Source organism: Lelliottia sp. 7254-16 (assembly GCF_002922995.1).
In the GTDB taxonomy this organism is placed as follows: Bacteria; Pseudomonadota; Gammaproteobacteria; order Enterobacterales; family Enterobacteriaceae; genus Enterobacter; species Enterobacter jeotgali.
The window spans coordinates 1-57,671 of sequence record NZ_PQVS01000022.1; the positions used below are offsets into that span (position 1 = coordinate 1).

Genomic DNA, 57,671 nt, shown 5'->3' on the forward strand with positions numbered 1-57,671 from the left:
GGCCTGCCGCCAGCGTTCAATCTGAGCCATGATCAAACTCTTCAATTTAAGTTTGATGCTCGTGAATTAAACTTCGTAATGAATTACGTATGTTCACTCAGAGACTTTGGTATTCATTTAGCGTCTTGCGACGTTTAGAATCCATGTCACTTTGAGTGCCCACACAGATTGTCTGATAAATTGTTAAAGAGCAGTGCCGCTTCGTTTTTCTCAACGGCGCGGGGTGTGCATATTACGCCCCCCCGCTTCAGAGTCAAGCTTTATTTTCGCTTTTCTCTGTTGGTGTTCATCACTGAACCCCGCTAACCCGGCGGCCTGTATGCCGTTGTTCCGTGTCAGTGGAGGCGCATTATAGGGAGTTCTTCGGCAGTGACAAGCATAAAATTCAAAAAAGTTATCGTTCGCTTATTTTTCAAACTTACCGTTGATTAAACATGCGAACTGCCCGTTAATTGCGCGATTTCTCGGGCAAAACTGGCCACCTGCGGCCAGTCGGTATAAACCACTTCTTTACGCGTGTCGGTTTCGCCACCGGTCATCTTCATAATCAAGCGGATCATAAAGCGGTCATACCAGCTGTAGCGTGGATAACGCAGCGCCCCCGCAAAGACGGCGCACAGCTCTGGCTGCCACGGCGAGTTCAACAGGAACTTGCGCGTGTAGCTATTCGTCTGCGGCGTGCGCTTCTCTGCTTTACGCGCCACCAGATTCACGGAGTAGAACGCACCCGGCAGAGTCATTAAGGTGTCGAGATGCTTTTTCACAAAGCGATCCAACGCCGGATGGAAATGGCCATAACGTATAGAAGCACCAATGACCACGCGATCGTAATCGGCCCACTGAATCTCTTCGGTCCGATTCAGATTCACCACATCGGCGTAAACGCCCTGCTCTTTCAATTCCGACGCCAGATAAGAGGCAATCTCACGCGTCTGACCGTCGCGCGTCGAGAATAAAATTAATGTCTTCACCAGATAAGTCCTTACTCGCGCCAGAATGTTGGGGTAAACAGCACCAGCAGCGTAAACACCTCAAGACGGCCAAACAGCATGTTGGCAATCAAGATCCATTTCGCAACCGGGTTCATACTGGCAAAGTTATCCGCCACCACGCCAAGCCCTGGCCCCAGGTTATTGAGCGTCGCCACGACAGAAGCAAACGCCGAGAAATCATCCACGCCGGTGGCAATAATCGCCAGCATGCTGACGATAAAGACCAGCGCGTAGGCAGAAAAGAAGCCCCACACCGCTTCGAGAATACGTTCCGGCAGCGCGCGGTTGCCAAGCTTAATGCTATACACCGCATTCGGGTGTACCAGACGTTTCAGCTCACGGTTGCCCTGTTTGAACAGGAGCAGAATACGGATGACCTTCAGCCCCCCGCCCGTCGACCCCGCACAGCCGCCGATAAAAGCAGAGCATAAAAGCAGGACCGGCAGGAACAGCGGCCAGCGGGCGATGCTGTCGGTGGTAAAGCCCGCAGTGGTTGCCATCGACACCACCTGGAAGAAGGCCTGGTTAACGGTGGTCACCGCCGAGCTGTAAACATCGTGGAACCACAGCACCAGGGTGCAGATGATCACCAGCGTCAGCTGGACACCGATAAACATTCTAAATTCCGGGTCACGCCAGTAAACCCTCAGGCTACGTCCACTTAATAAAGAGAAGTGCAGGCCGTAGTTACACCCGGAGATCAGCAGGAAGATAGCAATAATGGTGTTGATGGTCGGGCTGTCGAAGTAGCCGACGCTAGCGTCGTGAGTCGAGAACCCGCCAATCGCAATCGTCGAAAAGCTGTGTCCAATCGCATCGAAAGCAGGCATCCCGGCAAACCACAGGGCCAGCGCACAGGCGACGGTCAGTAATACGTAGATAAACCAGAGCGTTTTTGCCGTCTCCGCAATACGCGGGCGCATTTTGTTATCTTTCAGCGGCCCCGGCATTTCAGCGCGATAGAGCTGCATCCCGCCGACGCCCAATATCGGCAGAATCGCGACGGCGAGGACGATGATCCCCATCCCGCCGAACCATTGCAGCATCTGGCGATAAAAGAGGATGGCGTGCGGCAACGAGTCCAGCCCCACCAGCGTGGTGGCGCCCGTCGTCGTCAGCCCGGAGAAGGATTCAAAAAACGCGTCGGTGACGGTCAGATTAGGCTGTTCCGCGAAGATAAACGGCAGCGCACCCACGCTACCCAGCACGGTCCAGAACAGCACCACAATCAGAAAGCCCTCGCGGGACTTCAGCTCGCCCTTCTCACGGCGGTTAGGCCACCAGAGAATCGAGCCAATCACCAGCGCGGCGAAGAAGGTCTGCGTGAACGCGCGCCCCGCGCCGTCCCGATAGATAAGCGCTACCAGCCCTGGGAGGATCATCGTCCCGGAAAAAAGTATGACCAGCAGTCCAACGATTCGGGTTATGGCACGAAAATGCATCTCTGCCGTTCCTTTGGTATTCAAAAAGTAAGGTGGGGATTATTCTTCAATCGGCAGTAATTGCAACGCACCACGACTAAAATCAGCCAGTTTTGCTGAAAAAGCCGTCAGTTCCGCCTGAGGAAGCGCCACGCGTAATTGGACCGTCGCCTGGTAATCACTCTGCACAATCACGCCGTTAAATTGCTTAAGCAGCGTTTCGATGCCAGATAACTGAGCGTAATCACACAACAAAGTATATTCGGTCAGTGGCGTTTTGCGGACCGTCTTCAGCAGATTTAGCGCCTGCTGCACACCCCCACCGTAGGCTTTGACCAGCCCACCGGTTCCTAACAGGATGCCGCCGTAGTAACGAACCACAACGGCAGTTATCTCTCCGACGCCACTTCCCATCAACTGAGAGAGCATCGGTTTACCCGCCGTGCCTGCGGGTTCACCATCATCAGAAAAGCCAAGCTGCTGCGAATCATTCGGCGGACCAGCGACCCACGCCACGCAGTGGTGACGGGCGTCGGGATGCTCCGCGCGAATGGATTCAACGAATGCTTTCGCCGCCTCCACGCCATCGGTATGGGCCAACAGCGTGATAAAGCGGCTCTTTTTGATCTCTTCAACGAAGATGACCGGCTCGGCCGGTATCAGCCAGCTATCCATCACGCCAGTTTCTGGTCTCGCGTCATGTTCTCAATGCTGTTTTCGTGGATCACCACGTTATCTTCAATACGAATGCCACCGAACGGTTTCAGCGCTTCAATTTTCTGCCAGTTGAAGTGTTTGCTGAATTGACCGTCACGCCACGGCTGCAGCAGAGAATCGATGAAATAAATGCCCGGCTCGATGGTCAGCACCATACGCGGCTGCAGCACGCGAGTGCAGCGCAGATAAGGATATTTCGACGGTGCCGCCAGATGCGTACCGGTATCATCCTGCATAAAGCCAGCCACATCGTGAACCTGCAGACCCAACGGATGACCAATCCCGTGCGGCATAAATGGCCCAGTGAGATCGTTTTCCACCATCGCCTCTTCGCTCATGTCCGTCACAATCTGGTGCTTACGCAGCAGTTTGGCAATGCGCTGATGGAACTGAATGTGGTAATCGACGTAGCTGGTCCCCGCTTTCAGGGTGCTGATAAGTGCCAGCTGTTCGTCATTCACGTCTTTGATCAGATGCGCGAAATCGTTGTCCGCGTTTGCCGCCCAAGTACGGGTGAGGTCGGCCGCGTAGCCGTTGTACTCAGCGCCCGCATCCAGCAGGAAGCTACGCATCTCGGCCGGTGCGCGGTGATCCAGTTTGGTGTAGTGCAGCACGGATGCATGCTCGTTCAGTGCCACGATATTGCTGTACGGCACGTCGGTATCCCGATGGCCCGTCGCGGTCAGGTACGCCTGATTGATATCGAACTCGCTCATCCCGGACAGGAAGGCTTCATGGGCCGCCTGATGACCGTTCACCGCCGTTTTCTGCGCTTCACGCATGCAGGAAAGCTCATAGTCGGTCTTATACGAGCGGTAATAGTGCAGATAATCGATCACCCCTTTCGGGTTGATGTTATCCGCTGGAATCTCCAGACCCAGAGCACGTTCCGGCACCGGACCGATATAGCCGATATTGCCGCGCGCAGCGGGCAGCTGACTGCCGATCCCGTCGGCTTTTGGCAGGGCAATCACGTCAACTTCTTCGGTCCAGAAGCTGGTCGGCAGCGGTTCCACGTTGTGCCAGTAATCAACCGGCAGATAGAACCACAGTTTCGGCTTGTTCACGCCATCCACCAGCAGCCAGCAGTTCGGAACCTGTGTTACCGGCACCCAGGCTTTGAACTGAGGATTGACCTTGAACGGGTATGGATGGTCGTCCAGGAAGACGTTGACCAGCTCGCCGGAGTGAATCAGCAGCGCATCGAGCTTAAAGCGAGCCAGTACATCGCGGGTACGTTCCTGTAACGTAACAATATGATTTTTATAAAGTGAGGCCAGTGAGTCCATCATTCTTCCTTTCTTTATTGAGCTCAAGTCTTCGCATCTTAGCACACCTCGCTTTTACTGCGTGATTTCCACCGAGCGTGATCAATGCAGCAATTATTTAATGAGTGATTTGCATTTTATTAACATAAATTCCACACTCGACTTCATCTGGTATGACCAGATCCAATTGCTGGATTCAGGAGACTGACATGCTCTACAAAGGCGACACCCTGTACGTAGACTGGCTGGAAGATGGCATCGCCGAACTGGTGTTCGATGCCCCCGGCTCAGTCAACAAACTCGACACCGCGACGGTGGCCAGCCTCGGCCACGCGCTGGATGTCCTCGAAAAACAAGCTGATTTGAAAGGGCTGCTGCTGCGTTCTGAAAAAGCGGCCTTTATTGTCGGTGCCGATATCACCGAGTTCCTCTCTCTGTTCCAGGTACCGGAAGAACAGCTCAGCCAGTGGCTGCATTTTGCCAACAGCGTGTTTAATCGCCTGGAAGATCTTCCTGTCCCGACCATTTCTGCCGTCAACGGCTACGCGCTGGGTGGCGGCTGCGAATGCGTCCTGGCGACCGACTATCGTCTCGCCACGCCGGATCTGCGTATCGGTCTGCCGGAAACCAAACTGGGCATCATGCCGGGCTTCGGTGGTTCTGTGCGTATGCCACGTATGCTGGGCGCAGACAGCGCGCTGGAAATCATCGCTGCGGGTAAAGATGTGGGCGCGGAACAGGCGCTGAAAATCGGCCTGATCGACGGTGTGGTGAAGACAGAAAAACTGCGCGACGGGGCCATCGCCATTTTACGTCAGGCGATCAAGGGCGATCTCGACTGGAAAGCCAAACGCCAGCCGAAGCTCGAGCCGCTGAAACTCAGCAAAATTGAAGCCACCATGAGCTTCACCATCGCCAAAGGCATGGTGATGCAGACGGCAGGCAAACACTATCCGGCACCGATTACCGCCGTGAAAACCATCGAAGCCGCCGCACGCTTTGGCCGCGAAGAAGCCCTGAAATTAGAAAACCAAAGCTTCGTTCCGCTGGCGCACACCAGCGAAGCGCGCGCGCTGGTCGGTATTTTCCTCAATGACCAGTTCGTAAAAGGCAAAGCCAAACAGCTCACCAAAAACGTTGAAACGCCAAAACACGCGGCGGTACTCGGCGCAGGCATTATGGGCGGCGGCATCGCCTACCAGTCTGCCTGGAAAGGCGTGCCGGTGGTGATGAAAGACATCAACGAGAAATCCCTGACGCTGGGCATGAACGAAGCGGCCAAACTGCTCAACAAACAGCTCGAGCGCGGCAAGATTGACGGCCTGAAACTGGCGGGCGTGATTGCGACGATTCAGCCGACGCTGGACTACACCGGTTTCGATCGCGTTGACGTGGTCGTTGAGGCCGTCGTCGAAAACCCGAAAGTGAAAAAAGCGGTGCTGGCCGAAACGGAAGAGAAAGTGCGCCCGGATACGGTTCTGGCGTCCAACACCTCGACCATTCCGATCGGCGAACTGGCCAGCGTGCTGCAACGCCCGGAAAACTTCTGCGGGATGCACTTCTTTAACCCGGTCCACCGTATGCCGCTGGTCGAAGTCATTCGCGGGGAAAAAACCTCCGATCAAACTATCGCTAAAGTGGTGGCGTGGGCCAGCAAAATGGGCAAAACCCCAATTGTGGTCAACGACTGTCCAGGCTTCTTCGTCAACCGCGTGCTGTTCCCGTACTTCGCCGGATTCAGCCAGCTGCTGCGCGACGGCGCGGACTTCCGCAAAGTCGATAAAGTGATGGAAAAAGTGTTCGGCTGGCCGATGGGCCCGGCGTACCTGCTGGATGTGGTCGGCATCGACACCGCGCACCACGCGCAGGCCGTGATGGCCGCTGGTTTCCCGCAGCGTATGCAGAAAGATTATCGTGACGCCATCGACGCACTGTTCGACGCCAATCGCTTTGGGCAGAAAAACGGTCTTGGCTTCTGGCGCTATAAAGAAGACAACAAAGGCAAGCCGAAGAAAGAAGACGATGCCGCCGTTGAAGATCTGCTGGCTGACGTCAGCCAGGCCAAACGTGACTTCAGCGACGAAGAGATCATCGCCCGCATGATGATCCCAATGGTCAACGAAGTGGTGCGTTGCCTGGAAGAAGGCATTATCGCAAGCCCGGCAGAAGCGGATATGGCGCTGGTCTACGGCCTCGGTTTCCCTCCGTTCCACGGCGGCGCGTTCCGCTGGCTGGATACGCTCGGCAGCGCGAAATATCTCGACATGGCGCAGCAATACCAGCATCTCGGGGCGTTGTATGAAGTGCCGGAAGGCCTGCGCAATAAAGCGCGTCATAACGAACCATACTATCCCCCAGTTGCGCCTGCCCGTCCGGTCGGCGAGCTGAAAACGGCTTAAGGAGTCACAATGGAACAGGTTGTCATTGTCGATGCAATTCGCACCCCGATGGGCCGTTCAAAGGGCGGCGCATTCCGCAACGTGCGCGCGGAAGATCTCTCCGCGCACCTGATGCGTAGCCTGCTGGCGCGTAACCCCGCGCTGGAAGCGGCGGCGCTGGACGATATTTACTGGGGCTGCGTGCAGCAAACTCTGGAGCAGGGCTTTAACATCGCCCGTAACGCCTCGCTGCTGGCAGAAATTCCGCACTCGGTTCCGGCGGTCACCGTCAACCGTCTGTGCGGTTCGTCGATGCAGGCGCTGCACGATGCGGCCCGCATGATCATGACCGGCGATGCGCAGGTGTGCATGGTCGGTGGCGTGGAACACATGGGCCATGTACCGATGAGCCACGGCGTCGATTTCCACCCAGGCATGAGCCGCAACGTGGCAAAAGCTGCCGGTATGATGGGGCTGACCGCCGAGATGCTCTCCCGCATGCACGGCATCAGCCGCGAAATGCAGGACGCCTTTGCCGCGCGTTCCCACGCTCGCGCCTGGGCCGCCACACAATCCGGTGCGTTTAAAAATGAGATCCTCCCGACCGGCGGCCATGACGCGGACGGCGTGCTGAAACAGTTCTTCTACGACGAAGTGATTCGCCCGGAAACCACCATTGAAGCGTTGTCCACCCTGCGCCCGGCGTTTGACCCGGTCACCGGCACGGTGACGGCAGGGACATCTTCTGCCCTTTCCGACGGTGCGGCGGCGATGCTGGTGATGAGCGAAAGCCGCGCCCGCGAGTTAGGTTTAACCCCGCGCGCTCGTATACGTTCAATGGCGGTTGTCGGATGTGACCCGTCTATTATGGGTTATGGTCCGGTTCCGGCGTCAAAACTGGCGCTGAAAAAAGCCGGTCTGACGACCAGCGATATCGACCTGTTTGAGATGAACGAAGCGTTCGCCGCGCAGATCCTGCCGTGCATTAAGGATCTGGGGCTGATGGAGCAGATCGACGAGAAGATCAACCTCAACGGCGGCGCGATCGCCCTCGGTCATCCGCTGGGTTGTTCGGGTGCACGTATCAGCACCACACTGATTAACCTGATGGAACGCAAAGACGCCCAGTTTGGTCTGGCGACGATGTGCATCGGGTTGGGTCAGGGGATCGCAACGGTGTTTGAGCGAGTGTGAGCAAGATAACGTAGGCCCGATAAGCGAAACGCCATCGGGCAACAAGCCGGGGGCGCTGCGCTTGCCCGGCCTACAATCATTTAGTCTCAGAGAGTTTAGTTGCCGTTTTTCCCGCCTGTCAGGGGCGGGTTTTTTATTGGTTCCCTCGCCCCTTTGGGGAGAGGGTTAGGGTGAGGGGCAAAGGCCGCGCCTTAGATAAACGCAAACGCATCGCCGAACAGGCGGTCTTCACGCGCATTACGCTCATGACAGAATAGATCGCGGGCAATCTTCGCCATTTCAAAACGACCGGCAATATAGATATCGTGTCCGGCCAGCGTACCGTGATCCTGCAATACCGCCGTCAGCACCGTTCCTGAACGTCCACGCCATCCCTCTTCCGGCTGCTCCACCACTGGCTCAACGCGCAGATTCGGGTGCGTCACGCTCAGTGATTCCAGCTCGGACAGATCGTAGAGATGTTTCTCTTCGCGGCCACCCCAGTAGATAGTGATATCGCGATTTGGATTTTGCGAAAGCGCGGTCAGCAGAATCGAACGCACGTAGGAGAAGCCCGTGCCACCAGCGATTAGGATCAGTGGACGGTCTTCGTCTTCGCGCAGCCAGGCTTCGCCGTGCGGAATATCCACGTCGATTTCACGCTCTTTCAGGATGCGGTCCATCACCGCCATGGCATACAAATTAAGCTCTGACGCACCGATATGCAGCTCAATAAATTCCTGCTCAGCTGGCGTAGACGCCATAGAGAAAGGGCGCTTATCACGTTCATCCATCACCACCATCAAATATTGGCCCGCGCGGAATGAAAACGCCGCCTCCGGAACCAAACGGACGCGATATACGGTGTCGGTGATAGCATCTACCGAGGTCACTTTACAGCTTAAGGTTGTCATTCGCTCTCTCTGTCGGGAAGTCTATAGGGCTTAACGGTCAGTCTCTGGCTTACCGTCATTCAATATGGCCAACTCGTCCCATATCGCGTCAATTCGCGCGGTCACTTCAGGATCTTTTTTAATCGGGCGACCCCATTCACGCTCGGTTTCGCCGGGCCATTTATTGGTGGCATCCAGTCCCATTTTTGAACCAAGCCCAGAAACCGGCGAGGCAAAATCCAGATAATCAATCGGTGTGTTTTCCACTAACACCGTGTCGCGCGCCGGGTCCATCCGCGTGGTGATGGCCCAGATAACGTCATTCCAGTCGCGGGCATTGACGTCGTCATCGCAGACAATAACAAATTTGGTATACATAAACTGGCGCAGGAATGACCAAACACCCATCATCACGCGCTTGGCGTGACCTGCGTACTGTTTCTTGATTGTCACCACCGCCAGGCGATAGGAGCACCCTTCCGGCGGCAGATAGAAATCGACAATTTCCGGGAACTGCTTTTGCAGAATCGGTACAAACACTTCGTTCAGCGCGACGCCTAATACCGCAGGCTCATCTGGCGGACGGCCAGTATAGGTCGAGTGATATATCGCATCGTCACGCTGAGTAATGTGCGTCACGGTAAACACCGGGAAACTATCCACTTCATTGTAGTATCCCGTGTGGTCGCCATACGGCCCTTCCGGTGCCAGTTCGCCCTGCTCGATGTAACCTTCGAGCACGATTTCCGCGCTGGCCGGCACTTCGAGGTCGTTGGAAATACACTTCACCACTTCGGTTTTGGTGCCGCGCAGCAGGCCCGCGAAAGCGTATTCCGAAAGGGTATCAGGAACCGGCGTCACCGCGCCGAGAATGGTCGCCGGATCGGCACCGAGCGCCACCGAAACCGGGAAACGCTCGCCCGGATGCGCTGCGCACCACTCCTGGAAATCAAGCGCGCCGCCGCGATGCGACAGCCAGCGCATGATCAATTTGTTTTTGCCAATTAACTGCTGGCGATAAATACCGAGATTCTGACGCTCTTTGTGTGGACCACGGGTGACGGTTAAACCCCAGGTGATCAGCGGCGCGGCATCTTCCGGCCAGCACTGCATAATCGGGATTTGCGTCAGATCGACGGCGTCACCTTCGAGGATTTTCTGCTGGCACGGCGCACCGCGCAGGCGTTTGGTCGGCATGTTCAGCACCTGCTTAAACTGCGGCAGTTTGTCGAACAGGTCGCGGAAGCCTTTCGGCGGCTCAGGTTCTTTCAGGAAAGCCAGCAGTTTACCGACTTCGCGCAGGGCACTGACATCTTCCTGCCCCATGCCCATCGCCACACGCTTTGGCGTGCCGAACAGGTTGCAGAGCACCGGCATGGTGTAGCCTTTGGGATTTTCAAACAGCAGCGCGGGGCCACCGGCACGCAGGGTGCGGTCGGCGATTTCTGTCATTTCCAGATAAGGATCAACAGGGTGCTTAATGCGTTTGAGTTCGCCCTGCTTTTCAAGCAGCGCCAGGAAGTCGCGTAGATCGTGGTATTTCATGCAGTTAGTCATGGCCTCTCGGTAAGCGCTTCATTATACGGCGTTCGTCATCATGACGCTGTAATTTTGTTAAATAAGCGTGAAGTTCTGCCTCAACTTCCCCTTTCGGCCATTATAATCACCTTAGCGATCCCGACGGGGTTTTGATATGCTTGCGCCGCGAACAAAGGGAAAGAGTGATTATGCAAGCCTGGTATTTATTGTATTGCAAACGTGGACAGATTCAGCGTGCGCAAGAACATCTTGAGCGTCAGGCAGTGAATTGTCTGATGCCCGTTATTACGCTCGAAAAATTGCTGCGCGGCAAGCGTACGACGGTCAGTGAACCGCTGTTCCCCAACTATCTTTTCGTCGAATTCGACCCGGAAGTGATCCACACCACCACCATCAACGCCACCCGTGGTGTCAGCCACTTCGTGCGCTTTGGTTCACAACCCGCTACCGTGCCTTCTACCGTGATCCACCAGCTTTCGGTCTATCAACAGCCGGAAGATATCACCGATCCTGATACGCCCTTCCCCGGCGATAACGTGGTTATCACCGAAGGCGCATTCGAAGGATTCCAGGCGATTTTTGCGGAGCCAGACGGCGAAGCGCGTTCTATGCTGCTGCTGAATTTTCTCAATAAGCAGGTCCGTCAGAGCGTCAAAAACACTGAATTCCGCAAAGTTTAAAACGTTACGCCAAACAAACGACGCACGTTGTCATCCGTCTGCGCGTCCAGCCAGGCCAGTTCCTCACCCCGCCAGTGCGCAATCCGCTCAAGGATATGGCCCAGATAAGCCGGTTCATTGCGTCGCGACGCGGGTTTGGGGCGCATATCGCGCGGCAGAAGATACGGCGCATCCGTTTCGACCAGCAGCCGATCGGCAGGAATGACCGGCAACAGCTCGCGCAGTTCCAGCCCACGACGCTCGTCGCACACCCAGCCGGTAATGCCCAGATACAACCCACGATCCAGACAATCCATCGCCTCCTGACGGGAGCCGGTAAAACAGTGCAGGACTGCGCCAGGGAGTTTATCCAGCCAAGGTTCCAGCAGCGCCAGAAAGTGTTCATGGGCATCGCGACAGTGCATAAAAACAGGCATCCCGAGTTCTGCTGCCAGCGCCAGCTGTGCGGTGAAGGCCCGTTCCTGCTCCGCTGGGGTAGAAAAATTACGGTTGAAATCGAGGCCACATTCGCCGATTGCCACCACTTCTGGCGTATTCGCCAGCGCATACAGCAACTCGGTGCTTTCATCGGTCCAGTGACTGCTGTCATGAGGATGCACGCCTGCGGTAGACCAGCAGCGATCAATACTTTGAGCCAACTGCTGTGCGTGCTGGCTTTCCTCAAGATTGGTGCCCGTCAGCAGCAGTCCTTTGACGCCAGCAGAAAACGCGCGCGCCACGACTTCATCGCGGTCTTTCGCAAACTGCGGGCTGGTCAGATTCAGTCCTATATCAAACATGCTTTCTCCCATATGACAACCGCCCTGTCGGGCGGCTGGTTTTACTCTTCTGTCGGCTTCTCAGCCTCATCTTCTTCGTCATCCGGTGCGCGTCGTTTACCCACATAGAATCGCGAGAAGAATACGCCAACTTCAAACAGGCAATACATCGGTATGGCCAGCAGTGTTTGCGAGAAGACATCCGGTGGCGTCAGCAGCATACCCACGACAAACGCACCGACCAGCATATACGGGCGCTTCTTACGCAGATCGTCCGGCGTGGTCACGCCCATCCAACACAGCAAGACGATGGCGACCGGTACTTCGAAGGCCACGCCAAACGCCATGAATAACGCCATCACAAAGCTGAGATAGCTGGCGATGTCCGTCGATACCTGAACCCCTTCCGGCGCGGTATGCGTCAGGAAGCCAAAGGCCAGCGGGAAGACGACGAAATACGCAAACGCCATGCCGATGTAAAACAGCAGCGAACTGGAAACCAGCAGTGGGATAACCAGCTTGCGTTCGTGTTTGTACAGCGCTGGTGCGACAAACGCCCACACCTGGTACAGAATCACGGGTGCTGAGGCAATCAGCGAAACCCAGAACGTCAGCTTGATCGGCGTAAAGAATGGAGACGCCACATCGGTGGCAATCATGGTGGCGCCCAGCGGCATTTGCTTGATCAACGGCGCGGAGACAATCTGGTAGATGTCGTTGGCGAAATAGACCAGACAAATGAAGATCAGAAAAACAGCAATAATACTGTTTAACAGGCGCTTACGCAGCTCTATGAGATGCGTAATGAGTGGTTGAGTATCATCTACTGCCATGTTTACGCTTTATCACTCGACGAAGGGGCGGATTCAGGAACGGGTGCGGCGGCTTTAACTTCTGCTGCCTTTGGTTTAACCCCAGGCTCTTGCGCTGACATGGATTCTTGTTCAACAGGTGCTTGCGCCGGTGCGCTGGCTTGATGCTCGGCATCGGCAGGCGTCACACCTTCATGCTGCGCTTCGTTATCCTTCACTAACGGATTACGAATGGTGTTGGCTTCATCGCTCGCTTTTTCAGGATCGTTGACACTGTATGAGCGCTTCATGGACTCTGCGGCTTCACGCAATTCATCCATCGAGGCTTTCAGTTCCGGCGACAGGTTATCCATGCTCGCCTTCTCAACCTTTTTCAGGCTGTCCTGAAACTCCTGAAGCTTGAGTTCCTGCGCCAGTTCATTTTGTACCGTCGTGGCCAGCGAACGCAGCGCGCGCACCCAGCCCGCAACAGTTTTTACTGCCACGGGTAAACGCTGCGGGCCTAATACGATCAGGCCAATCACGAATACCAGCAGCAGTTCACCAAAACCAATATCAAACACGACTTACACCTGCTCTTTATCGTGGCGTTTAGCGTCTTCCTTTTTGGCTTCGTCTTGTTTATCAGCGAGAGATTTAGCCGTGAAATCCGCATCCTGGCTGGATTTTTCCTGCTTGTCTTTATCTTCATCATCGCTGATGGCTTTCTTGAAGCCTTTGATGGACGCGCCAAGGTCGGAACCGATAGAACCGAGCTTTTTAGTGCCAAACAGCAGCACGACGATGACGGCAATGATTAACAATTGCCAGATACTGATACCACCCATACTACATCCTCGATAGATGATGATTAATTAATCAGGTTGCATTATACGTATGCAACCCGGCGATAGCGACGCAAATTCAGCGCGTTTTTCTCCAGCCAATCAGCCAGACCACAAGGCCTCCGGCCATCACCCAGGCGGGCATCATCTCCCAGTCCGGGCGATTAATCAGCAACAGTGTGCCACTGAGCAACAGCGTTGCACCTATCCCAAAGAGATAGCGAGATTGTCCCTGACGTACGCGGTTGGACTGAAGCTCGCGGGCGATTTTATCCATGCTGTGCTGAAGGTTCTTGCTCTGACGCAAAGTGTCGTAAACCAGTTCAGGAATCTCCGGCATTTTTTCGATCCAGAACGGCGCTTTCTCTTTAAACGCTCGCACCAGCGAAGGAATACCGACCTGATCTTTAATCCACGACTCCAGGAAAGGTTTCGCTGTTTTCCATAAGTCTAACTGAGGATAGAGCTGGCGGCCTACGCCCTCAACGTAAAGTAGTGTTTTCTGGAGTAAAACTAACTGCGGCTGCACTTCCATATTGAAGCGTCGCGCGGTATTAAACAGATTCAACAGCACGTGACCAAACGAGATTTCCGACAGCGGCTTTTCAAAAATCGGCTCGCAGACGGTGCGGATCGCAAACTCAAACTCTTCGACGTTGGTATCCGGTGGGACCCAGCCAGAGTCGACATGCAGCTCGGCCACCTTGCGGTAATCGCGGTTAAAGAAGGCGATAAAGTTCTCTGCCAGGTAGCGTTTATCTTCTTTGTTGAGAGAGCCGACAATCCCGCAGTCGATGCCGATATACTTCGGGTCTTCCGGGTGCTCGTAACTCACGAAGATGTTACCTGGATGCATATCAGCGTGGAAGAAACTGTCGCGGAACACCTGGGTGAAAAATACCTGCACCCCGCGTTCAGCCAGCAGTTTCATGTTGGTACCCTGCTTTTCCAACGCCACCACATCCGAAACGGGAATACCGTAGATGCGCTCCATGACCATCATGTTCTGACTGCAGTAGTCGGAATAGACTTCCGGTACGTACAGCATCGGGCTGTTTTCAAAGTTACGGCGCAGCTGGATGGCGTTGGCCGATTCGCGCAGTAAATTCAACTCGTCGATCAGCGTTTTTTCATACTCGCGGACCACTTCCATTGGACGCAGACGACGGCCATCCGGCAGCAAACGGGGAACCCAGCGCGCCAGACGGTAAATCAGCTTCATGTCCGCTTTGATAACCGGCAGGATATCCGGGCGGATCACCTTGATGACGATCTCTTTGCCGTTCTCTTTCAGCCGTGCGGTGTGTACCTGAGCAATAGATGCAGAGGCCAGCGGGGTGATTTCGAAATCATCAAACCAGGTTTCAACCGGAATGTTCCCCATCGCCTCTTCGATTTGCTGTTTGGCTCGCGCACCGTCGAAGGGTGCCACGCGGTCCTGTAACAACGCCAGCTGATCGGCAATTTGCGGTGGGAAGAGATCGCGGCGGGTCGAGAGCATCTGCCCGAATTTAATCCAGACCGGACCAAGCTCCTGCAACGCCAGGCGTAAACGCTCGCCCAGCGGCTGGTCTTTATGACGATTTGGCATCCAGAACAGCATACGCCGACCGATTCGCAGCGGCAGCGTGATACGCATTTTGGGGATAAGCTCGTCGAGCCCGTAACTCAAAAAGGTGCGAACGATAAAGTAGAGGCGCCGAATTTCACCAGGCGTCATTTGCCCTCCAGTTTTTCCAGGCGTTGGGTAAACGCGTCAACCGCACGTTCAACGGCAGCAGACTCTTCCGCAAACCACGCCATCTCCAGTGGACCGGGCGCCATGCGCCACTCTTCGGTTAGCACTTCGGCAACGTATCGTTGCTGACGTTGCATCCCTTTACTTAAAAACGACGAGCCACCGCGAATAAACTTACCGATGCCTTCAGCCACAATGTCGCCAGTGTAAGGAGCCAACAACTCCGCCGGATCAAACTCGGCCAGATCGGCCAGAGCAACGAAGTTTTGTACCACCTGAAGATCGCCTTCAACTTCCAGCTCGCCGCTGCGAATCAGCGCCGTCAATTGCTGGCGGTCGCGCAGTTTTGGCAGCACGTTCATGTGTGTGATGACAGAACAGTCGGCCTCGCCTTCCCACTCTCCCAGCACATCAAGTTGGCGCTCACTGAAGACCAACACCAGCGGCGTCGAGAACTCTTTTAAGACGACACGCAGCACCTTCCCGTTCAGTCGCTGACGCGCCGTTTTCAGCGCCGGCGAGCGATAAAGAAAGGTGTTCAGGACATTCTCGATGCCTGCGGTGATTAACGGTTTAAAAGGCATGATTTGCCTCCACTCAGAACTTGTAGCCGCGATGCAGCGCGACAACACCCGCCGTCAGGTTGAAGTACTCAACGTTTTCAAACTCGGCATCCTGCATCATGGCTTTTAATGTTTCCTGATCCGGGTGCATACGGATAGATTCCGCCAGATAGCGATAGCTTTCTGCGTCGTTAGCCACCATCTCACCAATACGCGGCAAGATGTGGAACGAGTAGGCGTCATACGCTTTACTCAGCGGTTCAATAATCGGTTTGGAGAATTCCAGCACCAGCAGACGTCCACCCGGCTTCAGCACGCGGTACATGGAACGCAGCGCTTTCTCTTTTTCGGTGACATTGCGCAGGCCAAAAGAGATGGTGATGCAATCGAAGGTGTTATCCGGGAACGGCAGGGCTTCTGCGTTAGCCTGGACATATTCAACGTTACCGACAACGCCGATGTTGCGCAGCTTTTCGCGCCCCATTTTCAGCATTGAATCGTTGATATCAGCTAGCACTACGCGACCTGTTTCACCGACCATACGGGAGAACTTGGCGGTCAAATCGCCGGTCCCCCCCGCAAGATCCAGAACGGTTTGACCACGGCGAACACCGCTACAGTCGATAGTAAAACGCTTCCACAAGCGATGAATGCCGAATGACATCAGGTCATTCATGACATCGTACTTTGACGCCACAGAATGGAATACGTGGGCCACCATGTCAGCTTTCTGCTCTTTGGCGACAGTCTGGAAGCCAAAGTGCGTTGTTTCTTGTGAATCTTCAACCATCTCAGTGCCTGCTAATCAGTCAAATGTGCGTGAAGTGTATCAGATTGGACGCGTTTGCCCTACGATTCAACCACCCTGGAAGAATCGCTCTGACTACGTTTCGGACGACGTTTGCGCCACTAAATCATTGTCGCTACTGCGTATATTTTGCTCACTATCCGCACCGCGCAGACGGTATTCCTCATCCTGCGCAACGGCTTGTTCGGCCAATTCCGGATTAATCTCGCGCTTCACCTCCACGCCCAGCGTGCGGAATGCCTCGGCCTGGGAGAGTAAATTGCCGCGTCCGGATGAGAGTTTTTTCATCGCCTGACGGTAGTTATCCTGCGCGCGATCCAGGCTTTGCCCTACGGATGTCATATCGTCGACAAACAGGCGCATTTTGTCATATAGCTTGCTGGCACGATCGGCGATCTGCTGCGCGTTGCGGCTCTGATGTTCGTAACGCCACAGGTTAGCTATGGTACGCAACGCCACCAGCAGCGTAGTTGGACTCACTAGCATAATGTTGTTTTTCAGCGCTTCAGTGATCAGCTCCGGCTGCCTGTCGAGCGCCAGTAAAAACGCCGGCTCGACGGGGATAAACATCAGCACATAGTCCAGCGAACGCAGGCCGGGAAGCTGCTGGTAATCCTTACGGCCCAACAGGCGGATATGGTTTCGCACGGAAGCGATGTGTTCCTGCAGCGCAGATTCGCGGGTGAAGTCGTCTTCGGCATTGAAGTAGCGCTCGTAGGCCACCAGCGTCATTTTGGCATCGATAACCACGTCTTTGCCCTGCGGCAAACGCACAATCACATCGGGCTGCATTCGCGAGCGGGTATCGGTCTCGATGCTGACCTGAGTTTCATATTCGTGGCCATCGCGCAGCCCGGAAGCCTCCAGTACGCGAGTCAGCACGACTTCCCCCCAGTTGCCCTGAGTTTTGTTATCACCTTTTAGCGCGCGCGTCAGATTGACCGCCTCTTGCGCCATTTGCGCATTTAGCTGTTGAAGATTACGGATCTCGTGCGCCAGCGTGTGGCGCTCGCGCGCTTCCATGCCAAAGCTGTCCTGTACCTGTTTACGAAATCCGTCGAGCTGTTCACGCAGCGGCGTCAGCAGGCCATTCAGGCTTTGGCGGTTTTGTTCATCGACGCGGCGGTTACTGTGTTCGAAAATACGGTTGGCGAGGTTTTCGAACTGCTCGCTGAGGCGCTGTTCGCTGTTGATCATCTGGCGGATTTTATCTTCCGCATGCAGCTGAGTAGATTCCAGACGGGTGGTCACTTCGCGGAGATCGGCTTCGAGGGAGGTATTGATATCGCGCAGATTGCGCAATTCGTTGTTAAGCAACTCGCATTCATCGCGCCAGTGGCCGCTCTGAGCCAACTGCTGTTTCGTCGCGCTGAGCTCAGCCACCATCTCTTCACGATCGGCCAATTGTTCGGCTTTGTGCTGCGCGTGTTGATAGCCGGAAATCAGCCAGCCAATGGCTAAGCCCGCCAGCGCTATCGCCGCATAAATGATGATTGAGATGTCCACTACGCCCCCTGCGTCAAACCGTTACCGCACAAAATATAATTGTGCTGTATAAACGTCCAGTTTGAAAGGGCTTTCCTGCGAGGCGTTACGCAAAAAGAAAAGGCCGAACGCGTCGGCCTTGAACAGAATGCAGTGCGATTAGATCAGGCGGCGAGCCGCTTCAACCACGATTTTCACCGCGTGGCTTTCTGTCTGCTTCATGGTTTCTGCGTTCGGGATCTCTTGCTGGGTACGGTTGACGATAACGCCCGCCACCATACCAGCACGCAGACCCTGGCTTGCGCACATGGTCAGCAGCGTTGCAGATTCCATTTCATAGTTCATGACGCCCATCGACTGCCACTCTTCCATGGAGCCTTTGAAACGGTTGACCACGCGACCAGAGAAGGTGTCGTAACGCTCCTGGCCTGGATAGAAGGTGTCAGAAGAGGCGGTCACGCCGATGTGGGTGGTCGCACCGATAGATTTAGCCGCTTCAACCAGCGCCGTCGTACATTCGAAGTCCGCAACCGCCGGGAATTCCATCGGCGCAAAGTGCAGGCTTGCCCCGTCCAGACGTACGGACGCAGTGGTCACCAGCACGTCACCGACGCTGATATGCGGCTGAATTGCACCGGTAGTACCGATACGCAGGAAAGTACGAATGCCCAGCTGCGCCAGCTCTTCCACAGCAATAGAGGTAGACGGGCCGCCGATACCGGTCGAGCACACGATAACCGCTTTGCCATCCAGCTCTGCACGCCAGGTGGTGAATTCACGATGCGCTGCCAGCTTAACCGGCTTATCCATCAGCGCGGCGATCTTTTCCACACGCTCAGGATCGCCAGGGACGATAGCCAGCGTAGCCCCTTGTAAATCGTTTTTAGTGAGGCCGAGATGAAAAACATCAGACTTAGACATAGGTGACTCCTCTGTGGGTCGGTGTGTCAGAAGAAGTAAAACGGTACTTTACAGAAGCACCAGGCTTAATTTCGTGACGCACCTCACCATGAATGAAAATGGTTGCAGTTAATTTCCATAAAATAGTGATTTACATCACATTAACAAGTTTTATCGTTCTTAGCTGCACAAAAGATAGCCCGTTTCGGGCACTGTGAGTTGTTAACTTGAGGTCTATATTTACTTTTGCGCTTACGGGTACGGAGAATACCATGACACAAAAGACCCATTTTGCACCTGCTGCAGCCCCTCTCGCCTCCACTATTGTCTCGACGTCAGAAGAAGCCATAACGTCTGGCGAAACCTCGATCCCGTCGCAGGGTGAGAACATGCCCGCCTACCACGCGCGCCCGAAACAGGCAGACGGTCCATTGCCGATCGTGATTGTGGTTCAGGAAATTTTTGGCGTTCATGAACATATTCGCGATATCTGTCGCCGACTGGCGCTGGAAGGTTATCTGGCCGTCGCACCGGAGCTCTATTTCCGTCAGGGCGACCCGAACGACTACAGCGATATTCCGACCCTTTTCAGCAATCTGGTCAGCAAAGTGCCGGATGCACAGGTCCTGGCCGATCTGGACCACGTGGCGAGCTGGGCGGCGCGTAACGGCGGCGATTCGCATCGTCTGTTGGTGACCGGTTTTTGCTGGGGCGGGCGTATCAGTTGGCTGTATGCCGCGCACAATCCGCAGCTTAAGGCTGCTGTGGCGTGGTATGGCAAACTGGTCGGTGAGAAAACGTTGAATTCGCCGAAACATCCGGTGGATATCGCCACCGATCTTAACGCGCCAGTCCTGGGCCTTTACGGCGGACAGGATACCGGGATCACGCTTGAGAGCGTAGAGACCATGCGTCAGGCGCTGCGTGCCGCCAATGCCAAAGCCGAGATCGTCGTTTATCCCGACGCGGGCCACGCCTTTAACGCTGATTATCGCCCGAGCTATCACCAAGAATCCGCCAAAGATGGCTGGCAGAGAATGCTGGCGTGGTTCAGGCAGTATGGCGCGAAAAAGAGTTAAGTCGCTCACACATTGACGCAACACCCGCAGCGGTTGTTTGACTTTTCAACAGATTTTGGTCGATATAAAAGCACAGGCGTGTAACTACGATCCGTAGGCAAGACCTGAAGCCCATCTCTCCTTCTCAGGAGGAATGGGCTTCAGGTCTTTTTTTTTGCTCTGGAGACAGGGGCCAGACATGAATCACTTGCAGACAGCACTGGATATCATCGCCCAGGTGGGTGGCGCTGAAAACATCGAACACCTTGAACATTGCTCCACCCGTTTACGGTTGAGTCTGTACGACAACAGCAAAGTGAACGAGACAGAACTGGCGAAAATTGACGGCGTGCTGGGCGTGCGTGTTAACGTGCAGTGCCAGGTGATCATCGGCCATGAGGTGGTTCAGGTTTATGAAGCGGCGCGCTCACTTGTCGGTTCGCCACAGGCAAATGCACCAACTCAGACCGCAAAACCTAACCGTGGCGTGCAGATTGTCGACTTTGTTATTAGCGTGTTTCAGCCACTGGTACCCGCCATCGCGGGCGGTGGGGTACTCAAATCGCTCCTGTTACTGCTCGACGTACTCGGCTGGCTTAGTCGCGACAGTTCCACCTACAAAGTGCTGGATAACATCGGCTCTGCCCCGCTCTATTTCCTCCCGATTCTGGTCGCAATTACCACCGCGACGAAGCTAAAAGTGAACGTACTGGTTGCTGTCTCGGCCGTTGCAGTGATGGTGTTACCGGCGATGACGAAACAACTCGCTGATGGCGCTGAGTTTATGTCGTTCGATCTGCGCAATGTGGCGTATGCCTCTCAGGTCTTCCCGGCCATTCTTTGCGTGCTGTTTTACGCTCAGACCGAGAAATTGTTTAACCGCTATTCTCCAGGCGCACTGCGTATTTTCCTCTCGCCGATGCTCTCGCTTTTGGTCACCGTACCGGTCACTTTGTTGATTCTCGGGCCGTTAGGATATGAACTTGGTGCCGGGCTGGCCACCGTGATCTTATGGCTGTATAGCAAGCTGGGATTTGTGGCGACGGGTTTGCTCGCAGCCGCGCTGCCCTTTATGGTCGCCGCCGGGATGCATAAACCCATGCTGCCTTATGCAGTGGCATCAATGAGTCAGTTTGGTCGCGAAATGCTTTATTTACCCGCATCGCTGGCGCATAACATCGCCGAATCTGGGGCATGTCTGGCGATCGCGTTAAAGAGCAAAGATAAAGTCCTGAAATCCACCGCGTTCTCAGCAGGTATTTCAGCGCTATTTGGTATTACCGAACCCGCCTTGTATGGCGTCACGCTCCTGAACAAAAAAGCACTCTACAGCGTGATTGCGGGCAGCCTGGTTGGCGGCGCGTTTATTGGCTGGATGGCCATAGAAGCCTTTGCGCTGGTCGGCCCAGGGCTTGCCAGTATTTCCATGTTTGTTTCACCTGATAATCCCATGAACATCGTCTGGGCCTTCGCCGGTGCAGGCTTGTCTTTTGTCATCGCCTTCCTCAGCGCACTGCTTTTATGGCGCGATAACGTTGCGGAGCAGTCCAGCGCACTGACCCTTATCCGCCCCGTAGAAGGGCAAATCATCCCTCTTGAGAACGTCAATGACGACGTTTTCTCACGCAAGATCATGGGAGATGGCATCGCTATCATCCCTTCTCAGGGCGTTCTGCGCGCCCCCGCCCACGGCACAGTGGTGAACGTGTTTGAAAGTGGTCACGCATTGAGTTTGTTGACCGATGCGGGCGTTGAACTGATTTTTCACATCGGCATCGACACCATCAGGCTACAGGGCGAAGGATTCCACCCGCGGGTGAAAGAAGGTCAGCAGGTTAAAGAAGGCGACGTACTGATTGAATTTTCTCTCGACACCATCACCGCCGCCGGGCTGGACCCGGTGGTGGTGATGGTGGTGACAAATGGCGAAAGATTCTCGCTGACACCAGGCAGTAACAACAATAAAGACACTCACCCTCATATCATCATGACGCTTAAGGAGTCCGTGTAATGGATAAATCCCTCCCATTTCCGCAAGGTTTTTTATGGGGCGGCGCGATTGCCGCTAATCAGGCTGAAGGGGCATGGAACGTTGACGGCAAAGGACCGTCAGTCGCTGACGCCATCACCTGGAAGCCCAATCTATCGCTGAAAGACTATGACGCCCACATGGCGCTAACGGATGACAACATTCGCGATGCGTTTGAAGGCCGTAACGATGCGTTGTACCCGAAGCGGCGTGGCATAGATTTTTACCACCACTACAAAGACGATATCGCCCTGTTTGCCGAGATGGGCTTTAAGGTTTTACGCGTATCTATCGCCTGGTCGCGTATTTTCCCGACCGGTGAAGACGCCGCGCCAAATGAAGCTGGCCTGCAGTTTTACGAAGAGATGTTCCGCGAACTGCGCCGCCACAATATTGAGCCGCTCGTGACGCTTTCACATTACGAAATGCCGCTGGCGCTAAGCGAAAAGTATAACGGCTGGGTGAATCGCAACGTAGTTGACGCTTTCGTGCGCTTCAGCAATGTCTGCTTCGATCGCTATAAAGATTTGGTGCGCTACTGGCTCACGTTTAACGAGATCGACAGTATTCATCGCCACCCGTTTACTACCGCCGGGATTCGTGAAGAGAAAAGTGCACCAGGGAAAGCAAAGCAGGATATTTATCAGGGGCTGCACCACCAGTTCGTGGCGTCTGCGCTGGTGACTCGCGACTGCCACGCCAAAATTCCAGGCAGCCAGGTTGGATGTATGCTCACCAAACTCACCACCTATCCGCACAGCTGTCGCCCGCAAGACGTAGAGGCCACGCTGAAAAAGAATCTCGAAAACTATTTCTATGCCGATGTGCAGGTGTTTGGCGAATATCCACCGCTGATCCTGCGCGATCTCGCCAGCCGCGATATTCAGATTGAGATGCAGGCAGACGATCAACGCATCCTCAAAGAAAATACCGTCGATTTCGTCTCCTTTAGCTATTACATGTCGCTCACTGAATCAACGCAGGCGGACGTCGAGCGCACCGCAGGCAACACAATTCTGGGTGTGAAAAACCCGTATTTGCCGGCATCCGAATGGGGATGGCAGATTGACCCCATTGGGCTGAAAATTTCCCTGCTCGAACTTTACGATCGCTACCAGAAGCCGCTGTTTATTGTCGAGAATGGACTGGGCGCAAAAGATATTGTTGAAGAAGGGAAAATCCACGACAGCTATCGCATCGACTATTTCCGCGCCCACTTCGAGCAAACTTTGGCAGCTATTAACGAAGGGGTAGATGTGATGGGATTCACCACCTGGGGTTGTATCGACATTATCAGCGCGGGTACCTCGCAGATGTCCAAGCGCTACGGCTTTATTTATGTCGACCAGGATGATGAAGGCAACGGTACCTTAAAGCGCCTGAAAAAAGACTCCTTCTGGTGGTACCAGAGAGTGATTGCCAGCAATGGCGCTGACATGAGCTAAACGGCCAGGCCGCAGGAATAACCGTGATTACGATAAAGAAATCGCTCAATAACAGTATGCTGCTGGTTGATAACGACCAGCGGGAAATGATCCTGTTTGGCAAGGGGATTGGTTTCGGAGCCAAACCTGGCACGCACATCGATCTGGCGCAGGTAGAGAAAGTTTTTCTGCCACTCAGTGACCTGAAATCACGCCATTTTTTATCACTGACGGATACCATTCCTGCGGCACTCTTTGAAATTAGCCATGAGATTCTGACCCTCGCTCGTAGCCAGTGCGGTGAAAAACTGAATTCCGTCTTGCTGTTTACTCTCGCCGAGCATCTGCATTTTGCCGTGGAACGCTGCCGCAACGGACAGCTGATTCTGAATAAACTGAGCTGGGAAGTGAAACGCTACTACCCGCAGGAACACAGCGTCGGGATGCAGGCGCGGGCAAAAGTGAATGAGCGCTTTGACGTTGAGCTGCCGGAGGATGAAGCGGTTAATATCGCGTTTCATCTGATTAACGCCAGCAGTCAGGATGATGATAATTCCGCGCATCAGCAGGTCGAACTGGTCAACCGCATCGCTGAAATCGTGCGCTACAAACTGAGCAAAACGATTGATACGGAGTCGGTTAACTACCGGCGTTTTATCACGCATTTGCGCTATTTTGCCGAGCGAGTATTAACCGGAAAAATTGTGGTCAGCGAGACCGAGGATTTTTACCAGGAATTAATGCGCCATCGCCCGGACGCAATGACCGTCGCCTGGGTGATTCGCGATTACGTGCAGGATAAATATCAGCTTACGCTGCCAAAAGACGAGCTGACGTGGTTGAGCATTCACATCAGCCGCCTCATGGAAGGCCATGCTTAGGCCGGGCGGTTGCCCGACCATTTCACATTACGCCTGACGCAGGTTCTGCGCAGCTTTCACCATGTTCGCCAGCGCAGCGCGGGTTTCTGGCCAGCCGCGGGTTTTCAGGCCGCAGTCCGGGTTAACCCACAGACGCTCCGCCGGAATACGCTGGGCGGCTTTTTGCAGCAGAGCTTCGATCCACTCCACGCTTGGCACGTTCGGGGAGTGAATGTCGTACACACCCGGCCCGATTTCGTTCGGGTAGTCGAACTCTTCGAACGACTCCAGCAGCTCCATATCTGAACGTGAGGTTTCGATGGTGATCACGTCAGCATCCAGCGCGGCAATAGAGTCCATGATGTCGTTAAATTCGCAGTAACACATGTGGGTGTGGATCTGCGTGTCGTTCTTTGCCACGGCGGCGTTGATGCGGAACGCTTCCACGCCCCACTCCAGGTACGCCGCCCAGTCGCTGCGACGCAGCGGTAAACCTTCGCGCAGGGCCGGTTCGTCAATCTGGATGATGCCGATCCCGGCTGCTTCCAGATCCGCCACTTCATCACGCAGCGCCAGGGCAATCTGTTTGGCGATGGTTTCGCGGGTTACGTCTTCGCGCGGGAAGGACCAGCACAGAATGGTCACCGGACCGGTCAGCATGCCTTTCACCGGTTTGTCGGTCAGGGACTGGGCATACTTCGCCCACTCGACGGTGATCGCTTCCGGACGGCTGACGTCGCCAATGACAACCGGTGGTTTCACGCAGCGGGAGCCGTAGCTCTGCACCCAGCCGTTCTGGGTGAAGACGAATCCGTCCAGGTGCTCGCCGAAATACTCGACCATGTCATTACGCTCGGCTTCGCCGTGGACCAGCACGTCCAGACCCAGACGTTCCTGCTCAACAATCGCTTGTTTGATGTGTTCCGCGATGCCGGTGCGGTAGTTGTTAGCGTCGAGATTGCCTTTTTTGAAGTCCAGGCGCAGGCCGCGGATTTCAGTGGTCTGCGGGAATGAGCCGATGGTGGTGGTCGGCCAGGCCGGCAGATTAAAGCGCGCACGCTGGGCTTCAGCACGCACTTCGTAGGCATTTTCACGCTGGCTGTCTTTGGCGGTGATCGCCGCCAGACGTTTTTCCACCACCGCATTGTGAACGCGAGTCGAGTGGCGACGCGCCTGAATTGGGGCGCTCCATTCGGTAATCGCCGCCGTGTCGCCGCTGTTTAACGCATCGCGCAGCAGGGCCAGTTCTTCACATTTTTGCAGGGCGAAGGCAAACCAGCTTTTCACTTCCGCATCGAGGCGCGTTTCGACGCTCAGGTCGATCGGGCTGTGCAGCAGGGAGCATGAAGAAGCTACCCACAGATCACGTTTGCCGACGATGTCTTTGATCTGCGCGTATTTCTCGGTGAGATCGGCGCGCCAGACGTTACGACCATTCACCAGGCCGGCAGAAAGCAGCCAGTCAGATGGCAGACGTTTGTGAATTTCCGCCACGTCGTCTTTGCCGTGAACCAGGTCCACATGCAGGCCCTGCACCGGCAGCGCAGTGATGGTGTCGAGGTTCGGCGTGACGCCTTCAAAATAGGTGGTCAGCAGCAGTTTGACCCGGCCAGCCAGCGCATCGTAAGCCGGTTTGAACGCGTCCAGCCACTCTTGCGGCAGCTCCAGCACCAGCGCCGGTTCGTCGATTTGTACCCACTCGACGCCGCGTTTTGCCAGTTCCGCCAGCACCTGCTGGTACACCGGCAGGATGTCATTCAGCAGGCTCAAGCGGTCAAACTGTTCGCCTTTGACTTTACCCAGCCACAGGTAGGTGACCGGGCCGAGCAGCACAGGTTTGATTTTGTGGCCCAGCGCCAGCGCTTCGTCCACTTCATCCAGAAGCTGGGTCCAGGTCAGTTTGAACTGCTGGCCTTTCACGAACTCCGGCACCATGTAGTGATAGTTGGTGTTGAACCATTTGGTCATTTCCGCTGCTGCAGCGGGCTCACCGGTCGGTGCGCGGCCACGGCCCAGGCGGAACAGGGTGTCGATATCTACCGATCCATCGTTGTTCTGATGACGAGCCGGCACGTTGCCGAGCAGCAGGCTGGTGGTCAGAACATGGTCGTACCAGGCGAAATCGCCCACCGGCAGCAGATCCACGCCCGCCTGTTTTTGTTGATCCCAGTGGCGAGCGCGCAGTTCACGCCCCACCGCCAGCAGTTCTTCACGGGTGGAGTTGCCCGCCCAGTAGCTTTCTTGTGCTTTTTTCAGCTCGCGACGCAGGCCAACGCGAGGGAAACCGAGGGTGTGGTTAATAATTGTCATGTCGCTGCCTCTTATGGAATTTGTTATTTAGCCATCCAGATGTTTACACATCCATAATGTAAAGGTACTGTATGATCCACAAGCGCAAAATGTTCATGGCGAAGTGAAGGACTTTCATGATCGAGATAAAACACCTGAAAACGCTACAAGCGTTGCGGAACTGCGGTTCGCTCGCAGCGGCTGCGGCCACGCTGCATCAAACTCAATCCGCCCTGTCACACCAGTTCAGCGATCTGGAACAGCGCCTTGGTTTTCGCCTGTTCGTGCGTAAGAGTCAGCCACTGCGCTTTACGCCGCAGGGCGAGATTTTATTGCAGCTGGCTAATCAGGTGCTGCCGCAGATCGCCAGTGCGCTGCAATCCTGCAATGAACCGCAGCAGACGCGTCTGCGCATCGCCATCGAGTGCCACAGCTGTATTCAGTGGCTGACGCCCGCGCTGGAGAATTTCCGCCAGAACTATCCGCAGGTCGAGATGGACTTTAAATCGGGCGTCACCTTTGACCCACAGCCTTCTCTGCAACAGGGCGAGCTGGATCTGGTGCTGACTTCCGATATTCTGCCGCGCAGTGGCCTGCACTATTCGCCAATGTTTGATTATGAAGTGCGCCTGGTGCTGGCCCCGGATCATCCGCTGGCGCTGAAAGCTCGCGTGACGCCGGAAGATCTGGCGACCGAAACGCTACTGATTTATCCGGTGCAGCGCAGTCGTCTGGATATCTGGCGTCATTTCCTGCAGCCGGCGGGCATCAGCCCGAACCTGAAAAGCGTCGATAACACCCTGCTATTGATTCAGATGGTGGCGGCGAAAATGGGGATCGCGGCGCTGCCGCACTGGGTGGTGGAGAGTTTTGAACGCCAGGGTCTGGTAGTGACCAAAACCCTGGGCGAGGGATTGTGGAGCCGACTGTACGCCGCCGTGCGCGATGGCGAGCAGCGTCAGCCAGTGACGGAAGCGTTTATTCGCTCAGCGCGGAATCACGCTTGCGACCATTTGCCGTTTGTTCGGAGCGCGGAGCGACCCAATGGCGATGCACCCATAGCGAAGCCAGGATCACCGTTCCCCCAATAATAAAGCTTGGCCAGTGCGGTTGTTCCTGCCAGATAGCCAGGTTTACCAGCAGCCCGGCGGGCACGTGAACGTTGTTCATGATGCCCAGCGTCCCGGCGTCTACCTGCGTGGCACCGTAGTTCCACATGAAATAACCTAAACCTGACGCGACCACGCCCAGCCAGATAAGCACGCTCCATTGCAGCGTGGTGGTCGGCAGTTTTTGTGGGTTACCGAGCATAAACCACGCCACTACTGCAACGATGAACGCTCCCATGTAGAACCAGGCAAAGGCGTTATGCTGCGGCATCGGGTGGATCTCCATCAGGCGCTTGTAGCCTACCATCCCAATCGCAAAGCTGATATTCGCCAGCTGGACAAACATCAGCCCGGTCCAGAAGTGATCGCTCACTTTGTCGTAGCGAATAATCGCCGCACCCGCCACCGCCAGCAGCGCGCTCAGCACATAGCCCCAGCGCAGGCGGCGTTTGCTCAGCAGGTCATAAATCAGGGTGATATAGAGCGGCGTCAGCACCGTAAACAGCAGGAATTCCGAGACCGACAGATAGACATACGCGCGGAAGCTAAACAGATACATGATGCCGAGCTGCATCGCGCCCACCAGCATGTACAGCAGAATGGTTTTGAGGGTTTGCCCGCGCAGACGCAGGAACGGCAGGAACACCAGTGCAGCCAGCCCAACGCGCATCAGCACGGAGAAGTAGCTGTCGACGTGTCCGGCAAGGTATTCACCGATCAGGCTGAACGAGAAGGCCCACAGGATAGTGGTGATAATGAGTAGCGCCACAATGCATGTCTCTCAGAAAGAAGGACTGGCATTGTAGCGAACTCTTCAGTTGACAACTGAGCAATAAATAATCAAATGAAGATTATTCAAGGAACAGCTTGCGCAGATAGTTTGGCACAGCGTTGTCGCCGTTGGTGCCGATCACTTCCAGCTCCGGGTGCATGTCTTTCAGACGCTGGTGCGCATTTTCCATGATGCAGCCTTTTCCGGCCATCGACAGCATTTCCGCGTCGTTCATGCCGTCGCCAAAGGCGATGCAATCTTTCAGCTCGTAGCCCATGCGTTTGGCAACCGCTTCCAGCGCGTGGCCTTTCGACACGCCGCCCGCCATCACTTCCAGACAGGTCAGAGTGGAGAAGCTGACGTTCACGCGATCGCCCCAGCGCGCGTTAATGGCCTGCTCCAGCGGGAGCAGCTCTTCGTGGCTTTCGCAGGTGAAGAACACTTTGCTGATCCCTTCAGGCTCAAGCAAACCTGGCTCGTACAGGGTGTAGTTGAACACCGCTTCTTTGAAGAAGCGCATCTCATCCGGGCGATGACGGTTCATAAACCAGTCGTCGTTGCGGTAGACGTTGGTGACGATATTCGGGTTGCTGTGCACCACGCCAAACAGATCGGCGGCGATATCGCGGTCGAGGTTATGGGTGAAGATCAGGTTACCGTCGGTGTCATGTACACGCGCACCGTTGGAGGTGATCATGTACGCTTTGATGTCCAGATTATCGCGGATCTGCCCCACATCCACGTGGTGGCGGCCCGTCGCGAAAACGAAGTTCACGCCACGAGCAGTCAGGAGTTTTAAGGTTTCTTTCGCGTAAGGCGACAGGGTGTGATCGGGGGAAAGCAGCGTGCCATCTAAATCAGATGCGACAACCTGGTACATAGGAAAATTTAACCTCAATAGGAAATCAGTTATGCCTGTCGAAAAACTCGACGATGGCGTTGAGCGCGACTGAGCGCATGGTGTCCTTTTCAAAAAGGATCTCATGGTACGCGCCCTTTATGACCAGCGGTTTTTCCCCTTCACAGGGATGCCCGGCGGCGGCGCGTAATTCACAAAAACGGTCGTGCATGCGGTTATCCACCACACGCTCTTCTTCGGCCTGAATCAGTAACGTCGGGGTGGCGTCTTTATTGACACCGGCCAGCGCAGACTCACCTGCGCGGATGCCCTCACGCACCCAGTGGTACGTCGGCCCACCGACGCGCAGGCGCGGTTCATCGGCGTAAAAGCGCAGGTTGCGGCGATACCGCTGTCGGCTGTGCGTCAGCACGTTCATGGCAAACGGCAGCGCGCGCCAGCGACCGGTGCCTATCGCGTAGCCTTCACGAATGCGCTGATGGCCCTCAGCCCAGTCGAGAATATGGCGCACCATCCAGTCCGGGAAGCGCATCACGATGCCAAACATCGGCGCGGTGAGCGCGATGGCATCACACTGATGCGGATGACGTTGTAAAAACAGCGTCGCAATCGCCCCGCCCATCGAATGCGCCAGGATATAGCGCTTACGCCACGGACCCGGCTGCACTTCCTGCTCCCAGAACGCGGCAAGATCGTCGACATAATCGCTGAAATTCACCACATGTCCACGGTGCGTGTCCGATAACAACCGCCCGGATCGCCCTTGTCCACGATGGTCGATAATCAAAACATCAAAACCAAGATGGAAAAGGTCGTAGGCCAGTTCAGCGTATTTGACGTAACTTTCGATACGACCGGGACAAACCACGATCACGCGGTCGTTTTTGACATCCCGAAAACGCACAAAGCGCACCGGAACATTATCCACGCCGGTAATTTCGGCTTCTTCGCGCTGACGCCAGAAATCGGTCAGCGGCCCCATGGAGAAAGCAGCAAATGCGTTCTCGCGTGTTTCCCAGTCCTTTTTCTGCTGAAACATCGGGTTTCCACCCCTGTAAGCCAAGGAATATCGTTTTTTCAGGACGCATCGCACAACGACGCGACAATAGCGTATTGTGGCATAAAAATAGACGATTCGGGAGTTTCAAATGACCTTCGAGTGGTGGTTCGCTTACCTGCTGACATCCATCATCCTGAGCCTTTCCCCTGGCTCTGGCGCGATCAATACCATGACCACGTCCATTAACCACGGCTATCGCGGCGCAGTGGCGTCCATTGCCGGATTGCAGACCGGACTGGGGATTCATATCGTGCTGGTCGGGATTGGCCTCGGCACATTGTTCTCGCGTTCGGTGCTAGCCTTTGAAGTGCTGAAATGGGCGGGTGCGGCCTATCTGATTTGGCTGGGCATTCAGCAATGGCGCGCGGCAGGCTCGATTGACCTGAACACCCTTGCCCACACCCAAACGCGTGGCCACCTGTTTAAACGCGCGGTGTTTGTGAATCTGACCAACCCGAAAAGTATCGTGTTTCTCGCCGCCCTCTTCCCGCAATTTATCGTTCCGCATCAGCCACAGGTGATGCAGTACGTGGTGCTGGGTGCGACGACCATTATTGTCGATATTATTGTGATGATTGGTTACGCGACGCTGGCGCAGCGGATTGCGGCGTGGATTAAAGGGCCTAAGCAGATGAAGGCGCTGAATAAAGTGTTTGGGTCGTTGTTTATGCTGGTGGGGGCGTTACTGGCTTCGGCGAGGCATGCATAGGTGAGAAAAGCCGGATAAGGTGCACGCACCTTATCCGGCCTACAACGACTTAACGCGAAATAATCAGATGAATACCGAAGCCTGCGAACAGCGCGCCAGCAAAGCCGTCGATCCATTTCGCCAGACGCTGATAGCCGCGGCGCATGGACGGTAAGGCGAACAGGCTTGCCACAACAGTGAACCAGGCGAAGGTTTCGACGACGATCAGCAGGAAAATCCCCCAGCGCGCACCCGCGCCAACATCATCGCCAACGAACAGGGAAAACACAGAGCCGAAGTAAATAATCGCTTTCGGGTTCGCGAGGTTGGTCAGTAAGCCGCGCACAAAGCTGCGTCCACCGGTTGCCAGCTCCACTTTCGGTTCAGGCGCAGCAACGCCCTCTTCTTTCTTCAGCGCACCGCGCAGCATCTGGTAGCCCATCCAGCACAGATACAGGCCACCGCCGACCATAATGATGTTATGCAGCCAGGCCATTTTCGCGAGGATCAGGTTCAGGCCGAGCAGCGCTACGGCGGCCCAGACCATCACGCCCATAGTGATCCCGAGCACGCCCATCATCGCCTCTTTGCGGGAGCGGCTGACGGCGGTCTGAGAAACGAAGAAAAAGTCAGGGCCAGGGCTCATCAGCGCAACGATGTGCACCAACGCCACAGTGAGGAATAGCATCAACATAATTAACTCGCGGAAGAATAGTTCAGTGAGTCACCATCCTGGCACTTTTTAGCCGGGCTGACTACTCCTCATCGTCACCATCAGCGTGCGAGCGAATCAGCGCCATAAACTCTTTGCCGAAGCGCTCGAGTTTGCGCGTGCCAACACCGTTGACGCTGAGCATTTCACCGGCGCTGAGCGGCATCTGCTCGGCCATTTCAATCAGCGTCGCATCGTTAAACACCACATACGGCGGGATGTTCTCTTCGTCGGCAATCGCCTTACGCAGCTTACGCAGTTTGGCAAACAGCTTGCGGTCGTAGTTGCCGCCGTAGGATTTCTGCGCCACGCGCGGTTTCAGGGCAATCACGCGCGGAACGGCAAGCTGGAGTTCTGACTCGCCGCGCAGCACTGGACGCGCCGCTTCCGTGAGCTGTAGCGCAGAGTGCTGGGCGATATTTTGCGTGGCAAAGCCGAGGTGAATTAGCTGGCGGATAATGCTGACCCAGTGTTCGTGGCTCTGTTCGCGACCAATGCCGTAAACCGGCAGCTTGTCGTGGCCCATCTCGCGGATACGCTGGTTATTTGCGCCTCGCAGCACTTCCACGACATAGCCCATACCGAAGCGCTGATTTACGCGGTATATAGTTGAGAGCGCCTTACGCGCGTCCATCAGCCCATCATATTGCTTCGGCGGGTCGAGACAGATATCGCAGTTTCCGCACGACTCCTGACGCCCCTCACCAAAATAGTTAAGCAGCACCAGACGACGGCAGGTTTGCGCCTCAGCAAACGCCCCCATCGCATTGAGCTTGTGGCGTTCGATGTCCAGCAGCTGGCCCTGCGGTTTTTCTTCCAGACAGCGGCGCAGCCACGCCATATCCGCCGGATCGTAAAACAGCATCGCTTCAGCTGGTAGACCGTCACGCCCGGCGCGGCCCGTCTCCTGATAATAGGATTCGATATTGCGCGGGATGTCGAAATGCACCACAAAGCGCACGTTCGGCTTGTTGATCCCCATCCCGAAGGCGACGGTGGCGACCACGATTTGCAGGTCGTCGCGCTGGAATTTCTCCTGCACGTCCGCGCGGATGTGGTTTTCCAGACCGGCGTGATAGGCCGCGGCGCTAAAGCCACGGTTTTGCAGTCGCGCGGCGGTGTCTTCCACTTTTGCACGGCTGTTACAGTAAATAATGCCGGATTTGCCGCGCTGCTCCTGCACGTAGCGCAGAAGCTGGTCCGTCGGCTTGAATTTTTCCATCAGCATGTAGCGGATGTTCGGGCGATCGAAGCTGCTAACCTGAATGAACGGATCGTTCAGCCCAAGCAGGCGAACAATGTCCAGACGAGTGGTGTCATCCGCCGTGGCGGTGAGCGCCATAAACGGCAGCGCCGGAAAACGCTGACGCAACTGGCCGAGCGCGGCATATTCCGGGCGGAAATCGTGCCCCCACTGAGAGATGCAGTGCGCTTCATCAACCGCCAGCAGCACCGGATTCCAGTGCGCCAAATGTTCGAGGAAGTTATCCAGCATCAGGCGTTCAGGGGCGATGTACAGCAGGCGAATCTGCCCGGTACGACAACCGGCCATCACTTCCTGCTGCTGTTCGCGGGTTTGCGTGGAATTGATACAGGCGGCGGCAACGCCGTTTGCCAGCAGTTGGTCCACCTGGTCTTTCATCAGGGAAATAAGTGGTGAAACCACCACCGTCAGACCGTTCAGAACCAGCGCGGGAACCTGATAGCACAGGGATTTTCCGCCGCCTGTCGGCATGACCACCAGACAATCACGGCCTTCCAGCACAGTTTCAATGATGGTTTCCTGGCCAGGGCGGAACTGCTGATAGCCAAAGGTTTCCTGCAAAACCTGTTTAGCCAGCGATTCCTGATTCATTACTTCCGCCTGCGCCACGTTAACCCCATTTGCCAGATATAAAACATTGAACGAACAAAAATTCAGCCCGAAGGTAGAGCATGATAAACGCCAGGCGGGATAATTTCGACTCAGTTCTTGATTAATTTCGTTATCATTTCATCCGCACTAATTGCATAGAAAATAGTTGCCAGGAGGTTTTTCATTGCCGACTCTTTATCCACATTTATTAAATGGATTTATATGAGTTGGAATCCCAACGCTGCATCAAACTACGCCCGGCAAAATGCCATGTCATCATCACACAGCCTTTGTGCAACCTACGTTCGCCACGCCCTCCATGCGGGCGGCGTCGACATAAGCGGCATTCAAGACGCAAAGGATTATGGCCCTGCGCTTGAGAGAAACGGATTTATTGTGCTGGGTTCCGGACAAACGCTTAAGGCTGGCGATGTCATCGTTATCCAGCCTTACCCTGGCGGAAACAGCTCCGGACATATCGCTATTTATGACGGTAACAATTGGTACTCCGATTTCAGACAGCGGGATATCTGGGCGGGGCCAGGCTTTCGAGCCTCAAAACCTCCCCAAAAAATTTACAGGAGAGATTAATGTTAAAAGGACTTTTCGTTGCCTTGCTATCCGTGATGCTCACGAGTTGTGCGACACACTCGGATGACACGGCGGAAAAAACGACGCTGGCGTTTTATCAACAATACTTACAGGCATTTGCGGATTTCGATCCTGCCAATGCTGAGCAATCGCCACAGGCAAATAATTCGCCTCTAATTAAACGCTATGTGGCCTCTGACACCGCATCACGCCTCGCGGAAATTGATGGTATCTATGAACAGGAAATTGTGGGGGCTGACTACTTTACCTACTGTCAGGATTACGCCCCTGAATGGGTGAAAGCGTTGCTCGTGGGTAAAGCATCAATGCAGTTTGGCGGCGCTAAAGTCCCTGTGAGCATCGGCATTGTTGGCGATAAGTATTTGCAACTGATGGTTTATCTGAAGCGCGAGGACAATAAGTGGAAAATCTATCGGGTAAGGAATGTCACGGATAATGTCGAGCAGTATATCTTTGATGATATTGCGATAAAAAATGCGAAAGCCTACGCAAAGGACAATCCAGGACCTCAATAATCAAACGGTAAAACAGGCGCTGAATCATAGGTTTCAGCGCCCATATTTTTGAGCTAGAAAAGATCGTTCAGCATCACGCCCACGCCAACGCGTGTTTGATTGAAGTTGTAGTCGATCAGCGACTCGCCGTAACCGCTGTACACCTGCGTATAGATGCGCACATGTTTGGTCATCGGGTAGCTTAAGCCCAGTTCTGCACCGCCGTAGCCAGTGTTCCAGTTGTATTGACCTTTGGCGCTCAGCACTGCGTCGCCAAGCTGATAACCAATTTTCAGCTGATAGTAGCCCATGTATTTGGTGATATCCGGGTTGTCATCCGTATCGCCAATCACGTACCACGGTTTCACTTCCACCATCCAGTTGCCGTTTTGCGCCATCAGACGGGTGTAAAGACGGTTCCAGCTGCGCGATGTCGGGTCTGAGCGACCGTTGGAGTCATGGTTGTAGCCAAACTCCACGTCACGCAGCGTCCAGCCGGCGAACTCGTCGTCGGTGGCAAAGCCCAGGAACAGCTGCGGCTCATAGTTGGTTTCACGGAACGGGGAGGATTCACCGCTATTTGAAAGCTGCCACCAGGATTTCTGCGTGTAAGAGCCGCCTAAAACGGAGTTCGGCCCCAGAATGCCGCGCCAGAACGGGAATGCCAGGCTGAGCTGGAATTTCACTTCGTCTTTGCGCGCATTATCGGACCAGTTGTAGGAGCTGATCGCTTCTTTGTTGAGGTCGCTGGTCTGGGTGTAAATCACATAGTTGGTGTCGTACGGGTAGAGCGTGAACGGGTTATCGTGCTCCTGAAGCATGTTGGCGATAATGCTGCCGCGAACGGCGGGCTTATCGTGCACCTCTTTGAGCGTCGCTTCCTGCGCAAATGCTGTGAGGGGCAGCGCAACCGCCGCCAGTAACCAACCCAGATACGTCCGCATCGGTGGTGTTCTCCTGCAAAATAGAAATGATGTGAATAGTTATGTGCGGAACATTCTACCTATTTCTCAATTAACTTCCCCTCCTCGTTTCTGAAAGTGGAAATCCTTATCCTTGAAGCATAAAATCAACATTTTATTAACAACGAAGGATGCGACTGTTCATGTCAGCCACGCTTACCGCTGAAGAAGCTTTGAAACTGGTGGGGGAGATTTTTGTCTACCACATGCCCTTTAACCGCGCACTGGGGCTGGAGCTGGAGCGTTACGAGAAAGGGTTCGCTCAGTTGAGTTTTAACAATCAGCCGATGATGGTCGGAAACTGGGCGCAAAGTATTTTGCACGGCGGGGTGATTGCCTCCGCGCTGGATGTTGCCGCCGGGCTGGTCTGCGTGGGCAGCACGCTGGCGCGACATGACACTATCAACGAAGACGAACTGCGCCAGCGCTTATCAAGAATGGGGACCATTGATTTGCGTGTGGACTATTTACGTCCTGGTCGCGGAAATCGTTTTACCGCCACCAGCAGTCTGCTGCGAGCGGGCAATAAGGTTGCCGTCGCCCGCGTCGAATTGCATAACGAAGAGCAGGTTTACATCGCCAGCGCAACCGCCACTTATATGGTGGGTTGAGACGGTTTAATCGGGTAAAATGAGTTCACTTTCTTGTAACGGATTATCCCGATGGATGCTAAACAGACGCGGCAGGGCGTTTTACTCGCCCTTGCCGCTTATTTTATTTGGGGTATCGCGCCTGCGTACTTCAAGCTGATCTACTTTGTCCCGGCCGACGAAATCCTCACCCACCGCGTGATCTGGTCCTTTTTCTTTATGGTGGCGCTGATGAGCGTGAGCCGCCAGTGGTCAGGCGTGAAAACGCTGCTGCAAACCCCGAAGAAGATTTTCCTGCTGGCGCTGTCGGCGGTGCTAATTGGCGGTAACTGGCTGCTGTTTATCTGGGCGGTGAATAACCACCACATGCTGGAGGCGAGCCTCGGCTACTTCATTAACCCGCTGGTGAATATCGTGCTGGGGATGCTGTTCCTCGGCGAACGCTTCCGCCGGATGCAATGGCTGGCGGTTTTCCTCGCGCTCTGCGGCGTGCTGGTCCAGCTGTGGACCTTCGGCTCGTTGCCGATCATCGCGCTGGGGCTGGCGTTTAGCTTTGCGTTTTATGGCCTGGTACGTAAGAAAATCGCCGTGGAAGCGCAAACCGGGATGCTGTTCGAAACCCTGTGGCTGTTGCCACTGGCCGCAATTTATCTGTTCGGCATCGCCGACAGTAGCACCAGCCATATGGCCAACAACCCGTGGTCGCTGAACCTGATGCTGATCGCGGCAGGTGTGGTCACCACCATTCCGCTGCTTTGCTTTACCGGTGCGGCTACGCGTTTGCGTCTGTCGACGCTGGGTTTCTTCCAGTACATCGGCCCAACGCTGATGTTCCTGCTGGCGGTAATGTTCTACGGCGAAGTGCCGGGAGCGGACAAAATGGTGACCTTCGCGTTCATTTGGGTCGCGCTGGCGGTATTCGTTGCTGATGCGATTTATACCCAGCGTAGAGTGCGGAAAGGGTTGTAGTGGTTTTTTGCCGGATGGCGGCTTCGCCTTATCCGGCCTACAAAAACCGTAGGGCGGGTAAGCGCAGCGCCACCCGCCAGATTTTCAAAGCCAGTTACGACGTTTGAAATAGAGATACGGTGCCAGGCCGGCGAGGATCATAAAGATAATCGCGCCTGGGTAGCCGAAGCTCCAGCGCAGTTCCGGCATAAACTCGAAGTTCATCCCGTAGCTCGACGCCACCAGCGTCGGCGGCAGGAACACCACCGAAACGACCGAGAAGATCTTGATGATGCGGTTCTGCTCGATATTGATAAAGCCCATCGCCGCCTGCATCAGGAAGTTCACCTTCTGGAACAGGGATTCGTTGTGCGGCAGAAGGGATTCGATATCGCGCAGGATCTCACGCGCCTGCTCCAGCTGACCGCCCGGCAAACGCGCTTTACGCACCAGGAAGTTCAACGCGCGCTGGGTATCCATCAGACACAAACGCACTTTCCAGCCGATATCTTCCTGCTCCGCCAACGTCGACAGCGCTTCGTCGTACTCATCGCCCTGATGGCCTTCCATGATCACGCGGCTCAGCTTTTCCAGATCGCTGTAGATGTTTTCGATTTCGTCCGCCAGCTGTTCAATTTTGGTTTCGAACAGGTCGAGCAGCAGTTCGTAGGCGTTGCCGTCAACCATTGCCTGGCTGCGGGCGCGCATACGGTAGAGACGAAATGCAGGCAGTTCACGTTCACGCAGGGTGAACAAACGACCATCGCGAATGGTAAACGCAACGGTGGAGTTACCGGCGTGGTCTTCCGCATCTTCATAGAAGAAGAAGGAGTGGATATGCAAGCCGTCTTCGTCTTCAAAGAAACGCGCGGAGGCCTCGATGTCTTCCAGTTCCGGGCGGGTCGCCAGGCTTTGCCCGAGCTCTGACTGTACGCGAAGGCGTTCATCGTCGTCCGGCTCGACCAGATCCACCCATACGGCATCAATGAGGGGCTGTGACTCTTCAGCTTCAAGCCGAATCAGTCGGTTTTTTTCCAGTTGAAATGCGCTCAACATGACCGGGACTCCCAATGCAAAAAATATCGGACAGTTCGGTGGGCACACAGAAACAATATGGGTTTCAGACCATTAAAAGCCTGACTCAGCGCGACGGGAATTAAGCGGGTCGCTGACAACCACTAAGGCCATCAGCAAAGAGGAGATAGCCTTAGGAGTTGTTCCTGGATGACAGGGAATTGAGCCAGTATTTACTGGGTGTGTCCAAGGCGAATGTCCTCTTAGCGTAATCGTGCGCGCATGTTACGCCAGCATTTACTGTGGCGTCAACACGCAACGGGACGCTGAAGGGCAATAAATAGCCTTACGCTTATAAGGCTAGCAGATTATTACAAAATAATGATATTTTTCTGAATGTTACACTGTTTCCAGCTTGGCGTAGGCCGCAACCAGCCATTTGATCCCTTGCCCCTGGAACGCAACCTGCAAGCGGCTGTGCTCGCCGCTGCCTTCCAGATTCACGATGGTACCTTCACCAAATTTGGAATGGCGTACGCGTTGGCCCAGCTTGTAGCCGGTATCGTTTTCCGAGATCGGCGTGCCCATCCGCTGATGGTTTACCGGGCGGCTGATACTGGCGCGCAAGCGCACCTCTTCCACGCACTCTTCCGGCAGTTCGCCGATAAAGCGCGACGGACGGTGATAGACCTCTTTGCCGTACAAACGGCGGGTTTCCGCGTAGGTCAGCGTCAGTTTTTGCATCGCACGGGTGACACCCACGTAGGCCAGACGACGCTCTTCTTCCAGACGCCCGCCTTCATCCAGCGACATCTGGCTTGGGAACATCCCCTCTTCCATCCCGACGATAAACACCTGCGGGAACTCCAGCCCTTTCGCCGAGTGCAGCGTCATCAGTTGAACCGCATCTTGCCAGGTATCCGCCTGCCCTTCGCCCGCTTCCAGCGCCGCGTGGGAGAGGAATGCCTGCAATGGCATCAAATCTTCGTCTTCTTCGTTGTAGCTAAACTGGCGCGTGGCCGTCACCAGTTCCTCTAAGTTCTCAATTCGCGTCTGGCCTTTCTCGCCTTTTTCCTGCTCGTACATCATGCGCAGGCCGGAATCTTTCACGACCCGGTCAGTTTGCACGTGCAGCGGCATGTCGGCAGTTTCTTGTGCCAGGGCGTCGATCAGTTCCATAAAGCGCTGTAACGCACTTGCGGCGCGTCCTGCCAGCGCTTTTTCCTGCAACAGCTCACGGCACGCCTGCCACAGGGTGAGCTGACGGTCGCGGGAAGTCTGACGCACCACGTCCAGAGTACGGTCGCCGATGCCGCGCGTCGGGGTATTCACTACGCGCTCAAAAGCCGCATCATCGTTGCGGTTGGCAATCAGACGCAGGTACGAGAGCGCATCTTTAATTTCCTGACGCTCGAAGAAGCGCATCCCACCGTAAATACGATACGGCATACCGACTTGCAAAAGTGCTTCTTCCAGCACGCGCGACTGGGCGTTGCTGCGATAGAGAATGGCGCACTGCTCCAGCGCTCCGCCGTTCTCCTGCCAGGTTTTAATGCGGTTCACCACAAATCGAGCTTCGTCCAGTTCGTTGAACGCGCAGTAAATCGAAATCGGTTCGCCGTCGACGCCATCGGTCCACAGTTTTTTGCCCAGGCGCCCGTTGTTGTTTTCAATCAGGGCGTTGGCGGCACTCAGGATGTTGCTGGTTGAACGGTAGTTCTGCTCCAGACGGATGGTTTCTGCGCCGGGGAAATCCTTCAGGAAACGCTGAATGTTTTCCACCTGCGCACCGCGCCAGCCGTAAATCGACTGGTCGTCATCGCCGACGATCATCACCTTGCCGGTGTCGCCCGCGAGCATACGGATCCACGCATACTGAATGTTGTTGGTATCCTGGAATTCGTCCACCAGGATATTGGTGAAACGTTCACGGTAGTGCTGAAGAATGTGCGGTTTATTGAGCCACAGCTCGTGGGCACGCAGCAGCAGTTCGGCAAAATCCACCAGCCCGGCGCGATCGCAGGCTTCCTGATAGGCCTGATACACTTTCTGCCAGGTTTGCTCGACCGGATTGCCGAAGCTCTGAATGTGGTGCGGGCGCAGCCCTTCGTCTTTTTGGCCGTTGATGTACCACATCGCCTGACGCGGCGGCCACTGCTTCTCGTCGAGATTCATCGCCTTGATCAGGCGCTTGAGCAAACGCAGCTGGTCTTCGCTGTCGAGGATCTGGAAATCCTGCGGCAGATTCGCGTCCATGTGGTGCGCACGCAGCAGGCGGTGCGCCAGCCCGTGGAAAGTGCCCACCCACATGCCGCCCTGACTGGAGCCCATCAGCTGCGCGATACGGTGGCGCATTTCCGCCGCCGCTTTGTTGGTGAAGGTCACCGCCATGATGGAATACGGCGAGCAGTTTTCGACGCACTGTAGCCACGCAATACGATGCACCAGAACACGCGTCTTACCACTGCCCGCCCCTGCCAGCACCAGCATATTGGTCCGCGTCGCGGCAACCGCGTCACGCTGTTTGTCATTAAGGCTGTCGAGAAGGTAAGAAACGTCCATTGGCACCAAAACCTGGTTATTTATACAATACTGCTGGTGATTATATCAGCGTGGTGAGGGATGCCAACCGCGAAATTTCGACGTGCGGCAACAGGCGGCTGTCGGCGGTCTGCATCAGGTCAGCGTTTTCTGGTTTGATCCAGCAGGCCTGCATGCCGCAGCGGATCGCGCCCGCCACGTCGGTGGTCAGATCATCGCCCACGTGCAAAATCTCGCCCAGCGGCAGGCTGAGTTTTTCCGACGCCAGATGATACATATCGTTAAACGGCTTTGCGCGCCCGTGCGGGCCTGCGCGCAGGACGAACTCGAAATAGTTACCAAGGCCAAACAGCTCTGGCTGCGCATTGCCGTTGGTGATCGCCACCAGCGGCCATTTTTCGGCCAGCGCCGTCAACGTGTCGTGTGTTTCCTGCGGCACGTCGATACGGCTACGCCATTTGGCAAAATTCGCCATCGAGGCTTCCGCGCCCAGCGCGGCCTCTCGTGCGTTCAGCCCGGCATTCAGCATCGCCTGTTCAACGGCACGACGACGCCATTCTGTCACATCGTGGTAAATGTCCGGCTCGGTTTCGCGCAGCGCCTGGCGCAGGCGCTGGAAGTCTTTGTTTTGCAGCGTTTTCAAAGAGGGATGGTAGTTTTGCACAAACGCCAGCGCTTCCTGCTCGGTACGCAGGATCACCTCGCGGTTATCATAAAGAGTGTCATCAAGGTCAAACGTCAGGGCAGAGATCTGACCCAGTGGGCGGTAAAAACGCATTATTTCCCCCGTTTTGCGCGTGGATGCGCCGAGTCATACACCGAAGCAAGGTGTTGAAAATCAAGATGGGTATAGATTTGAGTGGTCGATAAATTGGCGTGGCCTAACAACTCCTGCACGCCGCGCAGATCGCCGCTGGATTCGAGCATATGGGTCGCAAAAGAGTGGCGTAATTTATGCGGGTGAACGTGGCTGTTTAGCCCCTGCTTGATGCCCCATTCAGCAAAACGCTTCTGCACATTTCGCGCGGAGATGCGTTTTCCGAGTTTAGAAAGAAACAGCGCGTTCTCTTCTGCGCCAAACAGCCCGCGTAAATCCAGCCAGTGCTCAATCCACGCTACGGCGTTGCGACCAATCGGTAAACGGCGCTCTTTGCTGCCCTTCCCCATCACCCACACTTCACCGGTGTCTAAATCAAGATGTTTCAGATCCAAACCCACCAGTTCTGAAAGACGTAATCCCGCGCCGTACATCACCTCCAGCATCGCGCGGTCCCGCACCGCCAGCGGATCGTTAAGATCGATATCCAGCAGACGATTCACATCATCGACGTCGATATTTTTCGGCAGATGACGCGGAGCTTTCGGTGTGGCGATACCTTTCGCCGGATTGGCTTTGAGATCGCCCTGGCTCACCAGCCAGTCGAAGAAACTGCGCAGCGCGGAGAGGCGTAGCGCGAGGCTCGCCGGACCCAGGCCTTTACGCCGACTACGCACCACAAACCCGCGCACAGTGGCAGCGTCACACTGTTGCCAGTTCTTCAGGCCGATCTCGTCGGCGATTTGCATGATGGCATCAAGCTGACGCTGATAGTTAAGCAGCGTTATCGGGCTAAGCTGTCGTTCTACGCCCAGATAGCGCAGGAAACGCGCTACCAGAGGAGCAAGCAGGGAATCCGTCATACGCGTTCAATCCAGCGCTCCAGCAGCTCAGGGAGCATCAGGGCGATTTCCTGAAGCAGATGCGTGCCTTGTCCTTGCTCGTAGTGGTGTGCGTCACGGCTGGTGAAGAGCATCACGCCCAGGTCGCCGTCGCGCCCCATCAGGGACATGGCGACCGAACCGATGGCTTTGGCCTCCGGCAGCACCACCAGCAGCTCAGGTCCGTTTAACGGCCCGAGATAGTGAAGTTCATGCCCAAGACGCTGAATGCGCAGCGGTTCGAACGCCTGGCGATTCAACGCTAAATGAGTGAAGCCGGAAGGTGCGCCGATACGCCAGCGATCGGGAAACAGGCGAAGGGTTGCGCCTGCCAGACCGAGCTCGCGCGCCCAGCGATGAAAGCGGCTGAGAAACTCATCCAGACTGTGCGCCGACGCCAGCCGCGCCTGCAAATTCAGCAGACGATAAAACAGGCTTTCGTTGTTACTGGCCTGTTCCATCAGCAGGGTCATGTTCTCTTCCAGCTGATCGATGTGCTTGCGCGAACGCGCCATATGCCATTCGACCAGCGAGACGGTGTCGCGCACTGGATGCGGCACGCGCATCTGTTCGACGACGCGTGCATTGCGGATAAAAAACTCAGGATTGCGCAGCAGATAATCAACAACAGCCCGGTCGTCCAGTTCCATTATTGTTTCCTGCAGTTCTTCCCCTGGTTGTTTCATAGATGGATAAACCCGTCGTAGACATGTGCCGCCGGGCCAGTCATATACAGTGGATGACCCGGACCTTTCCAGGCGATATCGAGACGACCGCCCGGTAATTCCACGCGAACCTCTTCCGCCAGTAACCCTTGCGAGATACCGACAGCCACAGCCGCGCATGCGCCGCTGCCACAGGCTCGTGTTTCGCCCGCGCCGCGCTCATACACGCGCAGACGGATGTGTTCGCGTTTTACCACCTGCATAAAACCGATATTAGCGCGTTCCGGGAAGCGTTCGTGGCTTTCCATAATCGGGCCGAGGGTTTCGACTGCGGCGATATCAACATCATCAACCTGAATCACGCAATGGGGGTTACCCATTGAGACGACGCCGCACAATACTGTCTGCTCGGCCGCCCGCATAATATAGGTCTTTTCCGCTTTGATCGCCCGAAACGGGACCGCAGAAGGCTCGAAGTTAGGCTCGCCCATATTCACGCGCACCAGCTCGTCGTCGGTGACGCTTAATACCATACGCCCGTTAGCGGTGCTGACGCGGATATCGCGTTTGTTGGTTAACCCTTTCAGGCGCACAAAACGCGCAAAGCAGCGCGCGCCGTTGCCGCACTGGGACACTTCACTACCGTCGGCGTTAAAGATGCGGTAATGAAAATCGAGATCCGGGTCGTACGGCGGTTCGACCACCAGCAGCTGATCAAACCCCACTCCCAAATGCCTGTCCGCCAGGCGACGAATCAGCTCAGGGGAAAAAAAGACATTCTGCGTTACCGCGTCGACGACCATAAAATCGTTGCCAAGGCCATGCATTTTAGAGAACTGCATCATTTACTCCATTGCGCGGTTACACAACTGATTGTCAGAAGTTGACCTGGCTTGGGCCACCGTTATCGCCGCGATCGTTGCTCACCGGCGTCGATGATTCAATCTGACTTTGCACAGGTTTGGTTGGCGGCGGAGCGGTTTTATCTGCTGGCGGGAAGTACAGCGGCCCTTTCAGACCACAGCCAGTCAGACTAAACAGAGTGATAAGAACGGCAAGCGTTCGAAAAACGTTTTTCATTATAGGTTGCCCGTAAGTTCATACTTTCTGTTTCTATCATCGCAGGAGAAGACACAAAAGCAAGAGTTTGCCGCTTTCCTGCAACGGGAATTATTTAGCGTTATACTGCCGCCATCACGAAAAACAGGAACAAAACCATGAATGACAGTGAATTCCATCGCCTGGCCGATACCCTGTGGCAGACCATTGAAGAGCGTCTGGACGACTGGGATGGCGACAGCGATATCGATTGTGAGATCAACGGCGGCGTACTGACGCTCAGCTTTGAAAACGGCAGTAAGATTATTATTAACCGCCAGGAGCCGCTGCACCAGGTGTGGCTGGCGACAAAACAGGGCGGCTACCATTTCAGCCTGAAAGGCGACGAGTGGATTTGCGACCGTAGCGGCGAAGCGTTCTGGGATTTACTGGAAGAGGCGGCGACGCAGCAGGCAGGCGAGGCGGTAAGCTTCCGAGGTTAACTACAAAACCTTCTCTTTTGAGAAGGTTTTTAGTGTTTGCTCCCTCTCCCGTGGGAGAGGGTTGGGGTGAGGGCATCAGACCGCACCCAGAAACGTAGGTCAATTAAGCAAAGCGGCCAGAAACGTAGGCCGGATAAGCGAAGCGCATCCGGCTCAGCGGCTCAGCGGCTCAGCGGCTCAGGAGAAATACTGCTGTAACAGCGGCTGATTGGCGTCCTGATTCATCGGCACCGGAGTTATCGTCTGGGTGCGGAACGGAATCACCTGCGCACGGCCATCAACTTTCACAATCTGATAGAACTGCGGCAAGTTGAAGTTGATGAAGCTTGAGCCGTAGGTAAAGCGATCGTGTGAAGACGAATAGAAGCGGCTGACGTCGCGCACCAGCTCCTCTTTACTGCCTTCGCAGTGGTGATATACCTCGGCGCGGTTGGTCTCATCCAGAATATAAATATTAAATCCGGATTCATCCCCCGCTTCTTCGAAGAAGAACTGAATAATCCCTTCGCTGGCAAACCCATCCACTACCTGCGGCAATTTGACGTGATTGGTTTCCACCTGAACGGACAGGCCATGCAGTTTGTTGTGAGAAATCGCACCGTAGAACTCGATCGCATTTTCCAGCTTCTGCACCGAAACGTTCAGACGTTCAAAGAACAGGCCCCAGGTCTGACCGGAGACGCGGAGCGCTTTGAAGCGCCCGGTTTCCTGACGCGTACTGGAAAGGCGCAGTTCGATGCATTCGGACACCAGCTGCTGCACGCGAGTGCGAATCAGACCGCGCAGATGTTGGCTGTAGCAGAACACTTCCACACTATCCGGCGGCGCGGCGTCCTGGTGCATTTTGCCAAGAATGGTTTTCAGCGCTTCGATCATCGCCTGCTCGCCGTTGAAATGCAGGGTACGCACTTCGTTCCACGAGTTGCGATACAGCAGGTCAACGCTGCCTACCAGGCAGTTTTGCTGCTCGCCAAAGCTAAAGACATCCAGCTTGCGGAAATCAAAATGGACTACCTGATTGCGGAAAGCCGCCGTCGGGTCGTATTCCAGGTTGACGATAATCGCCAGATGGCGAATTTCACACGGGCTGTAGAGCGCTTTTGGCGTCGGCGCAGGCAGGCGCAGCGGGAAGTGGTGCGATACATCGGCGACCATCTCCTGCAATTTGGCGAGATCCACGACCTCGTTGCCTTTGATAAACAGACGAGTGCGCGACGTCAGCAGGCCGTTGAACCAGGCCCAGGCCACCAGCTTATTCAGATAGCGGTTATATTCCAGCGGCTGATGGCTGATGATTGAATCCATGCTTGGTGCACGGTTGTAGAGATACCAGCCGGTGCGGTTCGCGCGGCCCGGCGGGACATAAATAAAGGTTAGGTTCGGTTCTGACAGGTCCGGCGAAATCTGCGGGTTTACCAGCGTGACTTTGCCTGGCAGCGCTTCGAACGCGGCGTACAGCTTACGGGTCAAGACACCGATATCCTGCGGGCTGGCGGAAACGCTGAGGTTGTTGCGGCGGGCAAAGCGAATCAGGTTACGATAGCTCTGCATCATCGCATCAAGCAGTTCGTTGTGCGCTTCACGCACCTGATCGATTTTCCAGTTGGCGCGGTTGTCGAGCATGGACAAACGTTCTTCGTCCCATCCCCACTCTTTGACTAACTGACTGACCACTTCACGACGCCAGCCAACGCATGCGCGTTCGCGGCTGAGTTTTTCACACACTTTGAGATAGAAACATCGACGCACCAGGTCGAGACGCGTGGTGTCATCAATGGCTTTCAGATATTCGGTGACGCGTTCGAGCATCATGCAATAGGCATCAAGGCCGAAGGAGACGATCTCCCCATCGTGCAGACGCTGTTTGATATCTTTTGCCAGCAGGCGTGGCGTGGGGTATTCCCAGGAATAGGCTTCGAGCAGCAGGGTTTTCAGCACTGCTTTATACGGGGAATCAATACTTTTGTAGAGCTGCCATAGGCTCGCGCCAAAATATTCTTCGGCGGACAGGGAGCTTAAACCGCCCAAATCCAGCCATTCGTTTGGCGTCAGCACGCCCTGAGAATAGAGCGACATGACGTAATCGTCGTAATGCTCTTCTTCTTCGCACGGCACCATATTCCACAGAATACGCTTCCCGGCGAGACGCACGGCGCTACGGTAAAATTCATCGAGCAGCAAAATGTGCTGCGTGGAACCGCAGTCTTCACCGCCCAGGCTGCCGCTTTCGTTATGACGGAAACGGTTTTCATCAATCAGGAAGAAGCTCACTTCCACGCCGAGCGACGCCGCCCAGCTTTCCAGCAGGCTGCATTTACGCTGCAACAGCTGACGCTCGTCATTATCGAGCCAGGATTGATGGCAGACCCAGATATCCAGATCAGAGGAACAGCTTTGCCCTACTGAGGAGGTACTTCCCATGGTGTAAACGCCGGTAATCGGCAGTTCACCTTTCGGAGAGACCTGTGGCGGCATACCACGGTAGAGTTCCAACTCGCTCAGATAGTGCTGTTGGGTTTCATCGGGCGTGAAAATGCAAATGCCCTGCGGAACGTTACCTTCGAGGTAACCCGGCATCAACGGATGGTGATAATGCAGTAATGTTGGCAGCAGACTGTAAACCTGTTGAAAAGCAGGTCCCATGGCAGCAAGCGCACGATCCACGCGCAATTGATTTATGGCATCCAGTCTCTGTTTCAGAGTCTCAATATAGAGGTACAAGACATATCGCCTGATGTTGCCGGACGTAGCAATCATTCTGAACAGCGAAAGATTACGAGCCCGCAGTATTTCAAAAAAGAACCGTTACCCTTTTTCATCGTTATCTTTTTAGTAGTAGCGACGAAAAAATGGTCTAAAACGTGATCAATTTAACACCTTGCCGATTGACCGTAAAGAAAGATGCGCTACATACAAGTGTAGCACCGTTCTGTACGTGTAAATTCCTTAATACGGCTGCGGGTGAACTGCGCACCGCCTTGTCCCTCACCCCTTCATCGACCGTAAAACTGACATCCCAGAGTCAACAATGTTAGGATGGTCAACGGACGATAATGACGGTAACAAGCATGTTAGACAATGTTTTGAGAATTGCCACACGCCAAAGCCCCCTTGCGCTATGGCAGGCACAATATGTTAAGCAGCGCCTCGAAGCCTGCCATTCGGGTTTGCGTGTCGAACTGGTTCCTATGGTGACGCGCGGCGATGTGATCCTTGATACACCGCTGGCAAAAGTGGGCGGAAAAGGCCTGTTTGTCAAAGAGCTGGAAGTTGCACTGCTTGAGAACCGCGCCGATATCGCCGTCCATTCCATGAAAGATGTTCCGGTCGAATTCCCTGAAGGGTTGGGCCTGGTGACGATTTGCGAGCGCGAAGATCCACGCGACGCGTTCGTCTCAAACCACTACGCCTCCCTTGATGATTTACCTCTCGGGAGCGTGGTTGGCACGTCAAGTTTACGCCGCCAGTGTCAGTTGGCTGAACGCCGCCCGGATCTGGTGATTCGCTCCTTGCGTGGCAACGTCGGTACACGTCTCGGCAAACTGGATAACGGCGATTACGATGCCATCATTCTGGCCGTTGCTGGCCTGAAGCGTCTAGGGCTGGAATCTCGCGTGCGTGTCGCCCTTCCGCCAGAGCTTTCACTTCCGGCCGTAGGTCAGGGCGCGGTGGGTATCGAGTGTCGTCTTGATGATGACCGCACCCGCAGCCTGCTCGCACCGCTCAACCACGACGAGACCGCGATTCGTGTTCAGGCAGAGCGCGCGATGAATACCCGCCTGGAAGGCGGCTGTCAGGTGCCGATTGGCAGCTATGCTGAATTAACTGACGGCGAACTGTGGCTGCGTGCGCTGGTTGGCGCGCCGGACGGTTCGCAGATGGTACGCGGTGAACGTCGCGGCCAAGCAACAGACGCCGAAGCGCTCGGCATTTCTCTGGCCGAAGAGCTACTTGATAACGGTGCCCGCGAAATTCTGGCAGACGTTTATAACGGAGAAGCACCAGCATGAGTATTCTCGTCACCCGCCCTTCTCCCGCAGGGGAGCAACTTGTGAGCCGTCTGCGCGCACTGGGGCAGGTGGCATGGAGTTTTCCGCTGATTGAATTCTCCCCCGGTCGGCAGCTCTCTGCGCTCGCCGACCATCTTCGTGCTCTGGATGCGGGCGATTTAGTTTTCGCCTTATCGCAACATGCCGTGGAATTTGCGCACGCTCAATTGCTACAAGAGAAGCAAAGCTGGCCGACTTCGCCACGTTATTTCGCGATTGGGCGCACCACTGCGCTGGCCCTTCACGCGGTCAGCGGAATTGATGTTCGCTATCCGTTAGATCGGGAAATCAGCGAAATCTTGCTACAATTACCTGAATTACAAACTGTTGCGGGAAAGCGCGCCCTCATCCTTCGCGGGAACGGGGGTCGCGAATTACTGGGCGAGACGCTCAGTGAGCGCGGGGCTGACGTGACGTTTTGCGAGTGCTACCAGCGCTGTGCAAAATTTTATGACGGTGCGCAGGAAGCGATGCGCTGGCATACGCGCGGCGTGGACACGCTGGTTGTCACTAGCGGCGAAATGCTCCAGCAACTCTGGTCGCTGATCCCACAATGGTATCGTGAAAACTGGTTACTCCGCTGTCGACTGCTGGTCGTCAGCGAGCGTCTGGCGAACCTCGCCCTGGAACTGGGCTGGCAAGATATTCGGATCGCTGATAACGCCGACAACGATGCGCTGCTGCGCGCATTACAATAACTCTCATAATGGGAAGCCATAATGACGGAACAAGAAAAATCCTCCGCCGTGGTTGAAGAGACCAGGGAGACTGTGGCCACCCCGCCGCAGCCAGAGAAGACTGAACAGATTGTTGAGAAAAAAAACGGCAGCAATAAAACCAGCCTCGCGCTGAGCGCGATCGCTATCGCCATTGCGCTGGCGGCCGGTGTCGGCTTGTACGGTCTGGTGAAAAAACAGGCCACCAACCAGACGATGACCAGCGATGCGCTGGTGAATCAGATTACGGCCCTGCAAAAAGTGCAGGAGACGCAGAAAACAGAGCTGGAAGGCGTCATCAAGCAGCAGTCGACGCAGCTGGCCGAGGCCAATTCCCGTCAGGAAGAGCTGACCAAACAGCTCGCCGAAGTGCAGCAAAAAGTGGCGACCATTTCCGGTACCGATGCCAAAACCTGGCTGCTGTCTCAGGCCGATTTTCTGGTCAAACTGGCCGGGCGTAAGCTGTGGAGCGATCAGGATGTCACCACCGCTGCCGCGCTGCTGAAAAGCGCCGACGCCAGCCTGGCAGACATGAACGACCCAAGCCTGATCGTCGCCCGTCGCGCCATTACTGAAGATATCGCCAGCCTCGGCGCTGTGTCACAAGTTGATTACGACGGCATTATCCTCAAGGTTAATCAGCTGTCTAACTCGATTGATAATCTGCGTCTGGCTGATAACAACGACGACGACTCCCCGATGGATTCCGACGGCACGGAACTTTCAAGTTCCCTGAGCGAATGGCGCATCAACCTGCAAAAAAGCTGGCAGAACTTTATGGACAGCTTTATCACCGTGCGTCGCCGCGATGAAACTGCCGTACCGCTGTTAGCGCCAAATCAGGACGTCTATCTGCGCGAGAACATCCGCTCCCGTCTGCTGGTCGCAGCGCAGGCCGTTCCGCGTCATCAGGAAGAGACCTACAAACAGGCGCTGGATAATGTTTCGACGTGGGTTCGTGCTTACTACGACACCAGCGATGCCACTACCACCGCGTTCCTGGACGACATCGACAAACTCAGTCAGCAGAACATCACCATGAATGTCCCGGACAAACTGGAAAGCCAGCCGATTCTGGAAAAACTGATGCAAACGCGCGTGCGCAACCTGCTGGCACAGCCAGGCGTTGCCGCACAGCCGGACGCGCCAGCCCCTGCGCCTGCCCCTGAAAGCGCACCTCAAGGAGAGTAATCATGTTAAAAGTCTTATTACTCTTCTTATTGCTGATCGCCGGGATCGTTCTTGGGCCGCTGATTGCGGGTCATCAGGGATATGTCCTGATCCAGACCGATAACTACAACATCGAAACCAGCGTTACGGGTCTGGTGATCATCTTGATCCTGACCGTGGTGGTGCTGTTTGCGATCGAATGGATCCTGCGTCGTATTTTCAGAACCGGCGCTCATACTCGCGGCTGGTTCGTCGGGCGCAAACGCCGCCGCGCACGTAAACAAACCGAACAGGCACTGCTCAAACTGGCCGAAGGCGACTATCAGCAGGTTGAAAAGTTGATGTCAAAAAATGCCGATCACGCCGAACAACCAGTGGTGAACTATCTGTTAGCCGCAGAAGCTGCGCAACAGCGCGGGGATGAAGCGCGTGCAAACCAGCATCTTGAGCGCGCGTCGGAACTGGCGACCAACGATCAGATCCCGGTTGAAATCACCCGCGTGCGTATTCAACTGGCGCGTAACGAAAATCACGCCGCGCGTCATGGCGTTGACCGTCTGCTGGAAGTCACCCCTCGCCATCCGGAAGTGCTGCGTCTTGCCGAGCAGGCTTATATCCGTACCGGCGCCTGGGGTTCGTTACTGGACATTATTCCTTCGATGGCGAAAGCGGACGTTGGCGATGACGAACATCGCGATGCGCTGCAGCGTCAGGCGTGGATTGGTCTGATGGATCAGGCGCGTGCCGATCTGGGCAGCGATGGCCTGAAAACCTGGTGGAAAAACCAGAGTCGCAAAACGCGTCAGCAGGTTCCTTTGCAGGTGGCGATGGCAGAACATCTCATCGAATGTGACGATCATGACACGGCGCAGGAGATTATTCTCGATGGCCTGAAACGTCAGTATGACGACCGTCTGGTGATGGTGATCCCGCGCCTTAGGACCAACAACCCTGAGCAGATGGAAAAAATGCTGCGCCAGCAGATCAAAACCGTGGGCGATCGCCCGCTGCTGTGGAGCACGCTGGGTCAGTCTCTGATGAAGCACGGCGAATGGCAGGAGGCGAGCCTCGCCTTCCGTGCAGCGTTGAAACAGCGTCCGGACGCATTTGACTACGCCTGGCTGGCTGACACGCTGGACAAGCAGCACAAGCCGGAAGAGGCCGCCGCCATGCGCCGTGACGGCCTGCTGTTAACCTTGCAGAATAACGGTCAGTGAGTTCAAGCATCGCGCATCAGGAGGCCCACGGGCCTCTTTTTTATGGCCGCTATCCTGAGAATCACCCAAAAAAAACGCCTGCTATAAAAGCAGGCGTTAAACAGGTCTGTTTGACAACATATTGGTGCTTCACTCAACGTTATGTCCATGGTGTCTGATGAGGCCGAAGCGACATCTGTCGGTGGACGATAAGCACCTTAAATGGCTCTGCGTCATTCCTGAGTTTATGAGGCCCTAAGGCGAACATAAGAGGTGGAATGAGCATCTACACGGATATTATTGCACGTTACGTGCCAGGGTTACAGAAAGAAGTTTTACATTTCGCAACATGATAAGAAAAAAGGAATTTTTCTTTTAATGGGGTCTGCGGGGCCGCAGAAAAAGCGTCAAAACTGGCGCAAGTGTCTCCTGAGAGCGACACAAATATCAGAAAAGTGAAATAGTGTTATAAAACAGATGATTAGCTGTCTCTTAATCGCGACAAAGGTGGATAGCGTTGTCGGGAAATGACAACAGAGGCATAAACGACAGAAAACAAAAAACCCCGCCGAAGCGGGGTTCAAAATTGGTCGGCGAGAGAGGATTCGAACCTCCGACCCACTGGTCCCAAACCAGTTGCGCTACCAAGCTGCGCTACTCGCCGATGTACTGCTTTTTTGAATTTTTAGTTCAATTCTGTAAGTCGTGGTGCGAGGGGGGGGACTTGAACCCCCACGTCCGTTAAGACACTAACACCTGAAGCTAGCGCGTCTACCAATTCCGCCACCGTCGCAATGTCACAACTTATCAAATAATGGGGTGGCTAATGGGATTCGAACCCACGACAACTGGAATCACAATCCAGGGCTCTACCAACTGAGCTATAGCCACCACTACTTATTCTTTCACGCGGTATGTACTACTACCACCGCAGCTCGAACGCCAGACTACTTAATTGGCGCGCCCGACAGGATTCGAACCTGAGACCTCTGCCTCCGGAGGGCAGCGCTCTATCCAGCTGAGCTACGGGCGCTTAGCGCCGTTGCGGGGCTGGATATTACGGAGGTCTCGGTCTGCTGTCTAGTGCTTTTTTAAAATAAATGCGCGTTTGATTACGCTTTGCGCACTTTGTCGCTTATTACTCCACTTTCTGGGTTTCAACGTGGCGGCTGAGGCCAAAAAGCTTGTAGCCAATCGAGACGGCGGCCATAAAGATAATCCCGACAAACAGCGACATGCGGGTATCTTCATTGAAGTACATGCCGATTAATACGCAAATCAGGAACCCCATCGTCGCGTAGTTCGCCCACGGGAACAAAATGGAGCGGAACGGGTGGCTGGCAATCGCCTGTTTGTGCGCCTGACGGAAGCGAAGCTGGCTTATCAAAATCACAAACCACGGCACCATGCCCGGCAGGACGCTGGCACTGTAGACGTAGACGAATACACGCTGCGGATTCGGGATAATGTAGTTCAGGCACGAGCCAATCAGCAGAATGGCAATGGAGACCGTCACGCCCGCCACAGGTACACCAGCGCGGGAGACTTTGCCCATCGCCGCCGGAAGCTGACGGTTTTTCGCCAGCGCGTAAAGCATACGGCCACAGCTGTACATGCCGCTGTTACAACCCGACAGCGCTGCGGTCAGGACGACGAAGTTGATAATCCCTGCTGCTGCGGTGATCCCAATCTTGGCGAAGGTCAGCACGAACGGGCTGCCAGTGGTGCCAATCTGGTTCCACGGGAAGATAGTGACGATAACGAAAATCGCACCCACGTAGAAAATCAGGATACGCCACAGGACTTTACCCACCGCACTACGCAGCGTGACCTGCGGGTTTTTCGCTTCACCGGCAGTGATACCAATCAGCTCCACGCCCTGATAGGACGCCACCACGATACAGAGCGCCGTCAGGAAGCCCTTCCAGCCGCCGGCAAAAAAGCCGCCGTGCTCGGTCAGGTTGCCAAAGCCAATCGACTGTCCACCGTTGCCGAAGCCAAAGAAGATCACGCCCAGACCGACCACAATCATCACGATAATGGTGGTGACTTTGATCATCGCGAACCAGAACTCAATTTCACCGTACAAACGCACGGCGGCCAGGTTTGCGAGCGCCACCAGCCCCACGGCGATCAGTGCGGGTATCCATTGCACCATGTCCGGGAACCAGAACTGGACGTAGACTCCTATCGCGGTGATCTCCGATATCCCCACCGCCATCCACATAAACCAGTAAGACCAGGCCGTGAGATAGCCAAAGAACGGGCTCATGTATTTGTGCGCGTAAACGGCGAATGAACCGGCGACCGGCTCAAGGAACAGCATTTCGCCCATCGAGCGCATGATGAAGAAGACGAACAATCCGGCGACGATATACGCCAGCAGTACGGACGGACCTGCCCATTTAAGCGTGCTTGCGGAGCCCATAAACAGGCCAACGCCGATAGTGCCGCCTAGCGCTATCAATTCAATGTGACGAGCTTCCAGCCCACGCTGAAGCTCAGGTTTTTTCTCTGCCATAAATCCTCGGTTGTGTTTGCTGTTGCCCGGCTTTTGCCGGTTATTATTTTTGGGGTACTGAAATACGGGGAGGAATGGTTTCTTAAATCCTGCCAAATGGCAAACGAAGCATTAAAAAAATGAACGTATTGCACAGAAATGCAGCAGTTTTGCAGGCGAGTTGCAGCGCGAATAGCATATCGCGCTACATTTTGATTACATTTTGCCGGTGTAATGCCAGGCCAGATAGCGCAGCAGTTTGATCTGTCGTTTGATACGACTTGGCTGAGAAAGGAGGCGATACAACCACTCCAGCCCCAAGTTCTGCCATACCTTTGGCGCACGTTTCACATGGCCGGTAAAGACGTCATATGTGCCGCCAACGCCCATAAATAGCGCATTCGGGCAAACCAGACGGCAGTCGCGCATCAAGATTTCCTGGCGCGGTGAGCCCATCGCCACGGTCACGATTTTCGCCCCACTGTCGCGAATGCGTTCAAACAGCGCCTGACGTTCTTCGGGTTTGAAATACCCGTCCTGGCTGCCCACGATGTTAACATTCCACTGCGCACGCAGCTTCTGCTCCGTCTGCGCCAGCACATCGGGTTTGCCGCCAATCAGGAACACCGGCGTGCCGTCCTGCCCTGCCCGCGCCATCAGCTCTTCCCACAGATCGGCCCCCGCGACGCGCGAAACCTGCGCCTGCGGGAACTTCTTGCGGATCGAGCGGACCACGCTGATGCCGTCGGCGTATTTAAACTCGGCGGCTTCAATCAGGCTTTTCACTTCGGCGTTATCTTCAACGGCCAGCATTTTTTCGGCGTTAATCGCCACCAGCGTACCGGATTTGATCTGCCCATCAGCGCAGAGATAATCCAGCGCATGCTGCATATCACGCCAGCCAATGAGTTTCAGTCCGCGCAGGGAGTACACTGGCGCAGAGGTATTATCAGTCATGATTATCCTTACTCAGACTTGGGAAAGCGTACGGGTAGTCCGCGCCAGTCGGCGGTGAACCAGGCCCGCGCTGTCAAACAGCCAATACAACAGTTTCGCCAGCAACAGGCAGATGCCAAATATCACCATGAAAAACACCACGCGCGAGACAAACGAGTCCAGCCCTTCACGCGCCAGCACGATCATATTGAAAATGGCACCAAAACAGAAACTGTGCAAAATCGCGGCTTTATAGCGGTTGGTCTCTTCGTTTCCGCGCACATACAGCCAATCGAACCATTTGATGATAAGCCCTACTGCCACGGCGCCAGGCAGGATAAACCATACGCCGCCCATCACCACCAGCGAGCCAATCAGCGTCGGGGAGATTGCCAGCCCGGAGTGGTTATTCAGCACTTCCCAGGTGAAGTAGTTCGCCGTGTTCAACACCACGCCTGGCCGGTCTGGCCACAGCCAGGTCGGAATAAAGACGTAGAAATCTCGCACGATAGGGGCCAGACCCTGGAAGTCGATTTTGTCGTAGTTTTGCAGGAGCAGCGCCAGGTTTTCCCACGGCGAGAAGGTGTCGCGGGTGAGGTACAGGAAGGTATAAAACGCCTCGTCACCACTCACGTCCATGCCGTAGCGCTTGAGCGCCAGCCAGAACATGCCGACGATGCCAAACACCCCCGCTGCCACCAGCATCCACAGTGAAATCCAGCCGCGGATAATGCCGATAAACAGGAAGATCGCGAAGGCAATGATGATATTCGCACGTGTCCCGCCGACAATCATGTAGGTCAGCAGACCGAACGCCACCGTGCTCACCAGGAAGAACAACCACGCCTTGCTGTCCTGGCGCAGGAAATAGACCACCAGCATCGCCGGGATGAAGAAATAGAAGAAACGCTTAAGTGCCACGCCCGACACTTCGGCAGAAAATATCTGGCTGTACGAATGCAGCTTGAACAGCAAAAAGCCGTTATGCATGAAGAAAATACCGACGCTGACCAGGGCGATAATCATCAGCATCACCCAGGTCAGGTGCGTTTCCACCCTGTTCATGGTGAACAGCGGGCGACGCGGCGTGTGATTCACCGGACGTAAACGGGTTTTATAGGTCACATAGTAAACCGCGTAAAAACAGGTAGCAGACAGCAGCGCCTGCATCAGTATTTCCGGCGGTGCGACGCTGACGTCAAAGCGGAAGACCAGAATGCTGGTCAACGGGAAGCCGAAGAAGAAGGTCAGCAGGAACAGCAGCGAAAAGAAGACGTTGAAGTTAAAGCGCACGCGACGGAACTCAAACCAGGTGAGCGTGGCGATAAACAGCGATGCCAAAAGCCAAATCACTAACAAGCCGCTAAATTGCAACTGGCTCATGCTTTGTCTCCTGCTGCAATCCGCAGCGCCTGATGCCACGGCGTGAGGAAGTTTGGGCTGAAAAAGTCGATGGCATTCTTATCCACCAACGCCAGCTGACGCTGTGCTTCACGAACCACGTTTTCATTCAAATCATCCGTGGTGAACAACACCGGAATATGCTGCTCCGCCATATCCTGCCAGAACGGATTTTCGCGGTTCAGCACACACGGCACCCCGGCCTGAATCAACAGACACAATGTGCCAATCCCCTGCTGACGCGCAAAAATGAAGTATCCGAGATCGCATTTTCGCAGCAGCGCCAAATAATCATCAAACTCCAGCTTGTTGCTGAGAATTTGCAGATTGTCCGGGCTAAACAGCGCCAGACCGCTCTGTCGCACCTCTGAAATGTACGCGTCATTATTTGCAGGATAGCCCATCGGCACGATCACGTTCACCGTATCACCAAACTGCTGATGGACGGCTTTCAGCGCCGCGATGTGTTCGTTACTGCGATCGCCTGAGTTACCCACCAGAATGGTCAGCTTGCCTTCGCGCTGGGCATCGTTCGCCATATTGTTCAGCGCCGGGTCCATGCGGGTCGGGAAATAGAGTAACTCACCGCGCACGTCTGGATGTTGCTTCGCAAAATAATTCAGATCGCCACGGGTCGCAAATACGCAGCCGACGCGTCCCTGAGCCATCCGGCGCAGAGGATAGAACAGGCGGAATTTCCAGCCGCGCGACACTTCATACAGATCCGCGCCCCAGATATGCCAGTTAAACTGCGAAGGCTTAATGCCGCCCCTCAGCAGCGCCAGCCACAGCCCGGTATTAAACTGGCCGTGGAAGAAGAAACGTTGCTCGCGGTTGGCTTTGGCCTTCGCGATCACCGCGTTTGCCAGCGCGGATTTATCCGGCCAAAAGCTAATCGACAGTGCAGGACAGGCGGCACTCAGCCCATTATCCTGGCCCGCGACCATAAACTCGCGCGCGTCGGCGCTGCCAGC

53 protein-coding genes and 4 tRNA genes (1 of these 57 running past the window's edge) are annotated in these 57,671 nt (G+C 55.1%); 18 read left to right on the plus strand and 39 right to left on the minus strand.

Annotation, left to right across the window (positions count from 1 at the left end):
- Positions 1-428 precede the first annotated feature (428 nt).
- Genes hemG through pepQ form a run of 4 tightly spaced genes read right to left on the minus strand, consistent with a single transcriptional unit; the run spans position 429 to position 4,419 of the window.
- Positions 429-971, minus strand: coding sequence for a menaquinone-dependent protoporphyrinogen IX dehydrogenase (gene hemG / locus C3708_RS21540; RefSeq protein ID WP_095283847.1), 543 nt, complete (start codon positions 969-971; stop codon positions 429-431).
- An 11-nt stretch (positions 972-982) separates the two neighbouring features.
- Complete coding sequence (gene trkH / locus C3708_RS21545) at positions 983-2,434, minus strand: Trk system potassium transporter TrkH (RefSeq protein ID WP_095283848.1); 1,452 nt, start codon at positions 2,432-2,434, stop codon at positions 983-985.
- A gap of 39 nt (positions 2,435-2,473) precedes the next feature.
- Positions 2,474-3,088, minus strand: a complete 615-nt coding sequence (locus C3708_RS21550; protein WP_095283849.1) for an IMPACT family protein — start codon at positions 3,086-3,088, stop codon at positions 2,474-2,476.
- A complete protein-coding gene (pepQ, locus tag C3708_RS21555) occupies positions 3,088-4,419 on the minus strand; it encodes a Xaa-Pro dipeptidase (protein WP_103950215.1) in 1,332 nt (443 codons plus the stop codon). The genes C3708_RS21550 and pepQ overlap by 1 nt, the downstream gene beginning before the upstream one ends.
- Before the next feature lie 188 nt (positions 4,420-4,607).
- Between pepQ and fadB the strand changes: the two genes are divergently transcribed.
- Both fadB and fadA read left to right on the plus strand, forming a co-directional pair.
- The gene (gene fadB / locus C3708_RS21565; protein WP_103950216.1) at positions 4,608-6,797 is read left to right on the plus strand and encodes a fatty acid oxidation complex subunit alpha FadB; all 2,190 of its coding nucleotides are present in this window, start codon (positions 4,608-4,610) and stop codon (positions 6,795-6,797) included.
- Between the two features lie 9 nt (positions 6,798-6,806).
- The gene (gene fadA / locus C3708_RS21570) at positions 6,807-7,970 is read left to right on the plus strand and encodes an acetyl-CoA C-acyltransferase FadA (protein WP_103950217.1); all 1,164 of its coding nucleotides are present in this window, start codon (positions 6,807-6,809) and stop codon (positions 7,968-7,970) included.
- Positions 7,971-8,161: 191 nt separating this feature from the next.
- Here the strand turns inward: fadA and fre are convergent, their stop codons facing one another.
- The gene (fre, locus tag C3708_RS21575; protein WP_095283854.1) at positions 8,162-8,863 is read right to left on the minus strand and encodes an NAD(P)H-flavin reductase; all 702 of its coding nucleotides are present in this window, start codon (positions 8,861-8,863) and stop codon (positions 8,162-8,164) included.
- Positions 8,864-8,893: 30 nt separating this feature from the next.
- On the minus strand, positions 8,894-10,399 hold the full coding sequence (gene ubiD / locus C3708_RS21580; protein ID WP_095283855.1) for a 4-hydroxy-3-polyprenylbenzoate decarboxylase: 1,506 nt from the start codon (positions 10,397-10,399) through the stop codon (positions 8,894-8,896).
- Positions 10,400-10,569: 170 nt separating this feature from the next.
- Between ubiD and rfaH the strand changes: the two genes are divergently transcribed.
- Positions 10,570-11,061 carry a transcription/translation regulatory transformer protein RfaH gene (gene rfaH / locus C3708_RS21585; RefSeq protein WP_095283856.1) on the plus strand — a complete coding sequence of 164 codons (492 nt, stop codon included), beginning with the start codon at positions 10,570-10,572 and terminating at the stop codon, positions 11,059-11,061.
- Here rfaH and tatD read toward each other — a convergent pair.
- From tatD to udp, 9 genes are all read right to left on the minus strand, one after another.
- Positions 11,058-11,840, minus strand: coding sequence for a 3'-5' ssDNA/RNA exonuclease TatD (gene tatD / locus C3708_RS21590; protein WP_103950218.1), 783 nt, complete (start codon positions 11,838-11,840; stop codon positions 11,058-11,060). The genes rfaH and tatD overlap by 4 nt on opposite strands.
- 41 nt (positions 11,841-11,881) lie before the next feature.
- Entirely contained in the window at positions 11,882-12,652 is a 771-nt protein-coding gene (tatC, locus tag C3708_RS21595; RefSeq protein ID WP_095283858.1) for a Sec-independent protein translocase subunit TatC, read from the minus strand.
- Positions 12,653-12,654: 2 nt separating this feature from the next.
- On the minus strand, positions 12,655-13,194 hold the full coding sequence (gene tatB, locus C3708_RS21600; protein ID WP_095283859.1) for a Sec-independent protein translocase protein TatB: 540 nt from the start codon (positions 13,192-13,194) through the stop codon (positions 12,655-12,657).
- A 3-nt stretch (positions 13,195-13,197) separates the two neighbouring features.
- The gene (tatA, locus tag C3708_RS21605) at positions 13,198-13,458 is read right to left on the minus strand and encodes a Sec-independent protein translocase subunit TatA (protein WP_095283860.1); all 261 of its coding nucleotides are present in this window, start codon (positions 13,456-13,458) and stop codon (positions 13,198-13,200) included.
- Between the two features lie 76 nt (positions 13,459-13,534).
- A complete protein-coding gene (gene ubiB, locus C3708_RS21610; protein WP_095283861.1) occupies positions 13,535-15,175 on the minus strand; it encodes a ubiquinone biosynthesis regulatory protein kinase UbiB in 1,641 nt (546 codons plus the stop codon).
- The gene (ubiJ, locus tag C3708_RS21615) at positions 15,172-15,777 is read right to left on the minus strand and encodes a ubiquinone biosynthesis protein UbiJ (protein WP_095283862.1); all 606 of its coding nucleotides are present in this window, start codon (positions 15,775-15,777) and stop codon (positions 15,172-15,174) included. Before ubiJ ends, ubiB begins: the two co-directional genes overlap by 4 nt.
- Positions 15,778-15,790: 13 nt before the next feature.
- Positions 15,791-16,546 carry a bifunctional demethylmenaquinone methyltransferase/2-methoxy-6-polyprenyl-1,4-benzoquinol methylase UbiE gene (gene ubiE / locus C3708_RS21620; RefSeq protein ID WP_095283863.1) on the minus strand — a complete coding sequence of 252 codons (756 nt, stop codon included), beginning with the start codon at positions 16,544-16,546 and terminating at the stop codon, positions 15,791-15,793.
- A gap of 93 nt (positions 16,547-16,639) precedes the next feature.
- Entirely contained in the window at positions 16,640-18,070 is a 1,431-nt protein-coding gene (gene rmuC, locus C3708_RS21625; protein ID WP_103950219.1) for a DNA recombination protein RmuC, read from the minus strand.
- Positions 18,071-18,208: 138 nt separating this feature from the next.
- A complete protein-coding gene (gene udp / locus C3708_RS21630) occupies positions 18,209-18,970 on the minus strand; it encodes a uridine phosphorylase (protein ID WP_103950220.1) in 762 nt (253 codons plus the stop codon).
- Between the two features lie 251 nt (positions 18,971-19,221).
- Between udp and C3708_RS21635 the strand changes: the two genes are divergently transcribed.
- From C3708_RS21635 to C3708_RS21650, 4 genes are all read left to right on the plus strand, one after another.
- Positions 19,222-20,028, plus strand: coding sequence for a dienelactone hydrolase family protein (locus tag C3708_RS21635; protein WP_103950221.1), 807 nt, complete (start codon positions 19,222-19,224; stop codon positions 20,026-20,028).
- A 178-nt stretch (positions 20,029-20,206) separates the two neighbouring features.
- A complete protein-coding gene (locus C3708_RS21640; protein ID WP_103950222.1) occupies positions 20,207-22,018 on the plus strand; it encodes a beta-glucoside-specific PTS transporter subunit IIABC in 1,812 nt (603 codons plus the stop codon).
- On the plus strand, positions 22,018-23,481 hold the full coding sequence (locus C3708_RS21645; protein ID WP_103950223.1) for a glycoside hydrolase family 1 protein: 1,464 nt from the start codon (positions 22,018-22,020) through the stop codon (positions 23,479-23,481). Before C3708_RS21640 ends, C3708_RS21645 begins: the two co-directional genes overlap by 1 nt.
- Before the next feature lie 23 nt (positions 23,482-23,504).
- Positions 23,505-24,341, plus strand: a complete 837-nt coding sequence (locus C3708_RS21650; protein ID WP_095283869.1) for a PRD domain-containing protein — start codon at positions 23,505-23,507, stop codon at positions 24,339-24,341.
- Between the two features lie 27 nt (positions 24,342-24,368).
- On the opposite strand, the gene metE is transcribed toward C3708_RS21650, so the two are convergent.
- Complete coding sequence (gene metE, locus C3708_RS21655) at positions 24,369-26,630, minus strand: 5-methyltetrahydropteroyltriglutamate--homocysteine S-methyltransferase (protein WP_103950224.1); 2,262 nt, start codon at positions 26,628-26,630, stop codon at positions 24,369-24,371.
- Positions 26,631-26,746: 116 nt separating this feature from the next.
- On the opposite strand from metE, the gene metR reads away from it, so the two are divergent.
- Complete coding sequence (metR, locus tag C3708_RS21660) at positions 26,747-27,700, plus strand: HTH-type transcriptional regulator MetR (RefSeq protein WP_095283871.1); 954 nt, start codon at positions 26,747-26,749, stop codon at positions 27,698-27,700.
- On the opposite strand, the gene C3708_RS21665 is transcribed toward metR, so the two are convergent.
- The 3 genes from C3708_RS21665 to pldB all read right to left on the minus strand — a co-directional run bounded on the left by C3708_RS21665 (position 27,588) and on the right by pldB (position 30,388).
- The gene (locus tag C3708_RS21665) at positions 27,588-28,487 is read right to left on the minus strand and encodes a carboxylate/amino acid/amine transporter (protein WP_095283872.1); all 900 of its coding nucleotides are present in this window, start codon (positions 28,485-28,487) and stop codon (positions 27,588-27,590) included. The two genes, metR and C3708_RS21665, sit on opposite strands and share 113 nt — an antisense overlap.
- A gap of 82 nt (positions 28,488-28,569) precedes the next feature.
- Positions 28,570-29,370: a sugar/pyridoxal phosphate phosphatase YigL gene (yigL, locus tag C3708_RS21670; RefSeq protein ID WP_095283873.1), complete on the minus strand. Its 801-nt coding sequence runs from the start codon at positions 29,368-29,370 to the stop codon at positions 28,570-28,572.
- Between the two features lie 25 nt (positions 29,371-29,395).
- Complete coding sequence (gene pldB / locus C3708_RS21675; RefSeq protein WP_095283874.1) at positions 29,396-30,388, minus strand: lysophospholipase L2; 993 nt, start codon at positions 30,386-30,388, stop codon at positions 29,396-29,398.
- Positions 30,389-30,497: 109 nt separating this feature from the next.
- On the opposite strand from pldB, the gene rhtB reads away from it, so the two are divergent.
- The gene (gene rhtB, locus C3708_RS21680; protein WP_095283875.1) at positions 30,498-31,118 is read left to right on the plus strand and encodes a homoserine/homoserine lactone efflux protein; all 621 of its coding nucleotides are present in this window, start codon (positions 30,498-30,500) and stop codon (positions 31,116-31,118) included.
- A gap of 49 nt (positions 31,119-31,167) precedes the next feature.
- Here the strand turns inward: rhtB and rhtC are convergent, their stop codons facing one another.
- Together rhtC and recQ are read right to left on the minus strand one after the other, a co-directional pair.
- The gene (rhtC, locus tag C3708_RS21685) at positions 31,168-31,791 is read right to left on the minus strand and encodes a threonine export protein RhtC (protein WP_095283876.1); all 624 of its coding nucleotides are present in this window, start codon (positions 31,789-31,791) and stop codon (positions 31,168-31,170) included.
- A 61-nt stretch (positions 31,792-31,852) separates the two neighbouring features.
- Entirely contained in the window at positions 31,853-33,682 is a 1,830-nt protein-coding gene (gene recQ / locus C3708_RS21690) for an ATP-dependent DNA helicase RecQ (RefSeq protein ID WP_103947968.1), read from the minus strand.
- Positions 33,683-33,886: 204 nt separating this feature from the next.
- Here recQ and C3708_RS21695 point away from each other — a divergent pair, with 204 nt between their 5' ends.
- Positions 33,887-34,255, plus strand: coding sequence for an NlpC/P60 family protein (locus C3708_RS21695; protein ID WP_103950225.1), 369 nt, complete (start codon positions 33,887-33,889; stop codon positions 34,253-34,255).
- Positions 34,255-34,791, plus strand: a complete 537-nt coding sequence (locus C3708_RS21700; protein WP_103950226.1) for a YbjP/YqhG family protein — start codon at positions 34,255-34,257, stop codon at positions 34,789-34,791. The genes C3708_RS21695 and C3708_RS21700 overlap by 1 nt, the downstream gene beginning before the upstream one ends.
- A 53-nt stretch (positions 34,792-34,844) precedes the next feature.
- Here C3708_RS21700 and pldA read toward each other — a convergent pair whose 3' ends face one another.
- Complete coding sequence (gene pldA, locus C3708_RS21705) at positions 34,845-35,714, minus strand: phospholipase A (RefSeq protein WP_095283880.1); 870 nt, start codon at positions 35,712-35,714, stop codon at positions 34,845-34,847.
- A 161-nt stretch (positions 35,715-35,875) separates the two neighbouring features.
- Here pldA and yigI point away from each other — a divergent pair, with 161 nt between their 5' ends.
- Together yigI and rarD are read left to right on the plus strand one after the other, a co-directional pair.
- On the plus strand, positions 35,876-36,343 hold the full coding sequence (gene yigI, locus C3708_RS21710) for an acyl-CoA thioesterase YigI (protein ID WP_095283881.1): 468 nt from the start codon (positions 35,876-35,878) through the stop codon (positions 36,341-36,343).
- A gap of 51 nt (positions 36,344-36,394) precedes the next feature.
- Positions 36,395-37,291 (plus strand): EamA family transporter RarD, encoded by an 897-nt coding sequence (gene rarD, locus C3708_RS21715; RefSeq protein ID WP_103947965.1) that lies wholly within the window; start codon positions 36,395-36,397, stop codon positions 37,289-37,291.
- 84 nt (positions 37,292-37,375) lie between these two features.
- On the opposite strand, the gene corA is transcribed toward rarD, so the two are convergent.
- The 8 genes from corA to C3708_RS21755 all read right to left on the minus strand — a co-directional run bounded on the left by corA (position 37,376) and on the right by C3708_RS21755 (position 44,268).
- On the minus strand, positions 37,376-38,326 hold the full coding sequence (gene corA / locus C3708_RS21720; RefSeq protein WP_095283883.1) for a magnesium/cobalt transporter CorA: 951 nt from the start codon (positions 38,324-38,326) through the stop codon (positions 37,376-37,378).
- Between the two features lie 151 nt (positions 38,327-38,477).
- Entirely contained in the window at positions 38,478-38,621 is a 144-nt protein-coding gene (ysgD, locus tag C3708_RS24085) for a YsgD/CorL family protein (protein ID WP_370446908.1), read from the minus strand.
- Positions 38,622-38,683: 62 nt separating this feature from the next.
- The gene (gene uvrD, locus C3708_RS21730) at positions 38,684-40,846 is read right to left on the minus strand and encodes a DNA helicase II (RefSeq protein WP_095283884.1); all 2,163 of its coding nucleotides are present in this window, start codon (positions 40,844-40,846) and stop codon (positions 38,684-38,686) included.
- A gap of 40 nt (positions 40,847-40,886) precedes the next feature.
- Complete coding sequence (yigB, locus tag C3708_RS21735; RefSeq protein ID WP_095283885.1) at positions 40,887-41,603, minus strand: 5-amino-6-(5-phospho-D-ribitylamino)uracil phosphatase YigB; 717 nt, start codon at positions 41,601-41,603, stop codon at positions 40,887-40,889.
- Entirely contained in the window at positions 41,603-42,505 is a 903-nt protein-coding gene (xerC, locus tag C3708_RS21740; protein ID WP_095283886.1) for a tyrosine recombinase XerC, read from the minus strand. The genes yigB and xerC overlap by 1 nt, the downstream gene beginning before the upstream one ends.
- On the minus strand, positions 42,502-43,209 hold the full coding sequence (locus tag C3708_RS21745; protein WP_095283887.1) for a DUF484 domain-containing protein: 708 nt from the start codon (positions 43,207-43,209) through the stop codon (positions 42,502-42,504). Before C3708_RS21745 ends, xerC begins: the two co-directional genes overlap by 4 nt.
- Positions 43,206-44,030: a diaminopimelate epimerase gene (gene dapF / locus C3708_RS21750; protein WP_095283888.1), complete on the minus strand. Its 825-nt coding sequence runs from the start codon at positions 44,028-44,030 to the stop codon at positions 43,206-43,208. Before dapF ends, C3708_RS21745 begins: the two co-directional genes overlap by 4 nt.
- 34 nt (positions 44,031-44,064) lie before the next feature.
- On the minus strand, positions 44,065-44,268 hold the full coding sequence (locus C3708_RS21755) for a lipoprotein (RefSeq protein WP_095283889.1): 204 nt from the start codon (positions 44,266-44,268) through the stop codon (positions 44,065-44,067).
- Between the two features lie 137 nt (positions 44,269-44,405).
- Between C3708_RS21755 and cyaY the strand changes: the two genes are divergently transcribed.
- Entirely contained in the window at positions 44,406-44,729 is a 324-nt protein-coding gene (gene cyaY, locus C3708_RS21760) for an iron donor protein CyaY (protein ID WP_103950227.1), read from the plus strand.
- A 177-nt stretch (positions 44,730-44,906) separates the two neighbouring features.
- On the opposite strand, the gene cyaA is transcribed toward cyaY, so the two are convergent.
- Positions 44,907-47,450: a class I adenylate cyclase gene (gene cyaA / locus C3708_RS21765; protein WP_103950228.1), complete on the minus strand. Its 2,544-nt coding sequence runs from the start codon at positions 47,448-47,450 to the stop codon at positions 44,907-44,909.
- Between the two features lie 347 nt (positions 47,451-47,797).
- Here cyaA and hemC point away from each other — a divergent pair, with 347 nt between their 5' ends.
- Genes hemC through hemY form a run of 4 tightly spaced genes read left to right on the plus strand, consistent with a single transcriptional unit; the run spans position 47,798 to position 51,881 of the window.
- Entirely contained in the window at positions 47,798-48,739 is a 942-nt protein-coding gene (gene hemC, locus C3708_RS21770; protein WP_133159661.1) for a hydroxymethylbilane synthase, read from the plus strand.
- The gene (gene hemD, locus C3708_RS21775; protein ID WP_103950229.1) at positions 48,736-49,476 is read left to right on the plus strand and encodes a uroporphyrinogen-III synthase; all 741 of its coding nucleotides are present in this window, start codon (positions 48,736-48,738) and stop codon (positions 49,474-49,476) included. Before hemC ends, hemD begins: the two co-directional genes overlap by 4 nt.
- Positions 49,477-49,497: 21 nt before the next feature.
- Complete coding sequence (gene hemX, locus C3708_RS21780; RefSeq protein WP_103950230.1) at positions 49,498-50,685, plus strand: uroporphyrinogen-III C-methyltransferase; 1,188 nt, start codon at positions 49,498-49,500, stop codon at positions 50,683-50,685.
- A 2-nt stretch (positions 50,686-50,687) separates the two neighbouring features.
- Positions 50,688-51,881, plus strand: coding sequence for a protoheme IX biogenesis protein HemY (hemY, locus tag C3708_RS21785; RefSeq protein ID WP_095283895.1), 1,194 nt, complete (start codon positions 50,688-50,690; stop codon positions 51,879-51,881).
- A gap of 566 nt (positions 51,882-52,447) precedes the next feature.
- On the opposite strand, the gene C3708_RS21790 is transcribed toward hemY, so the two are convergent.
- The 8 genes from C3708_RS21790 to C3708_RS21825 form a co-directional block, all read right to left on the minus strand.
- A tRNA-Pro gene (locus tag C3708_RS21790) sits at positions 52,448-52,524 on the minus strand.
- A 42-nt stretch (positions 52,525-52,566) separates the two neighbouring features.
- Positions 52,567-52,653: transfer RNA gene (locus C3708_RS21795), tRNA-Leu, on the minus strand.
- A 22-nt stretch (positions 52,654-52,675) separates the two neighbouring features.
- Positions 52,676-52,751: transfer RNA gene (locus C3708_RS21800), tRNA-His, on the minus strand.
- A gap of 65 nt (positions 52,752-52,816) precedes the next feature.
- Positions 52,817-52,893, minus strand: a tRNA-Arg gene (locus tag C3708_RS21805).
- A gap of 105 nt (positions 52,894-52,998) precedes the next feature.
- Positions 52,999-54,381, minus strand: coding sequence for an amino acid permease (locus C3708_RS21810; protein WP_103947958.1), 1,383 nt, complete (start codon positions 54,379-54,381; stop codon positions 52,999-53,001).
- A 195-nt stretch (positions 54,382-54,576) separates the two neighbouring features.
- Positions 54,577-55,317, minus strand: coding sequence for a lipopolysaccharide N-acetylmannosaminouronosyltransferase (gene wecG, locus C3708_RS21815; protein WP_095283897.1), 741 nt, complete (start codon positions 55,315-55,317; stop codon positions 54,577-54,579).
- Between the two features lie 12 nt (positions 55,318-55,329).
- Complete coding sequence (wzyE, locus tag C3708_RS21820) at positions 55,330-56,679, minus strand: ECA oligosaccharide polymerase (protein WP_095283898.1); 1,350 nt, start codon at positions 56,677-56,679, stop codon at positions 55,330-55,332.
- Positions 56,676-57,671 carry the 3' portion of a TDP-N-acetylfucosamine:lipid II N-acetylfucosaminyltransferase gene (locus C3708_RS21825; RefSeq protein ID WP_103950231.1) on the minus strand. 84 nt of this gene lie beyond the right edge of the window, so only the last 996 of its 1,080 coding nucleotides appear in the window; the start codon falls outside the window, past its right edge; its stop codon occupies positions 56,676-56,678. Before C3708_RS21825 ends, wzyE begins: the two co-directional genes overlap by 4 nt.

Coding starts and splice junctions, on each gene's coding strand:
- trkH (WP_095283848.1), bottom strand. CDS start 2,434: ATGCATTTTCGTGCCATAACCCGAATCGTTGGACTGCTGGTCATACTT.
- C3708_RS21550 (WP_095283849.1), bottom strand. CDS start 3,088: ATGGATAGCTGGCTGATACCGGCCGAGCCGGTCATCTTCGTTGAAGAG.
- pepQ (WP_103950215.1), bottom strand. CDS start 4,419: ATGGACTCACTGGCCTCACTTTATAAAAATCATATTGTTACGTTACAG.
- fadB (WP_103950216.1), top strand. CDS start 4,608: ATGCTCTACAAAGGCGACACCCTGTACGTAGACTGGCTGGAAGATGGC.
- fadA (WP_103950217.1), top strand. CDS start 6,807: ATGGAACAGGTTGTCATTGTCGATGCAATTCGCACCCCGATGGGCCGT.
- fre (WP_095283854.1), bottom strand. CDS start 8,863: ATGACAACCTTAAGCTGTAAAGTGACCTCGGTAGATGCTATCACCGAC.
- ubiD (WP_095283855.1), bottom strand. CDS start 10,399: ATGACTAACTGCATGAAATACCACGATCTACGCGACTTCCTGGCGCTG.
- rfaH (WP_095283856.1), top strand. CDS start 10,570: ATGCAAGCCTGGTATTTATTGTATTGCAAACGTGGACAGATTCAGCGT.
- tatD (WP_103950218.1), bottom strand. CDS start 11,840: ATGTTTGATATAGGACTGAATCTGACCAGCCCGCAGTTTGCGAAAGAC.
- tatC (WP_095283858.1), bottom strand. CDS start 12,652: ATGGCAGTAGATGATACTCAACCACTCATTACGCATCTCATAGAGCTG.
- tatA (WP_095283860.1), bottom strand. CDS start 13,458: ATGGGTGGTATCAGTATCTGGCAATTGTTAATCATTGCCGTCATCGTC.
- ubiB (WP_095283861.1), bottom strand. CDS start 15,175: ATGACGCCTGGTGAAATTCGGCGCCTCTACTTTATCGTTCGCACCTTT.
- ubiJ (WP_095283862.1), bottom strand. CDS start 15,777: ATGCCTTTTAAACCGTTAATCACCGCAGGCATCGAGAATGTCCTGAAC.
- ubiE (WP_095283863.1), bottom strand. CDS start 16,546: ATGGTTGAAGATTCACAAGAAACAACGCACTTTGGCTTCCAGACTGTC.
- udp (WP_103950220.1), bottom strand. CDS start 18,970: ATGTCTAAGTCTGATGTTTTTCATCTCGGCCTCACTAAAAACGATTTA.
- C3708_RS21635 (WP_103950221.1), top strand. CDS start 19,222: ATGACACAAAAGACCCATTTTGCACCTGCTGCAGCCCCTCTCGCCTCC.
- C3708_RS21640 (WP_103950222.1), top strand. CDS start 20,207: ATGAATCACTTGCAGACAGCACTGGATATCATCGCCCAGGTGGGTGGC.
- C3708_RS21645 (WP_103950223.1), top strand. CDS start 22,018: ATGGATAAATCCCTCCCATTTCCGCAAGGTTTTTTATGGGGCGGCGCG.
- metE (WP_103950224.1), bottom strand. CDS start 26,630: ATGACAATTATTAACCACACCCTCGGTTTCCCTCGCGTTGGCCTGCGT.
- metR (WP_095283871.1), top strand. CDS start 26,747: ATGATCGAGATAAAACACCTGAAAACGCTACAAGCGTTGCGGAACTGC.
- yigL (WP_095283873.1), bottom strand. CDS start 29,370: ATGTACCAGGTTGTCGCATCTGATTTAGATGGCACGCTGCTTTCCCCC.
- pldB (WP_095283874.1), bottom strand. CDS start 30,388: ATGTTTCAGCAGAAAAAGGACTGGGAAACACGCGAGAACGCATTTGCT.
- rhtB (WP_095283875.1), top strand. CDS start 30,498: ATGACCTTCGAGTGGTGGTTCGCTTACCTGCTGACATCCATCATCCTG.
- rhtC (WP_095283876.1), bottom strand. CDS start 31,791: ATGTTGATGCTATTCCTCACTGTGGCGTTGGTGCACATCGTTGCGCTG.
- C3708_RS21695 (WP_103950225.1), top strand. CDS start 33,887: ATGAGTTGGAATCCCAACGCTGCATCAAACTACGCCCGGCAAAATGCC.
- C3708_RS21700 (WP_103950226.1), top strand. CDS start 34,255: ATGTTAAAAGGACTTTTCGTTGCCTTGCTATCCGTGATGCTCACGAGT.
- pldA (WP_095283880.1), bottom strand. CDS start 35,714: ATGCGGACGTATCTGGGTTGGTTACTGGCGGCGGTTGCGCTGCCCCTC.
- yigI (WP_095283881.1), top strand. CDS start 35,876: ATGTCAGCCACGCTTACCGCTGAAGAAGCTTTGAAACTGGTGGGGGAG.
- rarD (WP_103947965.1), top strand. CDS start 36,395: ATGGATGCTAAACAGACGCGGCAGGGCGTTTTACTCGCCCTTGCCGCT.
- corA (WP_095283883.1), bottom strand. CDS start 38,326: ATGTTGAGCGCATTTCAACTGGAAAAAAACCGACTGATTCGGCTTGAA.
- uvrD (WP_095283884.1), bottom strand. CDS start 40,846: ATGGACGTTTCTTACCTTCTCGACAGCCTTAATGACAAACAGCGTGAC.
- yigB (WP_095283885.1), bottom strand. CDS start 41,603: ATGCGTTTTTACCGCCCACTGGGTCAGATCTCTGCCCTGACGTTTGAC.
- xerC (WP_095283886.1), bottom strand. CDS start 42,505: ATGACGGATTCCCTGCTTGCTCCTCTGGTAGCGCGTTTCCTGCGCTAT.
- C3708_RS21745 (WP_095283887.1), bottom strand. CDS start 43,209: ATGAAACAACCAGGGGAAGAACTGCAGGAAACAATAATGGAACTGGAC.
- dapF (WP_095283888.1), bottom strand. CDS start 44,030: ATGCAGTTCTCTAAAATGCATGGCCTTGGCAACGATTTTATGGTCGTC.
- C3708_RS21755 (WP_095283889.1), bottom strand. CDS start 44,268: ATGAAAAACGTTTTTCGAACGCTTGCCGTTCTTATCACTCTGTTTAGT.
- cyaY (WP_103950227.1), top strand. CDS start 44,406: ATGAATGACAGTGAATTCCATCGCCTGGCCGATACCCTGTGGCAGACC.
- hemC (WP_133159661.1), top strand. CDS start 47,798: ATGTTAGACAATGTTTTGAGAATTGCCACACGCCAAAGCCCCCTTGCG.
- hemD (WP_103950229.1), top strand. CDS start 48,736: ATGAGTATTCTCGTCACCCGCCCTTCTCCCGCAGGGGAGCAACTTGTG.
- hemX (WP_103950230.1), top strand. CDS start 49,498: ATGACGGAACAAGAAAAATCCTCCGCCGTGGTTGAAGAGACCAGGGAG.
- hemY (WP_095283895.1), top strand. CDS start 50,688: ATGTTAAAAGTCTTATTACTCTTCTTATTGCTGATCGCCGGGATCGTT.
- C3708_RS21810 (WP_103947958.1), bottom strand. CDS start 54,381: ATGGCAGAGAAAAAACCTGAGCTTCAGCGTGGGCTGGAAGCTCGTCAC.
- wecG (WP_095283897.1), bottom strand. CDS start 55,317: ATGACTGATAATACCTCTGCGCCAGTGTACTCCCTGCGCGGACTGAAA.
- wzyE (WP_095283898.1), bottom strand. CDS start 56,679: ATGAGCCAGTTGCAATTTAGCGGCTTGTTAGTGATTTGGCTTTTGGCA.